This window comes from Limnohabitans sp. 15K (genome assembly GCF_002778285.1).
In the GTDB taxonomy this organism is placed as follows: domain Bacteria; phylum Pseudomonadota; class Gammaproteobacteria; order Burkholderiales; family Burkholderiaceae_C; genus Limnohabitans_A.
In genome coordinates this window covers 1-57,671 of the sequence record NZ_NESM01000007.1, presented here as the reverse complement: position 1 = coordinate 57,671, position 57,671 = coordinate 1, and the positions used below count along the sequence as shown (strand labels likewise).

At 55.2% G+C, this 57,671-nt stretch carries 50 protein-coding genes, 2 tRNA genes and 1 riboswitch (1 of these 53 running past the window's edge); of the genes, 31 read left to right on the top strand and 21 right to left on the bottom strand.

Annotated elements, in window-relative coordinates; all coding sequences use genetic code 11:
* Positions 1-1,004 carry part of the coding region annotated (locus tag B9Z40_RS16610; RefSeq protein ID WP_143474004.1) for a VCBS domain-containing protein on the bottom strand (this coding region is incomplete at its 3' end). 19,805 nt of the annotated region lie to the left of the window's left edge, so 1,004 of the 20,809 annotated nt are shown.
* Positions 1,005-1,248: 244 nt separating this feature from the next.
* Between B9Z40_RS16610 and B9Z40_RS16605 the strand changes: the two genes are divergently transcribed.
* The 3 genes from B9Z40_RS16605 (at position 1,249) to B9Z40_RS16595 (ending at position 4,095) form a co-directional block, all read left to right on the top strand.
* Positions 1,249-1,899, top strand: a complete 651-nt coding sequence (locus B9Z40_RS16605) for a hypothetical protein (RefSeq protein ID WP_143474003.1) — start codon at positions 1,249-1,251, stop codon at positions 1,897-1,899.
* 86 nt (positions 1,900-1,985) lie between these two features.
* On the top strand, positions 1,986-3,437 hold the full coding sequence (locus B9Z40_RS16600; RefSeq protein ID WP_158238117.1) for a sensor histidine kinase: 1,452 nt from the start codon (positions 1,986-1,988) through the stop codon (positions 3,435-3,437).
* Between the two features lie 13 nt (positions 3,438-3,450).
* A complete protein-coding gene (locus tag B9Z40_RS16595) occupies positions 3,451-4,095 on the top strand; it encodes a response regulator transcription factor (RefSeq protein WP_100174472.1) in 645 nt (214 codons plus the stop codon).
* Positions 4,096-4,154: 59 nt separating this feature from the next.
* Here B9Z40_RS16595 and hrpA read toward each other — a convergent pair whose 3' ends face one another.
* A complete protein-coding gene (gene hrpA / locus B9Z40_RS16590) occupies positions 4,155-8,174 on the bottom strand; it encodes an ATP-dependent RNA helicase HrpA (RefSeq protein WP_233204947.1) in 4,020 nt (1,339 codons plus the stop codon).
* A gap of 153 nt (positions 8,175-8,327) precedes the next feature.
* Here hrpA and B9Z40_RS16585 point away from each other — a divergent pair, with 153 nt between their 5' ends.
* The 3 genes from B9Z40_RS16585 to argA are packed head-to-tail and all read left to right on the top strand — an operon-like array spanning position 8,328 to position 10,387.
* The gene (locus B9Z40_RS16585; RefSeq protein ID WP_100174471.1) at positions 8,328-8,594 is read left to right on the top strand and encodes a ribbon-helix-helix protein, CopG family; all 267 of its coding nucleotides are present in this window, start codon (positions 8,328-8,330) and stop codon (positions 8,592-8,594) included.
* Positions 8,591-9,028, top strand: a complete 438-nt coding sequence (locus tag B9Z40_RS16580) for a TA system VapC family ribonuclease toxin (RefSeq protein WP_100174470.1) — start codon at positions 8,591-8,593, stop codon at positions 9,026-9,028. Before B9Z40_RS16585 ends, B9Z40_RS16580 begins: the two co-directional genes overlap by 4 nt.
* A 12-nt stretch (positions 9,029-9,040) precedes the next feature.
* Entirely contained in the window at positions 9,041-10,387 is a 1,347-nt protein-coding gene (gene argA / locus B9Z40_RS16575) for an amino-acid N-acetyltransferase (protein ID WP_100174469.1), read from the top strand.
* Here argA and B9Z40_RS16570 read toward each other — a convergent pair.
* Both B9Z40_RS16570 and B9Z40_RS16565 read right to left on the bottom strand, forming a co-directional pair.
* On the bottom strand, positions 10,374-10,886 hold the full coding sequence (locus tag B9Z40_RS16570) for a disulfide bond formation protein B (protein ID WP_100174468.1): 513 nt from the start codon (positions 10,884-10,886) through the stop codon (positions 10,374-10,376). The genes argA and B9Z40_RS16570 overlap by 14 nt on opposite strands.
* Positions 10,886-11,662: a ferredoxin--NADP reductase gene (locus tag B9Z40_RS16565; RefSeq protein WP_100174467.1), complete on the bottom strand. Its 777-nt coding sequence runs from the start codon at positions 11,660-11,662 to the stop codon at positions 10,886-10,888. The genes B9Z40_RS16570 and B9Z40_RS16565 overlap by 1 nt, the downstream gene beginning before the upstream one ends.
* A 214-nt stretch (positions 11,663-11,876) precedes the next feature.
* Between B9Z40_RS16565 and B9Z40_RS16560 the strand changes: the two genes are divergently transcribed.
* The 3 genes from B9Z40_RS16560 to B9Z40_RS16550 all read left to right on the top strand — a co-directional run bounded on the left by B9Z40_RS16560 (position 11,877) and on the right by B9Z40_RS16550 (position 15,096).
* Positions 11,877-12,149, top strand: coding sequence for an oxidative damage protection protein (locus B9Z40_RS16560; RefSeq protein WP_100174466.1), 273 nt, complete (start codon positions 11,877-11,879; stop codon positions 12,147-12,149).
* Positions 12,150-12,175: 26 nt separating this feature from the next.
* Positions 12,176-13,408, top strand: a complete 1,233-nt coding sequence (locus tag B9Z40_RS16555) for an FAD-dependent oxidoreductase (RefSeq protein ID WP_100174465.1) — start codon at positions 12,176-12,178, stop codon at positions 13,406-13,408.
* A gap of 83 nt (positions 13,409-13,491) precedes the next feature.
* On the top strand, positions 13,492-15,096 hold the full coding sequence (locus B9Z40_RS16550) for an FMN-binding glutamate synthase family protein (RefSeq protein WP_100174464.1): 1,605 nt from the start codon (positions 13,492-13,494) through the stop codon (positions 15,094-15,096).
* A 26-nt stretch (positions 15,097-15,122) separates the two neighbouring features.
* Here the strand turns inward: B9Z40_RS16550 and B9Z40_RS16545 are convergent, their stop codons facing one another.
* Complete coding sequence (locus tag B9Z40_RS16545; protein WP_100174463.1) at positions 15,123-16,322, bottom strand: ABC transporter substrate-binding protein; 1,200 nt, start codon at positions 16,320-16,322, stop codon at positions 15,123-15,125.
* A gap of 261 nt (positions 16,323-16,583) precedes the next feature.
* On the opposite strand from B9Z40_RS16545, the gene B9Z40_RS16540 reads away from it, so the two are divergent.
* The 9 genes from B9Z40_RS16540 to B9Z40_RS16500 all read left to right on the top strand — a co-directional run bounded on the left by B9Z40_RS16540 (position 16,584) and on the right by B9Z40_RS16500 (position 26,075).
* A complete protein-coding gene (locus tag B9Z40_RS16540; RefSeq protein WP_100174462.1) occupies positions 16,584-18,392 on the top strand; it encodes a nitrite/sulfite reductase in 1,809 nt (602 codons plus the stop codon).
* Positions 18,393-18,494: 102 nt separating this feature from the next.
* The gene (locus B9Z40_RS16535; protein WP_100174461.1) at positions 18,495-18,887 is read left to right on the top strand and encodes a DUF934 domain-containing protein; all 393 of its coding nucleotides are present in this window, start codon (positions 18,495-18,497) and stop codon (positions 18,885-18,887) included.
* Between the two features lie 54 nt (positions 18,888-18,941).
* Entirely contained in the window at positions 18,942-19,697 is a 756-nt protein-coding gene (locus B9Z40_RS16530) for a phosphoadenylyl-sulfate reductase (RefSeq protein ID WP_100174460.1), read from the top strand.
* 115 nt (positions 19,698-19,812) lie between these two features.
* Positions 19,813-20,742, top strand: coding sequence for a sulfate adenylyltransferase subunit CysD (gene cysD, locus B9Z40_RS16525; protein ID WP_100174459.1), 930 nt, complete (start codon positions 19,813-19,815; stop codon positions 20,740-20,742).
* Positions 20,743-20,758: 16 nt separating this feature from the next.
* The gene (locus B9Z40_RS16520) at positions 20,759-22,039 is read left to right on the top strand and encodes a sulfate adenylyltransferase subunit 1 (protein ID WP_100174458.1); all 1,281 of its coding nucleotides are present in this window, start codon (positions 20,759-20,761) and stop codon (positions 22,037-22,039) included.
* Between the two features lie 159 nt (positions 22,040-22,198).
* A complete protein-coding gene (gene fdxA / locus B9Z40_RS16515) occupies positions 22,199-22,528 on the top strand; it encodes a ferredoxin FdxA (RefSeq protein ID WP_100174457.1) in 330 nt (109 codons plus the stop codon).
* Positions 22,529-22,536: 8 nt separating this feature from the next.
* On the top strand, positions 22,537-23,574 hold the full coding sequence (locus B9Z40_RS16510; protein ID WP_100174456.1) for an NAD(P)/FAD-dependent oxidoreductase: 1,038 nt from the start codon (positions 22,537-22,539) through the stop codon (positions 23,572-23,574).
* Positions 23,575-23,602: 28 nt separating this feature from the next.
* Positions 23,603-23,705: riboswitch (TPP riboswitch) on the top strand.
* Between the two features lie 67 nt (positions 23,706-23,772).
* Positions 23,773-25,920 (top strand): TonB-dependent siderophore receptor, encoded by a 2,148-nt coding sequence (locus tag B9Z40_RS16505; protein ID WP_100174455.1) that lies wholly within the window; start codon positions 23,773-23,775, stop codon positions 25,918-25,920.
* A gap of 79 nt (positions 25,921-25,999) precedes the next feature.
* Positions 26,000-26,075: transfer RNA gene (locus B9Z40_RS16500), tRNA-Asn, on the top strand.
* A 50-nt stretch (positions 26,076-26,125) separates the two neighbouring features.
* On the opposite strand, the gene B9Z40_RS16495 is transcribed toward B9Z40_RS16500, so the two are convergent.
* The 8 genes from B9Z40_RS16495 to B9Z40_RS16460 all read right to left on the bottom strand — a co-directional run bounded on the left by B9Z40_RS16495 (position 26,126) and on the right by B9Z40_RS16460 (position 32,527).
* Positions 26,126-28,078 (bottom strand): FAD-binding monooxygenase, encoded by a 1,953-nt coding sequence (locus B9Z40_RS16495; RefSeq protein WP_100174454.1) that lies wholly within the window; start codon positions 28,076-28,078, stop codon positions 26,126-26,128.
* 19 nt (positions 28,079-28,097) lie between these two features.
* A complete protein-coding gene (locus B9Z40_RS16490; RefSeq protein ID WP_100174453.1) occupies positions 28,098-29,060 on the bottom strand; it encodes a tripartite tricarboxylate transporter substrate binding protein in 963 nt (320 codons plus the stop codon).
* 10 nt (positions 29,061-29,070) lie between these two features.
* The gene (locus B9Z40_RS16485; protein WP_100174452.1) at positions 29,071-29,775 is read right to left on the bottom strand and encodes a class II aldolase/adducin family protein; all 705 of its coding nucleotides are present in this window, start codon (positions 29,773-29,775) and stop codon (positions 29,071-29,073) included.
* Between the two features lie 212 nt (positions 29,776-29,987).
* Positions 29,988-30,206 (bottom strand): hypothetical protein, encoded by a 219-nt coding sequence (locus B9Z40_RS16480; RefSeq protein WP_100174451.1) that lies wholly within the window; start codon positions 30,204-30,206, stop codon positions 29,988-29,990.
* Positions 30,203-30,829: a response regulator transcription factor gene (locus B9Z40_RS16475; RefSeq protein ID WP_100174450.1), complete on the bottom strand. Its 627-nt coding sequence runs from the start codon at positions 30,827-30,829 to the stop codon at positions 30,203-30,205. Before B9Z40_RS16475 ends, B9Z40_RS16480 begins: the two co-directional genes overlap by 4 nt.
* A 175-nt stretch (positions 30,830-31,004) precedes the next feature.
* A tRNA-Pro gene (locus B9Z40_RS16470) sits at positions 31,005-31,081 on the bottom strand.
* 31 nt (positions 31,082-31,112) lie between these two features.
* Positions 31,113-31,565, bottom strand: coding sequence for a MerR family transcriptional regulator (locus tag B9Z40_RS16465; protein WP_100174449.1), 453 nt, complete (start codon positions 31,563-31,565; stop codon positions 31,113-31,115).
* 44 nt (positions 31,566-31,609) lie between these two features.
* Positions 31,610-32,527: a LysR family transcriptional regulator gene (locus B9Z40_RS16460; protein WP_100174448.1), complete on the bottom strand. Its 918-nt coding sequence runs from the start codon at positions 32,525-32,527 to the stop codon at positions 31,610-31,612.
* Between the two features lie 150 nt (positions 32,528-32,677).
* Here B9Z40_RS16460 and B9Z40_RS16455 point away from each other — a divergent pair, with 150 nt between their 5' ends.
* The 3 genes from B9Z40_RS16455 to B9Z40_RS16445 all read left to right on the top strand — a co-directional run bounded on the left by B9Z40_RS16455 (position 32,678) and on the right by B9Z40_RS16445 (position 35,573).
* Positions 32,678-33,571 (top strand): alpha/beta hydrolase, encoded by an 894-nt coding sequence (locus B9Z40_RS16455; RefSeq protein ID WP_158238116.1) that lies wholly within the window; start codon positions 32,678-32,680, stop codon positions 33,569-33,571.
* Between the two features lie 115 nt (positions 33,572-33,686).
* Positions 33,687-34,601, top strand: a complete 915-nt coding sequence (locus B9Z40_RS16450) for an alpha/beta hydrolase (RefSeq protein WP_100174475.1) — start codon at positions 33,687-33,689, stop codon at positions 34,599-34,601.
* A 3-nt stretch (positions 34,602-34,604) separates the two neighbouring features.
* Positions 34,605-35,573, top strand: coding sequence for a tripartite tricarboxylate transporter substrate binding protein (locus B9Z40_RS16445; RefSeq protein ID WP_100174446.1), 969 nt, complete (start codon positions 34,605-34,607; stop codon positions 35,571-35,573).
* A 40-nt stretch (positions 35,574-35,613) separates the two neighbouring features.
* Here B9Z40_RS16445 and B9Z40_RS16440 read toward each other — a convergent pair whose 3' ends face one another.
* Together B9Z40_RS16440 and B9Z40_RS16435 are read right to left on the bottom strand one after the other, a co-directional pair.
* A complete protein-coding gene (locus B9Z40_RS16440; protein ID WP_158238115.1) occupies positions 35,614-37,950 on the bottom strand; it encodes a methyl-accepting chemotaxis protein in 2,337 nt (778 codons plus the stop codon).
* A gap of 88 nt (positions 37,951-38,038) precedes the next feature.
* A complete protein-coding gene (locus B9Z40_RS16435; RefSeq protein WP_100174444.1) occupies positions 38,039-38,422 on the bottom strand; it encodes a response regulator in 384 nt (127 codons plus the stop codon).
* A gap of 184 nt (positions 38,423-38,606) precedes the next feature.
* On the opposite strand from B9Z40_RS16435, the gene B9Z40_RS16430 reads away from it, so the two are divergent.
* From B9Z40_RS16430 to B9Z40_RS16415, 4 genes are all read left to right on the top strand, one after another.
* Positions 38,607-39,776 (top strand): patatin-like phospholipase family protein, encoded by a 1,170-nt coding sequence (locus tag B9Z40_RS16430; RefSeq protein ID WP_100174443.1) that lies wholly within the window; start codon positions 38,607-38,609, stop codon positions 39,774-39,776.
* 44 nt (positions 39,777-39,820) lie between these two features.
* Positions 39,821-40,111, top strand: a complete 291-nt coding sequence (locus B9Z40_RS16425; RefSeq protein ID WP_100174442.1) for a hypothetical protein — start codon at positions 39,821-39,823, stop codon at positions 40,109-40,111.
* Positions 40,112-40,186: 75 nt separating this feature from the next.
* Positions 40,187-41,176: a tripartite tricarboxylate transporter substrate binding protein gene (locus B9Z40_RS16420; RefSeq protein WP_100174441.1), complete on the top strand. Its 990-nt coding sequence runs from the start codon at positions 40,187-40,189 to the stop codon at positions 41,174-41,176.
* Positions 41,177-41,184: 8 nt separating this feature from the next.
* Positions 41,185-42,846 carry an FAD-dependent oxidoreductase gene (locus B9Z40_RS16415; RefSeq protein ID WP_100174440.1) on the top strand — a complete coding sequence of 554 codons (1,662 nt, stop codon included), beginning with the start codon at positions 41,185-41,187 and terminating at the stop codon, positions 42,844-42,846.
* A 98-nt stretch (positions 42,847-42,944) separates the two neighbouring features.
* On the opposite strand, the gene B9Z40_RS16410 is transcribed toward B9Z40_RS16415, so the two are convergent.
* The 3 genes from B9Z40_RS16410 to B9Z40_RS16400 all read right to left on the bottom strand — a co-directional run bounded on the left by B9Z40_RS16410 (position 42,945) and on the right by B9Z40_RS16400 (position 44,678).
* On the bottom strand, positions 42,945-43,553 hold the full coding sequence (locus B9Z40_RS16410) for a histidine phosphatase family protein (RefSeq protein ID WP_100174439.1): 609 nt from the start codon (positions 43,551-43,553) through the stop codon (positions 42,945-42,947).
* Between the two features lie 215 nt (positions 43,554-43,768).
* The gene (locus B9Z40_RS16405) at positions 43,769-44,221 is read right to left on the bottom strand and encodes a CBS domain-containing protein (protein ID WP_100174438.1); all 453 of its coding nucleotides are present in this window, start codon (positions 44,219-44,221) and stop codon (positions 43,769-43,771) included.
* A gap of 97 nt (positions 44,222-44,318) precedes the next feature.
* Positions 44,319-44,678, bottom strand: coding sequence for a phosphate-starvation-inducible protein PsiE (locus B9Z40_RS16400; RefSeq protein ID WP_100174437.1), 360 nt, complete (start codon positions 44,676-44,678; stop codon positions 44,319-44,321).
* A 257-nt stretch (positions 44,679-44,935) separates the two neighbouring features.
* Here B9Z40_RS16400 and B9Z40_RS16395 point away from each other — a divergent pair, with 257 nt between their 5' ends.
* From B9Z40_RS16395 to B9Z40_RS16365, 6 genes are all read left to right on the top strand, one after another.
* Positions 44,936-46,357, top strand: a complete 1,422-nt coding sequence (locus tag B9Z40_RS16395; protein WP_100174436.1) for an MFS transporter — start codon at positions 44,936-44,938, stop codon at positions 46,355-46,357.
* A gap of 704 nt (positions 46,358-47,061) precedes the next feature.
* Positions 47,062-47,841: an SUMF1/EgtB/PvdO family nonheme iron enzyme gene (locus B9Z40_RS16385; protein WP_100174434.1), complete on the top strand. Its 780-nt coding sequence runs from the start codon at positions 47,062-47,064 to the stop codon at positions 47,839-47,841.
* Positions 47,842-48,179: 338 nt separating this feature from the next.
* Positions 48,180-48,701, top strand: a complete 522-nt coding sequence (locus tag B9Z40_RS16380; RefSeq protein ID WP_100174433.1) for a SiaB family protein kinase — start codon at positions 48,180-48,182, stop codon at positions 48,699-48,701.
* An 11-nt stretch (positions 48,702-48,712) separates the two neighbouring features.
* Positions 48,713-49,084, top strand: coding sequence for a DUF1987 domain-containing protein (locus tag B9Z40_RS16375; protein ID WP_158238114.1), 372 nt, complete (start codon positions 48,713-48,715; stop codon positions 49,082-49,084).
* A gap of 185 nt (positions 49,085-49,269) precedes the next feature.
* Positions 49,270-50,127, top strand: coding sequence for an adenylate/guanylate cyclase domain-containing protein (locus B9Z40_RS16370; RefSeq protein WP_143474001.1), 858 nt, complete (start codon positions 49,270-49,272; stop codon positions 50,125-50,127).
* Between the two features lie 30 nt (positions 50,128-50,157).
* Positions 50,158-51,702 (top strand): PP2C family protein-serine/threonine phosphatase, encoded by a 1,545-nt coding sequence (locus tag B9Z40_RS16365; protein WP_100174430.1) that lies wholly within the window; start codon positions 50,158-50,160, stop codon positions 51,700-51,702.
* Between the two features lie 118 nt (positions 51,703-51,820).
* On the opposite strand, the gene B9Z40_RS16360 is transcribed toward B9Z40_RS16365, so the two are convergent.
* The 3 genes from B9Z40_RS16360 to B9Z40_RS16350 all read right to left on the bottom strand — a co-directional run bounded on the left by B9Z40_RS16360 (position 51,821) and on the right by B9Z40_RS16350 (position 56,465).
* Positions 51,821-53,269 (bottom strand): adenylate/guanylate cyclase domain-containing protein, encoded by a 1,449-nt coding sequence (locus tag B9Z40_RS16360; RefSeq protein WP_158238113.1) that lies wholly within the window; start codon positions 53,267-53,269, stop codon positions 51,821-51,823.
* A gap of 160 nt (positions 53,270-53,429) precedes the next feature.
* A complete protein-coding gene (locus B9Z40_RS16355; protein WP_100174428.1) occupies positions 53,430-54,767 on the bottom strand; it encodes an adenylate/guanylate cyclase domain-containing protein in 1,338 nt (445 codons plus the stop codon).
* A 399-nt stretch (positions 54,768-55,166) separates the two neighbouring features.
* Positions 55,167-56,465: a M20/M25/M40 family metallo-hydrolase gene (locus tag B9Z40_RS16350; RefSeq protein ID WP_100174427.1), complete on the bottom strand. Its 1,299-nt coding sequence runs from the start codon at positions 56,463-56,465 to the stop codon at positions 55,167-55,169.
* Positions 56,466-57,671 lie beyond the last annotated feature (1,206 nt).

The window sequence follows — 57,671 nt, the reverse complement described above, 5'->3', positions numbered from 1 at the left end:
TGAAGGGCAATGGCCGATATTTGAGCCAGACCTGTGGTTGTCAGCGCCTGCGCGATGGGGTCTGTTTGCAGCAAGTCTTCGCTACCAGAAATCCCTAAGACTTTCTTGATCGCCAAGCTTGCCGATGCAGCGGAGGTGCCTGGGTTGGCCTCCATGTAACTTTGAACCAAGGTGGTCAAAGGGTTCACCACGCCCGCACCCGCTGGGGCGCTGAGCGTCACATCAAATTTAAGACCCGTCGAGACATCAACGCCGCCCGAGGCCACAATCTTGAATGCCTTTTGGGCCAGTTCTCCGTCAAATTGGTAGCGGCCGTTGGCATCGGTGGTGGTGGTTGCAAGCACGTTGCCTTGTGCATCCAGCAACGTGACGGTGGCACCTTTGATGTAGCCATCAGCAACGATACCCATGCTGGCAAGAACCACCTTGGCAAGCACCGAGCCACCGCCACCGCCACCGCCAGCAATTCCGGCCGCAGCCAGCAAGAGACCTCCAGCCATGCTGGGCAAAGAGCCAAGATCAAAGGCCTGGGAGTTGACCACAACGCCATTGGCGGGCGGCAAAGTGGCGACGGCGTTGTTTAAGCCAGAAGACACTGGTGTGTTTGCAGCCTGCTCGACGCTGTCGATCTGCTGTTCACTCAACCCTCTTGCAACCCGACCATGCGCCAACTCGGCTTCAATCAGATCGCGCAGTTGTTCACGCGCCTGGTCGATGGTTTGCGCCGTCAGCTCGCCGGAATTGGTGACATCGTCAGTGCTAGCCTCAACCAAAAGGTTGGGCAAAATTTCGTGCGCCTCATCGTCCTCCACACTGGCTGAAGGCTCTGCCAGCTCAGTAGGCGTTGCAGCAGAAGCTTCTTTGGCAATGAGATAAATCAGTGCGAAATGAAGGGTGCTGGCCGTGACGTTGATCTTGGAGAGGGACAGCAGCGCCCGGGCTCTTTGCAAAAGAGCCTGAAGGGTTTTGGCATTCAAAACCAAACTTGATGCGCTGCTGGACAAGGGCTGGTTGACTCCGGGTTATCAAAACTACAAGCTGCTAGTTTTACGGATTCTACCGAGTTCTCTACAATTTTTCAGTAGTTTCCACATTTTTGTATTTTTAATTTGACCCCCTCATTCGAAATTTAATTTACCCATAAAACTAGTTCTTAGTGAGCAAATATCACAAATTGCAGACGTTAATTTTGTTGATACCCAACCAAAGTTTTATAAATTAGTGTTTTTTAACAAATATACTTATTGGATGCGTCCAGGCTGGTTGCTTCGAATAACCGTCACTTTGTTTTGGGCCCAAGCTACTTTCAATGAGTCGGCCTGGGCTGCGGCTTCGCCTGTGCCACCAGCACCAAGCCTTTTCTCACCCGCTAGCAGCCAGACGGTCGAGGCTTATCTTTTACCGACTCAACAGGTTGTACAAGAACTGCAGAGTGGTTTTAACCGTCTGAACCGCATGTGCACTTACGGCGCATTCATTTCGCAACCCGGCAGTCCAAGTTCAGACCTCATCACCTTACAACTGAACTCATCGAGAGACCAATTGCTGGATGTGCAGTCTCAGATCCGATCGGTCCTGGCGGAATTTCGCCAAAAGTCAAGTTTGTCGAGCGCCAACTTTTGCCGTTTTGTGCCCGAGTTTTCCTTGATCGGCATGGCTTGCCAAGCTTATCGGCAAGATGCCAACAAATTGGCCACCGTGACGCGTGTTGCAGAGCAACTGACTGCCGAGGCAGCTGCACGCATTAACCTGTACGAAAAATATGCACAACTGGAGGCACGGGGATGCACGCGAGCAGGTTTCGTCAATAAATTATGGCAAACCGAACAGACCCTGCTTTGGCCCTTGGTGGTTCAGTCGCCTGGGTTCTTCAAACGCCAACTGTCCTTAGAAAAATGATCTTTCACTGGCCGTCATATGGGTTGCCAGAAGTCAAGCGACGCTGGTTGTCTAACTTTGGTGGTGCTGTGGTTGTGGTGTCTTTCATGGCCCTGCTGATCATCACACCTTGGCTGTCAGAACAATGGGCCATCTACAGGCTTCAAAATAGTTTGCAATTGTCAGGAGCGCAATTTTCACAGCAATTGGAAGTTCACCTTGAAGGCCTAGAGCGTCAAGCTTGGAATCGAGCCAATGAACTGCGCGAGCCTGGCACCGCATTCGATCAAAAGTCTACCGAGTGGCTCAACTTTTCTAAAGAGGTTGTGGCCTTGCGCTTAATGAGTGCAAATGGGCAAACACATCGGTTTGCGACGAAATCAGGCATGCCTTCAATGGCCTTGCAACTTCTGCCATTGCAAAGCTTAGCGCTTGCTCACACCCAAGAACTGCAAACCCACAGCTACAGTGCTTTGTACGAGTGGGCAGGTAAAAGCGTGGTTGACCTTTATGTGCCTTTGCTTCACCGAGATGGCATGACTTTAGTCACTACCCTAGACACATCTGTATGGCCTGTTTTGGCCAACCAAAAACTGGCCATGTCTGAAATTTCAGTTGCCGTGACCCCCTACCAAACGGACCCTTCGAAAGACCACCATTACTTAAGAGTCAATCATCCATCTTGGGAAGGTCATTGGACCCTTGAATTCAAGTCGCTTGAATTGACAGCAGACATTTTGAAAGTATTGAGACCCGTTTTCGCTGTTCTTGCCTTGCTCTTGTCCGTGTTGTTGGTTTTACATTTTCGAAACCACAGGCTCAGGCTCCGTGCCGAAAAAGATGTGATGGAAAAATCACGGCTTCTTGAAAAACAAAGCCGCTTGAGTATGCTGGGTGAAATGTCCGCTAGCCTCGCGCACGAGATCAACCAGCCATTGGCTATCATTTCCAATTACGCGGTGGCTGGTCAGATGCATCTGCAGCAAGGTCCTGATCCCGATTTGCTAGAAAAACTGTTGCAAAAGATCCATGAACAAAGTCAACGCGCCGCACAAGTCCTTGTTTCGGTGCGGGGGCTGTTGCATCAAGGACCTGTTCAATCGGTGCGAACTGATGTGAATCAACTCATCTGGCACTTAACACCACACCTGCGTCAACAAGCCTTGGCACTGGGTGTTGAGATCAATGTTCAAGCTGAAAAAAGTCTTTTTGCAATGATTGACCCCGTATTGTTTGACCAAGTACTACTCAACCTGGTGAGGAATGGTTTGCAATCATTGGAAAAGTCTCAGTCAGCAAAAAGAGAGATTTCAATCACCTCCTCAATTCAGGACCAGACCATACAAATCGCAGTCTCAGACACGGGCAGCGGAATTCCCCCTGAGATAGAACACCAAATTTTCGACTCTTTTTTCACGACAAAGAAAGATGGATTAGGGATTGGTCTTAACCTTTGTCGATCTGTGATTGAGCGGTTTCAAGGACATTTGATGCTGCGATCGAACAGCGGTGACGGTGCTTGCTTTGTCATTGAGTTACCCATTTCAACCGCTCCTTAGGAGCCACGAGACCATGAATACGGACACGCAGATTTTTATTGTCGAAGATGACGCTGAATTGGGACAAAGTCTTCAGCTTCTATTCAGGTCTGCAGGCCTTGTGCATTCTCGACATTTTTCATCGGCCATTGAGTTCCTTGAAGCGATGCCTGGTCTGGATGAAAATTTGCAACGTCCTGGTTGCTTGCTCTTAGACATCCGGCTGCCTGCCATGACTGGCACTGAACTTTTTACAAAATTAAAACAAGGTCATTTCATGTGGCCGGTCATTTTTATGACCGGACATGGCGACCTTCAAATGGCCGTTGAGCTCATGCATCAAGGTGCGATGGATTACGTGACTAAACCATTCGATCCCATGCTGCTGATTGCCAAAATCAAAAAAGCTGGCGAACTTTGTCAGTACCGCCTGGCCAACGCCTCATTCAGCGAACGACATCGAGCCAAGCTCATGCTGTTATCAGGACACGAGCTACAAGTTTTTGAAAAAATTCTTGCAAACATGACCAATCGAGAAATCGCAGAAGAGCTGAAGAACAGCACCCGAACGATTGAGACACATCGGGCGAACATTCTCAAAAAGATGAGCGTCGATTCAGCACTGGAATTGGCGCAACAGCATGAACGGTACAAACTGATCAACCTTGTCCACAATTGATCAAGCAATACGTGCATGCGAAGCTATTGAGCTGAAGATTCAAAGCGGCATCAGCTCTGTCAATGGTTCAACTGCCCCCAAGCCTTCTCCAGCCGCTTGATGCTCACAGGCTGAGGGGTGCGCAGTTCTTGGGCGAAGAAGCTCACGCGCAGTTCTTCCAGTAGCCAGCGGAACTCCAGCATGCGGGTATCTTGTGCGCCTTTGCGTTCGGCCACCAGGCGCCAGTAGCGTTGTTCTTGGGGTTTCAGCTCGGTCAGGCGCTGGGCGTCGCGGGCGGGGTCGGCGCGGTATTTATCGAGGCGCAGGGTCACGGCCTTGAGGTAGCGGGCGCAGTGCTGCAGCTGCGGCCAGGGGGTGGCGGCCATGAAGTTTTTGGGCATCAGGCGTTGCAGTTGTTGGGTGCAATCTGCGGTCGCGTCAGGCGCGTTTTTGGTGTCTTTGATCTTGCGGGTGGCCGCGCCAAACTCCAGCAAGATGGTGCCCGCCAGCCTGGCCACTTCGTTGGCGATCAGCGTCAAGCGGCCCCGGCCTTCTTCGATGCGGCGCTTGAATGTTAGTTCGTCATTGGGCAGCGGGTCGAGCAAGAAGGCGCGGTCCAGCGCCACGTCGATGATTTGGGTTTTCAATTCATCCGCCGTACCCAGCGGCATGTAGGCCACGGCCATTTTTTGCAGGTCGGGGATGTTTTTCTCAAGGTACTTGAGCGCGTCTTTGATCTGCAGCGCAAACAAACGGCGCAGGCCCGCGCGGTTTTTGGCAGCCGCCACATCGGGCTCGTCAAATACCTCGATGGTCACAGCGTCTTGCATGTCCACCAGCGCGGGAAAGCCGATCAGGGTCTGGCCGCCTTTGCTGATTTCCATCAGCTCGGGCAGCTCGCCAAAGGTCCAGGTGGTGTAGCGCTGGAGGGCCAGGGGCTTGGGCGCTGTGGCAGGTTTGGCCGTTGCGGGTGCGCGTTGGCTGGATTGCCGCGCTTCGCTCGCAATGACGGAAGAAGAGCTTGCAGTGGCGGGAGACGGGCTTGCGTTGTTTTGAGTGAGGCTCGCACTGGCGGAGGACACTTTCAACTGCGCCAGCGCCTGGAACGCGCCACGCGCCTTGGCGCCCAGCTCGCCTTTGAGTGCACCCAGGTTGCGGCCCATGCCCAACTGACGCCCGTGCTCGTCCACCACGCACAGGTTCATGAACAGGTGCGGGCTGAGCATCTCGTGTTTGAAGTCGGTGCGTTTGATGTCCAGACTGGTTTCGTCGCGGGCTTTTTTGAGCAGCACGTCGGTGAGCGAGGCGCTTCCAAACAGCTCGGGCACCGACAGCTCGGTGGCCAGGCGTGTGGCCGATTCGGGCAGCGGCACAAAGCGGCTGCGCGGGCGCTGCGGCAGGCTTTTGAGCAGGGCCTGGATCTTGTCTTTGAGCAAACCGGGCACCAGCCATTCGCAGCGGTCTTCGCTGACTTGGTTGAGCACAAACAAAGGCACCGTGACAGTCACGCCGTCGCGGGCGTCGCCCGGTTCGTGCAGATAAGTGGCCTGGCAGTCGGTGCCGCCCAGGCGGATGTGTTTCGGAAAGGCCTGCGTGGTGATGCCTGCCGCTTCGTGGCGCATCAGCTCTTCGCGGCTCAGCATCAACAATCGCGGCTGCTTGGCGCTCTCAGTGCGGTACCAGTTTTCCAGCAGGCGACCGCTGCACACGTCGGCAGGCAGCTGCTGGTCATAAAAAGCGTAGATCAGCTCGTCGTCGACCAGCACGTCTTGGCGGCGTGACTTGTGCTCCAGCTCTTCGACCTTGGCGATCATCTTGTGGTTGGCGGCCAAGAAAGGCAGCTTGGTCTCCCACTGGTCGCCCACCAGCGCTTCGCGGATGAAAATCTCGCGTGCGCCGTGCATGTCCACCCGGCTGTAGGGCGTGCGGCGGCCGCTGTAGACCACCAAGCCATAGAGCGTTGCCCGCTCCAGCGCCACCACTTCGGCGGATTTCTTTTCCCAATGCGGGTCGAGCAGTTGTTTCTTGAGCAAGTGCGCGCCGACCTGCTCCAGCCACTGCGGCTCGATCGCGGCAATGCCCCGGCCAAACAGGCGGGTGGTCTCGACCAGCTCGGCCACCACGATCCAGCGGCCCGGCTTTTTGCTCAGGTGAGCGCCGGGGTGCTTGTGGAACTTGATGCCGCGTGCGCCCAGATAGGCTTCCTCGTCTTCGAGCTTGTAGCCCACGTTGCCCAGCAGACCCGCCAACATGGACAGGTGCAGTTGCTCATAACTCGCAGGCTGCGTGTTGATGCGCCACTTGTGCTCGGCCACCACGGTGAGCAGCTGGGTGTGCGTGTCACGCCACTCGCGCACGCGCCGGATGTTGATGAAATTCTGGCGAAGCAGCTGCTCGTATTGGCGGTTGCTGAGTTTGTGGGTCGGCTGGTTGGTGCGCACCCCGTCATCGCGAGGAGCGGAGCGACGCGGCGATCCAGCCTGAATACCACTGGATTGCCGCGCTTCGCTCGCAATGACGGCGGGTCTGTCGTCGCGAGGTACGAATCGATCCATGGTTTTCTGCCCGGTTTGCACGCTCGCACTTGACATGGCGGCAGAACGGGCATGGGGCTCGCCGCCCCTTGCAGCGTGGATCCACTTCCACAGTTTCAGATAACCCGTGAACTCGCTCTTGTCGTCGTCAAACTTGGCGTGTTGCTGGTCGGCTTGGGCCTGGGCGTCCATGGGGCGATCGCGCACGTCTTGCACGCTCATGGCGCTGGCAATCACAAGCACCTCGTCCAGCGCTTCGCGGCCACGGGCTTCCAAAATCATGCGGCCCACACGCGGGTCGAGCGGCAGACGGGCCAGCTCTTTACCTATCGGGGTCAGCTCGTTGCCGTCATCCACCGCGCCCAGCTCGGCCAGCAGTTGATAGCCGTCGGTGATGGCGCGTTTGGACGGTGCTTCGATGAACGGGAAGTCTTCCACCACGCCCAAGTGCAGGCTCTTCATGCGCAAGATCACGCCTGCCAAAGACGAGCGCAAGATTTCCGGATCGGTGAAGCGCGGGCGGCCCGCAAAGTCTTTGTCGTCGTACAGGCGAATACAAATGCCGTTGGCCACGCGGCCGCAGCGGCCGGCTCGCTGGTTGGCCGCAGCCTGGCTGATGGGCTCAACCATCAGCTGCTCGACCTTGCTGCGCAGGCTGTAGCGCTTGACCCTCGCAGTGCCTGCATCGATCACGTATCGGATGCCAGGCACCGTCAAAGACGTTTCGGCCACGTTGGTGGCCAGCACGATGCGGCGGCCATTCGACGCTTCAAAAATCTGGTCTTGCTCGGCCTGCGACAGGCGGGCAAACAGCGGCAGCACTTCGGCGTTGCGCGTCAGCGGCTGGTGCGCCAAGTGCTTGCGCAGGTGGTCGGCGGCCTCGCGGATTTCGCGCTCACCGGGCAAAAAGATCAGGATGTCGCCCCCTGCCCCACCTTGCCAAAGTTCGTCCACGCCATCGGCAATCGCGTCATTCAGGCCATAGTCGCGGGATTCTTCAAACGGACGGTAGCGCTGCTCCACCGGGAAGGTGCGGCCCGACACCATGATGACCGGGGCCGGGCCGTTGCGCGAGGCAAAGTGCTTGGCAAAACGGTCGGCGTCGATGGTGGCCGAGGTGACCACGATTTTGAGGTCCGGGCGGCGCGGCAAGATCTGGCGCAGGTAGCCCAGCAGAAAGTCAATGTTCAGGCTGCGTTCGTGCGCCTCGTCGATGATGATGGTGTCATAAGCTTGCAGCAGCGGATCGGTCTGTGTTTCAGCCAACAAAATGCCGTCGGTCATGAGCTTGACCGAGGCGTTTTTGCTCAATCGGTCCTGAAACCGTACCTTGAAGCCGACCACCTCGCCCAGGGGGGTCTTCAATTCCTCCGCAATGCGCTTGGCCACCGAGCTGGCCGCAATGCGCCGGGGCTGGGTGTGGCCGATCATGCGGGCGCGTTCGCCCGGCTTGGCGTTGAGCTTGCCGCGACCCAGCGCCAGCGCGATTTTGGGCAGCTGGGTGGTCTTGCCCGAGCCAGTTTCACCGCAAACAATGATGACCTGGTGCTGGTGCATGGCGGCCATGATTTCGTCACGGCGGGCCGAGACGGGCAGGCCTTCGGGAAACTCGATTTGGAGGGGTATGGGGTTGGCGGGCTCGGTCACGGTTGGATTATCCCACGACACATATTCACGTGCTACACTGGTTTACGTGAACTTTCGGGACGGATATTTGACATGACCAACCTGACCATTTCCTTGGACGAAAACCTCGTCAAGCAAGCCCGCATCAAAGCCATCCAGGAAGGCACTTCGCTGAGCGCCAAGGTGCGAGAGATGCTGGCGGCTTATGTGCGGCAAGACATGCCTGCCGCACCGGTGGTGATTCCCAAACTGCCTGTCTCCAAAGCCCGTGGTGGTCTAAGGACTGGCATCGACCCCAGCAGCAACCGATCCTTGTACGACGCGATGGACGCGGGCATGGACTTGAAACGCTTGTCATGACGCCGGATGTGAATGTGCTGGTTGCGGCATTTCGGCCCGACCACCCCCACCATGTGAGTGCCCGCGCCTGGCTGGACGATGCGGTCGTTCAAGCCGCCAACGGTCGCAGCAGCCTCACTTTGATGGGTACGGTGGTGACCGGCTTTTTACGCATCACCACCAACCCCAAGATTTTTCGGGAAACCGATCCTTTGCAGGATGTGAGCGACTTCATTGACAGCCTGCTCAGCTGCCCTGGCGTGCAATTTCAGCCGCAGGGCGCCAACTGGCCCAACCTCAGGCAAGTGTGTCTGTCACAACAAGCCACAGGCAACTTGATCACCGATGCTTGGATCGCCGCAACGGTGATGCAATCCGGTGAGACACTCTGCACATTCGATCGCGACTTTTCACATCTGTTGCCTTCTGCCCAACTTCTTTTGCTCAAGCCCTGACACCTCAAGCCCATGTCCACAGTTTTCAATTTCACCTTCGTGCCCTGGTTCCGGTCGGTGGCGCCTTACATCCACATGCACCGGGGCAAAACCTTTGTGGTTGGCATTGCGGGCGAGGCCATCGCGGCGGGCAAGTTGCAACATTTGGCGCAAGATTTGGCGTTGATCCAAAGCATGGGTGTCAAGATCGTTCTGGTGCACGGCTTTCGCCCGCAGGTCAATGAGCAACTGGCCGCCAAGGGCCACACCCCTAAGTATTCGCAGGGCATCCGCATCACCGACAGCGTGGCGCTGGACTGCGCCCAAGAGGCGGCGGGCCAACTGCGTTACGAGATCGAAGCCGCCTTCAGCCAAGGCCTTCCCAACACGCCCATGGCGGGCTCCACGGTGCGGGTGATTTCGGGAAACTTCATCACCGCACGTCCTGTGGGCATTGTGGACGGCGTGGATTTCATTCACTCGGGCCTGGTGCGCAAGGTGGACGTGGACGGCATCATGCGCACGCTGGACATGGGTGCGATGGTGCTGCTCTCGCCCTTTGGTTTTTCGCCGACGGGTGAAGCCTTTAATTTGGCCATGGAAGAAGTGGCCACCAGCGTGGCCGCCGAGTTGCAGGCCGACAAGCTGATTTTTGTGACCGAGGTGCCGGGCATCCGCATCGAGCCACACGCCCCGGCCAGTGAAGACAACCCCATCGACACTGAGTTGCCGCTGGCCGCTGCCAAGCAGTTGCTGGCGTCGCTGCCCACACCGACTGAGCCGACCGACATTGGCTTTTATTTGCAGCACTGCGTCAAGGCCTGCGAAGAAGGCGTGGAGCGCTCGCACATCCTGCCCTTTGCAGTCGATGGCGCTTTGCTGCTGGAGGTGTATGTGCACGACGGCATTGGCACCATGGTGATCGATGAAAAACTCGAAGAGTTGCGCGAAGCCACCTCAGACGATGTGGGCGGCATCTTGCAGTTGATCGAGCCGTTTGAGAAAGACGGCACCTTGGTCAAGCGCGACCGGACCGAGATCGAACGTGACATCGACCACTACACCATCATCGACCACGACGGCGTGATCTTTGCCTGCGCGGCGCTCTACCCCTACCCCGAAGCCAAGACAGCCGAAATGGCGGCGCTGACCGTGTCGCCCCAGTCTCAGGGTCAGGGCGATGGCGAAAAGGTGCTCAAGCGCATCGAGCAACGCGCCCGCGCAATGGGCCTGAAAAGCATCTTTGTGCTGACCACACGCACCATGCACTGGTTCATCAAGCGCGGCTTTGTGCAACAAGACCCGGACTGGCTGCCCGAAGCACGCAAACGCAAATACAACTGGGACCGCAAGAGCCAGGTGTTGGTCAAGAAGCTGTGATGGAGCGGCTGCTCATGGCCTTGTAAGCGACCCACAAACCCGCCAGGGCAAAAAACACAAACGCCAAGAATGACCAGTTGGCGATGGAGCCACCCATAAAGGTCCAGTCGATCTTGGTGCAGTCGCCGCTGCCTTTGAAGATCATGGGAATGGCGCGGTTGATGGGGAAGTTCTCGACCATGCCGTAGAAGTCACGGCCACAGGTCACGATCTCGGGCGGGTACCACTGCAGCCAGCTTTGGCGCGCCGCGGTAAAGCCGCCAAAACCGGACACCAGCGCCAGCAGCAAACCCGACAGCGTGAGACCCCAGCCGCGCAAACGCCAGCCCACAGCCGCCACCAACACCACGCCGATCAGTGCATAGCGCTGCACGATGCACATGGGGCAAGGGTTCAGCCCGACCACATGTTGCAAATACAGGCCAAAAGCCAGCATGCCGATGCCCGACACGGCAGTCAAGGCCAAGAGGCGATGGGGGGTGATGGCGCGAGGATTCATCAGGACTCGGCAAAGGCACGTTCAATGACAAAAGCGCCCGGGGTGCTGGTGTTGCCCTCTTTAAGTCCTCGCTCTTCACAAATGCGCTTGAGGTCTTTGAGCATGCCCGGAGAGCCACAGATCATGATGCGGTCGTTTTCCGGGTCCAGTGTGGGCAAACCCAGATCGGCAAACAGTTTGCCGCTCTCGATCAAATCGGTCAGGCGCCCCTGGTTTTTGTAGGGCTCACGGGTCACCGTGGGGTAATACAGCAACTGTTTCGTCACCATCTCGCCCAGAAACTCATTGGCAGGCAACTCTTGCGTGATGTAGTCGTGGTAGGCCAGCTCGTTCACCTGGCGCACGCCGTGCACCAGAATCACTTTTTCAAAGCGCTCGTAGGTTTCGGGGTCGCGGATGATGCTCATGAACGGGGCCAGCCCCGTGCCAGTGGCCATGAGGTACAGGTGTTTGCCGGGCAACAGGTAGTCACACAGCAAAGTGCCTGTGGGTTTGCGGCCCACCACGATGGTGTCGCCCACTTGGATGTGTTGCAGCTTGGAAGTCAGCGGGCCATCGGGCACTTTGATGCTCAAGAACTCGAGGTGCTCTTCGTAGTTGGCGCTGGCAATCGAATAGGCGCGCAACAAGGGTTTGCCGTTGTCGCCCCGCAGGCCGATCATCGTGAAGTGGCCATTGGAAAAGCGCAGCGCCTGGTCACGGGTGGTGGTGAAGCTGAACAGGCGGTCGGTCCAGTGGTGAACGCTCAAAACGCGTTCTTCGAGAAAAGCACTCATGTTTTTGACGGGTGTTGTGGCTGGATCAAGAGACCCAAAGCCCATGGGGGATGCTGAAAGCTTGCTACAGTTGTGGCCTGCAAGACCACGCGAATGAGGTTGCCGCTCAAGAAACAGCGCCTATTTTCGTGCGATTCGTTCACAACTGGAAATACTGAAATTCTATATCCGTATAACCAGCGCTTCTTAAGACAGATCAAGGCTCGATAACACCATGGCACGCACCATTCAATGCATCAAACTCGGCAAAGAAGCAGAGGGACTTGATTTTCCACCCTACCCCGGCGATTTGGGCAAGCGCATTTGGGAGAGCGTGAGCAAGCAAGCTTGGGCCGACTGGCTCAAGCACCAGACCATGTTGGTCAATGAAAACCGCCTGAACCTGGCCGACCTGCGCGCCCGCCAATACCTGGCCCGCCAGATGGAAAACCACTTCTTCGGCGATGGCGCTGACGCGGCCCAAGGCTACGTGCCCCCCACCAACTGATCCAGGCTCCCTGGGTTTCTTCCTCATTGCGCACTGAGCCCGACCGCGGCTGGACAGGCCCACGTCAAGCCCTGGTGATCGGCGCGGGCTTGTCGGGTTCGGCCGTGGCCTACAGCTTGGCAAACCGTGGTTGGGCCGTGACCGTGCTCGATCAAGCCGCAGGGGTGGGCGCTGGCGCATCCGGCCTGCCCGTCGGTTTGGCTGCGCCTCATGTCTCGCCCGACGACAACGTGCTCTCGCGCATCACCCGCGCTGGCGTACAAGCGACTTTAAAACGGGCCGAGACACTGCTGCAAAGTGGCACCGACTGGTCTTTGAGTGGCGTTTTAGAGCACAACTTAGGCGGCAAGCGCCGCTTGGCGGCTGCCGATCTGAACGCCCATCCATCAGATGGTGACACCCTTAACCCAACCATCCAAGCCAGTGCGGCGCAAATTGCCGCTGCGGGTTTGCCGCTAGGCACGCCTGCGCTGTGGCACGGACACGCGGGTTGGCTTCGGCCGAGGCCACTGGTCGCAGCGCAGCTGAAAACCACTGGTATCCAAGTGCGTTGGTCACAAAAAGTGACTTCGATCGCCCGGCGGGCTGACGGGTGGGCCGTGCTGGGTGCACAAGGTGAAACCTTAGGCCAAGCGCCTTTGCTGGTGGTGGCCAGCGCCTTTGACAGTTTGACGTTGCTCCAAGACCAACCCGGTTTTGCGGTGCCTTTGAACCCTTTGCGCGGGCAAGTCAGCTTTGGCCTCATGGCTGATGTTCATGGCGCCTTAGGGGTTGGCTCATCAACCAGTGCAAACACCACCCGAAAGCCAACCCTGCCCCCCTTTCCCGTCAATGGCCACGGCAGCTTCATCAGCGGTGTGCCCACCCTGGATGGGGAACTTGGCTGGTTCATCGGCTCGACGTTCGAGCGCAACTGCGAACAAGCTCCTGTGCGCATCGAAGACCACGCCGCCAACCAAGTGCGTTTGGCCACGCTTTTGCCCGACTTGGGCGAGGCAATGAAGCCCCAATTTGAATCCGAAAAAATTCAAGGCTGGGCCGGTTTGCGCTGCACCCTGCCCAACCGCCTGCCTGCTGTCGGGCCCATCGACAACCAGCGCTTACCCGGTTTGTGGATCAGCGCGGGCATGGGCGCACGCGGCATCAGCCTGGCCGTGCTGTGTGGTGAACTGACCGCCGCCTGCTTGGCCAGCGAGCCCATGCCTTTGCCACCAGAGCTGGCCAAGCACTTGTGGGCCGAACGCTACGCCAGCACATAAATTCAACAAATTCACCATTACCCACTACGATGGGTGTTTTGTGGCACCGGCCGCTGGTTTCCGTTTTTTGAGGAGCGCCGCTCATGGCCCGTCAATCCTTGTCCCGCTACCTGCCTTGGCTGGTCACCGCACCCGCGGCCGTGGTCGTCTGGCCCCTCTCGGCTTGGGCTGGTGCGAGCTTGGGCATGCTGTTTGTATTGGGCTGGATCGACTACAAGCAAACCAAACAAGCCGTGCGCCGCAACTACCCGTTAACGGGGCGTTTGCGTTATGCACTGGAATACATTCGCCCCGAGTTGCGCCAGTACTTTTTAGAAGACGACGAAGAAAAGCTGCCGTTTTCGCGCAACCAACGGGCCATGGTCTATGCGCGCTCCAAGGTCGAAAACGACAAACGAGGGTTCGGCAGCATCAAGGACATGTATGCCACGGGCACCGAATGGCTCGCGCACTCCTTGCAGCCCGTGCAGCCCGACCCGGCCACTTTTCGGATTCTGGTGGGCGCAGGCCAATGCGCGCAGCCCTACAGCCTGTCGCTGCTCAACGTCTCGGGCATGAGTTTTGGGGCCCTGTCGCCCAACGCCATCAAGGCCCTGAACCGAGGCGCGGCTTTGGGTGGCTTTGCCCACGATACAGGCGAAGGCAGCATTTCGGCCCACCACCGTGAGCACGGCGGCGACCTGATCTGGCAAATCGCTTCCGGCTACTTTGGCTGTCGCACGCCCGACGGGCACTTTGACCCGGAGCGCTTTGCGCAGCAGGCCCTCTCGCCGCAGGTCAAGATGATCGAGGTCAAACTATCTCAAGGCGCTAAGCCCGGTCATGGCGGGGTGCTGCCCAAGGCGAAGGTGAGCCAAGAGATCGCTGACGCGCGGGGCGTGCCCATGGGCCAGGACTGCGTCTCGCCAGCCCGGCATTCAGCCTTCTCAACGCCCATCGAATTGTTGGACTTTGTCACCCAATTACGCCAGCTGTCTGGGGGCAAGCCTGTAGGCATCAAACTGTGTGTGGGCCAAGCGGCCGAATGGTTTTCCATCGTTAAAGCCATGTTGGCCACAGGCCAAACACCCGACTTTGTGGTGGTCGACGGTGCAGAAGGTGGCACGGGCGCTGCCCCCATCGAATTTGCCGACCATGTGGGCATGCCCCTGCGCGATGGGCTGCGTTTGGTGCACAACAGCTTGTTGGGCGCAGGTCTGCGCGAGCGCATCAAGATTGGTGCTTCAGGCAAAGTGATTTCGGCCTTTGACATCGCGCGATGCCTGGCTTTGGGGGCCGATTGGTGCAATTCAGGGCGGGGCTTCATGTTTGCGCTGGGCTGTATCCAGTCGCGCAGCTGCCACACCGACCACTGCCCCACGGGCGTGGCCACACAAGACCCGGTGCGCCAACGCGCGATTGTGGTCACCGACAAGGCCGAACGGGTGTATTACTTTCATGCCAACACGCTTCACGCATTGGCCGATTTGGTGGGTGCTGCGGGCTTGAGTCAGCCCGGCGACATCACGCCACACCACCTGATGGTCAGGCATGCCCACGGCCATGCCAAATCGATGGCGGACAGCACCGTGACCCTTGAGCATGGTCAGCTGTTGGCCACCGACCCAGCAGCCCCAGCCCTGCCCAGTCCTTTTGCTGAATTCTGGTCAGCCAGTTCTGTCGAGGTTTGGGGCGTGCCGACTGTCTGAGTCAAGACGGCATAAAGACTCGCGCTTTATTTCATCGCGTCCGCAGGGCGGCGAGATTTCACGTACGCATCAGATGGCAAATAGTTTTTGCCATCGGCATAGCGCCATTGCACCATGGTGCCTTTGCCACCGCGTTGGTCCAACATGCCCACATAAGCGCCCATGGTGGACTGTTGGTCAATAGCTCGGTATTCGGCCGTGCCAAACGGCGTGTTGAACTTCAGGCCACGCATGGCGATGACCAGCTTTTCGTTGTCCACACTGCCCGCTTTTTTGATGCCCGCAAAAATCGATTGCATCGTGGCGTAACCCACGACCGAACCCACCTTGGGGTTTTCATTGAACTTCTTGTAATAGTTGGCCGCGAAGCTGGCGTGCTCTTTGTTGTCGAGCTGGTCCCAGGGGTAGCCGGTCACGATCCAACCCTTGGGCGTTTCGTCTTTCAGCACCTCCAGGTACTCAGGCTCACCCGACAGCAGCGACACCACGGGGGTTTTGGGGAAGACATTGCGCTGGTTGCCTTCGCGCACCAAGCGGGCCAAGTCGGCGCCAAAGGTGACGTTGAAAATGGCATCGGGCTTGCTGGCCATGGTGGCGGTCAGTGTGCTGCCCGCGTCGATCTTGCCTTGGGCGGGCCACTGCTCGCTCACAAACTCGACATCGGGGCGCTTGGCCTTGAGCAATTCTTTGAAACTGGCCACCGCACTTTGGCCATACTCGTAGTTGGGCGCAATCGTGGCCCAGCGCTTGGCGGGCAGCTTGGCCGCCTCTTCGACCAGCATGGCCGCTTGCATGTAGGTGCTGGGGCGCAGGCGGAAGGTGTAGCGGTTGCCTTTTTCCCAAACGATGGCGTCGGTCAAGGGCTCGCTGGCCACAAACAAGCGCTTGTTTTTCTGCGCGTGGTCGGCCAACGCCAGACCGATATTGGACAAAAAGCCTCCAGCCAACACATCGACCTTCTCTTTGGAGGTCAGCTCGATCGCGTGGCGCAGGGCTTCTTCAGGCTTGCCCGCATCATCGCGGGCAATGACTTCGACCTTGCGGCCAAGCAAGCCGCCTTGGGCATTGATTTCCTCGACAGCCAGTTGCCAGCCTTGTTTATAGGGCTGGGTGAACTGAGGAATGGCGGAATAGCTGTTGATCTCACCGATCTTGATGGGGGTCTGGGCCAGAACGGTGCTGGCAGAGACTGCGCTCAAGAGGCCGACGGCAATCAGGCGGTTCATGTCAGGTTCCCTAGGGTAAATACTGAAGGGTGCCACTTTAACAGCCACTTTTTAGCCTTTCAGAAACCGGACCATAGAACGGTCATCCAGCCCAACCGAGCTTCTTATAAGCGAAAAGCATATATACCCAACTAATACATCGTTTGTTTGTGCATAAAGACGCTTTACATTAACGCCCATCTCCGCTTTTTGCGGTCCTTACTATTCAAAGAACCTGCAAGCCAGCGGGTTCTGACCTGATTTTTCTCTCTCGTCATCTCCATGTACCAGTACACCGAATTCGACAAAGCCTTTGTGCGCGCCCGCGCTGCAGAGTTCCGCGACCAACTGGGTCGTTGGCAGACGGGTCAATTGACCGAAGACCAGTTCCGCCCCCTGCGCCTGCAAAACGGCTGGTATGTGCAGCGCTACGCGCCCATGCTGCGTGTGGCCGTGCCTTATGGCGAGATCAACGCGGCTCAGATCAAGGTGCTGGCCCAAATCGCCCGCGACTACGACACGCCCGACGCCGCCCTGCTGGCCGAAGCCCAAGCCATCCAAGACAAAATTGCCGGTCTGGCCCCCAAGCTGACGACCAACTACGGCCACTTCACCACCCGCCAGAACGTGCAGTTCAACTGGATCCCGCTCGACCAATCGGCTGACGTGATGGAACTGCTGGCCACCGTGAACATGCACGGCATCCAAACCAGCGGCAACTGCATCCGCAACACCACCACCGACGAGCTGGCCGGTGTGGCGGTGGACGAAGTGGTCGATCCCCGGCCGTATGCCGAGCTGATCCGCCAGTGGAGCACGCTGCACCCCGAGTTTGCACACCTGCCGCGCAAGTTCAAGATCGCCATCACGGGTGCCCTTGAGGACCGCGCCGCCATTGGTTGGCACGACGTGGGCCTGCAAGTCATCAAGAACGATGCCGGTGAGGTTGGCTTCAAGGTGCTGGTGGGCGGCGGCATGGGCCGCACCCCGGTCAACGGTGTGGTGATCCGCGAGTTCCTGCCTTGGCAGGACATGATGAATTACCTCGAAGCCGTGGTGCGTGTCTACAACCGCTGGGGCCGCCGCGACAACAAGTACAAAGCCCGCATCAAAATTTTGGTCAAGGCCGAAGGCCAGCGCTATTTTGATGAAGTCGAGACCGAGTTCCGCGAAATTTTGGAGCGCGATGGCGCGCCGCACACCCTGCCGCAAGCCGAGCTCGACCGCGTGAAAGCAGGTTTTGTGGACCCTGCGCTGAACCTGCCTGAGAACACCGATGCGTGGTTGGCGCAAGCCGAAGCGGCGCTCAGCATCGAAGCGGCCAAAACACCCGCCTTTGCCCGCTGGCTGACGCGCAACGTGCGCCCGCACCGGAACCCGCAGCTGCGCGCCGTGTCGCTGTCCTTCAAGCGCCCGGGCTACGCCCCGGGTGACGCCACCGCCGAACAGCTCGACGCTGCCGCAGCTTTGGTGGAAAAGTATTCCGCAGGCGAAGCCCGTGTCTCGCACACCCAAAACCTGCTGCTGCCTTGGGTGCGTCTGGACCAGCTGCACGCGCTGTGGCGCGAAGCCCAAGCACTGGGCGTGGCACAGCCCAACATCGGGTTGCTGACCGACATGATCGCCTGCCCCGGCGGCGACTACTGCGCGCTGGCCAATGCCCGCTCCATCCCCACGGCCAGCGCCATCACCGAGCGCTACCAGGACTTGGACGAACTGGAAGACCTGGGCCACATCGACTTCCACATCAGCGGCTGCATCAACTCCTGCGGTCACCACCACTCGGGGCACATCGGCATTTTGGGTGTCGACAAAGACGGCAAGGAGTGGTACCAGGTCACGCTGGGCGGCTCGGACGGCAAAGACTTGTCTGGCGCGGCCACGCCCGGCAAAGTGGTCGGTCCGTCCTTCTCTTCGTTTGAAGTGCCGGATGTGATCGAAGCGATTTTGAACACCTACAAAGAGTTGCGCGCACCCGGCGCCGAAGGCAAGCAGGAAGCCTTCATCGAAACCCTGCGCCGTGTGGGCCAAGACCCGTTCAAGACCGCCGCCAATGCGGCCCGCCACCCTGCTGAGGAAACCGCAGCCTGAAGAATTTGTAGGAGCGAGCCCCTGCTCGCGAATGTTCGCCCCGGCCAGAGCATCCATTCGGCCGCAGGGGCAGCCTCCCACAGAACACCACAAACAGACCCCATGAAAATCATCACCGCACAAGAACACCCAGCCGTTGAATCGCCTGCCGTCCTCACGCTGGCCAACGACGTGGACCCGCGCACGCTCGACCTGAACGGCGTCACCCGCATTGACCTGCAGTTCCCGGCATTCACCGATGGCCGCGCCTACAGCCAGGCCTTTTTGCTGCGCCGCCGCCTGCGCTTCACGGGCGAGCTGCGCGCCACGGGCGATGTGCTGATCGACCAGTTGGTGCAGATGCAGCGCACCGGCTTTGACGTGGCCGTGCTCAAAGACGGCGTGGATGCCAGCGCCGCCCAGCGCCAGCTGGACCGCTATGCCGGTTTCTACCAAGGCTCGGCCGTGGAGACGCAACCTCACTTTGCTGTGGGAGCGACGCCCCCGTCGCGATAACTTCCGGTCATTCACCTCTGTTTCATCGCCGCGAGGGAGCGGCTCCTACACCACATGACTTCTTCCTTGATCTCTTCACGCCAAGCTCCGGCCAAAGCCACCGAGCAAAACGCCAACGCCAGCCCTGACTTTGCCGCCAAGCTGGCCGAGACCCAGGCGCTGCTGCGCCGCGCTGCGGCCGAGTTCGCCCCCGTGACGCAGGCCTCCAGCCTGGGCGCCGAAGACGTGGTGATCACCCACCTCATCAACAGCCTGCAATTGGACATACCGGTGTTCGTGCTGGAAACCGGCGCGCTGCACACCGAAACCCTGGCCTTGCTGGAGCGCACCCAAGCGCATTCGCGTGCGCCCATCGTGGTGTACCGCCCGGTGCAGGAATCGGTGATCCAGTTCGTGCGCGACCAAGGACAGGATGCGATTTACAAGTCGATGGAACTGCGCAAAGCCTGCTGCGGCGTGCGCAAGATGGAGCCGCTGGCCCGCGCCTTGAAAGGGCAAAAAGCCTGGATCACCGGTCTACGTCAAGAGCAATCTGCGGCCCGCGCCGAGGTGCCTTTGCTCGACGAGAGCGAAGTGGCCACCAAGTCGCTGTACAAGTTCAACCCTTTGGCCCGCTGGACCTGGGGCGACGTGTGGCACTACATCGCCACGAACCAAGTGGACTACAACCCGCTGCACGACCAGTTTTTCCCCAGCATTGGCTGCGCCCCTTGCACCCGCGCCATCAGCCTGGGCGAAGAGTTCCGCGCCGGACGCTGGTGGTGGGAAGACGAGGCGGCCAAAGAATGCGGACTGCACGTCAAAAATTAAACGCTGAGATTCCTGTATCTGTAGGAGCGACGCCCCCGTCGCGAAAGCTGCCCAGCAGGGTCACAAAAACCATCGCGACGAGGGCGTCGCTCCCACATTGAACCTGAGACCGCATATGAACGCCATGACACAAACCGAGTTGCACACCCTGAGCAACAGCCACCTGGACGCACTGGAAGAAGAAACGATCTTCATCCTGCGCGAAGTCGCCGCCGCCTTCGAGCGCCCCACCCTGCTATTTTCGGGCGGCAAAGACTCGCTGGTCATGCTCAAGTGCGCCGAGAAGGCTTTTGGCGCTGGGCGAATCCCTTACCCGCTGCTGATGATCGACACCGGCCACAACTTCACCGAAGTGACCGACTTCCGCGACTCGCGAGCCAAGGAACTGGGTGCCGAGCTGATCGTGCGCAGCGTTGAAGACTCCATGAAAAAAGGCACCGTGCGCCTGGCCCATCCGGGTGAGAGCCGCAATGTGCACCAGTCGGTGACGCTGCTCGAAGCGATTGAAGAGTTCCGCTTTGACGCCCTGATTGGTGGCGCCCGCCGCGACGAAGAAAAAGCCCGTGCCAAGGAGCGCATCTTTTCGCACCGCGACAGCTTCGGCCAGTGGCAGCCCAAGGCCCAGCGCCCTGAGCTGTGGACGCTGTTCAACACCCGTTTGCAACCGGGCGAGCACTTTCGCGTGTTCCCGATCAGCAACTGGACCGAGCTGGACGTATGGCAGTACATCGCTCGCGAAAACATCGCCCTGCCCTCGATCTACTACACCCACAAGCGCGAAGTGGTGGACCGCCGGGGCCTCTTGGTGCCGGTGACCGAGCTGACACCACCCAAAGACGGTGAAGAAGTGGTGGTGCGTGACGTGCGTTTCCGTACCGTGGGCGACATCACCTGCACCTGCCCGGTGGAAAGCACTGCAGCCACGCCCGAGCAAATCGTGATCGAGACGCTGGCCGCCGATGTGAGTGAGCGCGGCGCGACCCGCATGGACGACAAGACCTCCGAGGCTTCGATGGAGAAGCGCAAAAAAGACGGCTATTTCTGATCAGGGAGCAAAAGACATGCACAACGAACAACACTTTTCTGCCCTCAAATTCATCACCTGCGGCTCGGTCGACGACGGCAAGAGCACCCTGATTGGCCGCCTGCTGGTGGACACCAAAGCCGTGCTGCAAGACCACCTGGCCGGTGTACAGCGCTCGGGTGAAACCGATTTGGCTCTGCTGACCGACGGCCTCTCCGCCGAGCGCGAGCAAGGCATCACCATCGACGTGGCGTATCGCTACTTCAACACCGAAGCGCGCAAGTTCATCATCGGCGACGCACCCGGCCACGAGCAGTACACCCGCAACATGGTCACGGCCGCCTCCAGCGCTGACGCGGCCGTGGTGTTGGTCGATGCCATCAAGCTCGACTGGGCCAACCCCGACCTGCAGCTGCTGCCACAAACCCGCCGCCACTCGCTGCTGGTGAACATGTTGCGCGTGCCGTCTGTGGTGTTCGCCATCAACAAGCTCGACGCCGTGGCCGATGCCACTGTGGCCTACAACAACATCGCAGGCGCTTTGAACAAGTTCGCGCAAGAGGCGGGCATCACCATCGCAGCCATGGTGCCCGTGTCGGCCCTCAAGGGCTGGAACGTGGTGAGCACCGAGAACAATGACCAGACCGACTGGTGCGGCTACACCGGTCCCAGCCTTTTGAGCATCCTGGAAGACCTGCCTGTGACGCCCGCCGAAACGGATGTGGCCTTCAGCTTCCCGGTGCAGTGGGTTGAAAAGTTTCACGATTCCGGTGTGACCACCCAAGGCCGCCGCGTGTTCTGGGGCCGCGTGGCCACGGGCAGCATTGAGCCGGGCCAGACCGTCAAAGTGTTCCCCAGCGGCCAAACCGCCGTGGTCTCGCAAGTGCTGTCGGCCACCCGCCAGCCGCAAAACAAGGCCGCTGGCCACAGCGCAGGCATCGTGCTCGACCGCGAGGTGGACGTGTCGCGTGGCGATTGGCTCTTGGCAGCCGAAGGTGCCCCCGAAGGCCAGCGCCAGCTCAGCACCACCATCGCCTGGATGGACGACGAACCTCTGGTGGCAGGGCGCCTTTACTGGGCGCTGCACGGCCACCGCTGGGTCAAGGTCAAGGTGCAGCGCGTGGTGCACCGCCTGAACGTGAACACCCTGGCCGAAGAAGAAGCCACCGAACTGGCCCCCAACGCCATCGGACACGTCACCCTGGCCCTGCAAGAGCCTTTGGTCACCCTGCCCTTTGCCCAATCGCGCATCTTGGGCGCGCTGGTGTTGGTGGACACGGCCAGCCACAAGACCTCAGGCGCCGTGCTGGTCCAGTGAAGACACATCTTCTGTGGGAGTCCGCCCCTGCGGACGAAAGCGCGTGGCATCCAACCCCTTCGCGAGCAGGGGCTCGCTCCCACAGAGGGCAAGAGATCTCCCTTAAAATCACACCCACAGCGTAAATTTGACCGCGCTGATCAATTTTCCGAGCCCACCATGACCCACGTTGTTTCCGAATCCTGCATCCAGTGCAAATACACCGACTGTGTGGATGTTTGCCCGGTGGATTGCTTTCGCGAAGGCCCCAACTTCTTGACCATCGACCCCGATGAGTGCATTGATTGCGCCGTGTGCATCCCAGAGTGCCCCGTCAACGCGATTTACGCCGAAGAAGACCTGCCCGCCGACCAGCAGCACATGACCAAACTCAATGCCCAGCTGGCCCTGTTGCCTGGCTGGAAAAGCATCACCAAGCGCAAAGCCCCCATGGCCGACGCCGATGCCTGGAAAGACAAAACCGGCAAATTGGCGCAATTGGTTCGCTGAATTTGCCCATGGATTTGCCGATCGAAACAGAAGCCCTGGTGATCGGCGCAGGCCCAGTGGGCTTGTTCCAGGTGTTTCAACTGGGCTTGCAAGGCATTCACTGCCATGTGGTCGACGCCCTGCCCCATGTGGGAGGTCAGTGCGCCGAGTTGTATGCGGGCAAACCCATTTACGACATCCCAGGCATCCCTTTTTGCACCGGACAAGAACTGGTGGATCGCCTTCAACAGCAAATCTCCCCCTTCAAACCCACGCTGCATCTGGGCCAACAAGTCAGCCAAATTGAACGCCAAGCCGACCAGCGCTTGGCCGTCACGACCGATTCAGGTCAACGCTTTCTCACCTCGACCCTGTTCATCGCCGCTGGCGTCGGTGCCTTCGTGCCTCGCCGCATGGTGCTGGACGGCCTGAGTGCTTTTGAGGGAACGCAAGTTTTTGCCGAACACCCTGCCCCCGAACGCTGGGCAGGCTTGCACCTCGTGGTGGCCGGCGACGGCGACGCAGCCCTGCAAACTTGCCTCAATGCCTGCCAAGGCCCACAAGCCGCCGCCAGCGTCACGCTGCTGCACCGCCGCGATCAGTTCAGTGCCGCACCCGAATCGGTCGAAAAAATGCGCCAAGCCTGCTCAGAGGGCCGCATGCGCTTTGTGGCGGGTCAGCCCACGCGTCTTAGGACCGAACAAGGCCAATTGCAAGCGCTGGAACTGCTCAACCCACAAGGCGAAACCGAGTGGCTGAACCTCGATGTCTTGCAAACTTGCCTGGGCCTGTCCCCAAAGTTGGGCCCTGTGGCGCAATGGGGCCTGGCCATGGAGCGCAAGCAATTGGTGGTCAACACCGAGAATTTCGCAACCTCCGAAGCAGGCATCTTTGCCGTTGGGGATATCAACACCTACCCCGGCAAAAAGAAGCTCATCCTCTGCGGTTTTCACGAAGCCACCTTGGCGGCTTTCGGTGCCGTGAGCCTGCTGCGACCCGCAGAAAAGACCCTGCTGCAGTACACGACAACCTCCACCTTGCTGCAACAGCGCTTGGGCATCGCCTAAAATACAAATCGCACCGTTCATTGATCGGCGCATTCGCTAGGGGTGTTGAGGACCGTGAGGCCCTCGACTGAGAAAGTCCCTTTGAACCTGATTGAGGTAATCCTCGCGCAGGGAAGCTTGTCAAAAGAACCACCGCCCTTTCAGGGTGCCAACCGTTCCGAGCCAGCCGACCTGCCATAACGTTGAAGGAAAAACGTCATGGCATTTTTTTCGCCATTTTCAAGTCGGTCAACTGACCGCAGAACATTCCGCGCCAGTCACATCGCAAGCGCCGTTACCCTGCTGATGCTGGGCAGCGCCCATGCACAAAGCCAGACTGAAATCACCATCACCGATAGCGCGCCCTCGCAGGTCAGTGGATTTGGCGATGTGCCGCTCGGCAAAGCGCCCTTCAGCGCCGTCAGCATTGACCAGCAGACCCTGCAAGACATCGGGGCTCAACGAGTCTCTGACGCCCTGCGCCTCGACGCCAGTGTGGCCGACAGCTACAACTCACCCGCTTATTGGGACAGCCTGAGCGTGCGCGGCTACACGCTGGACAACCGCTACAACTACCGCCGCGAGGGACTGCCGATCTCGGCCGAGACCATGATCCCCATGGACAACAAAGAACGCATCGAGTTGTTCAAAGGCACCAGCGGTATTCAAGCTGGCACCAGCGCCCCGGGGGGCTTGGTCAACTACGTGGTCAAGCGCCCGCCTTCGGCCAAGGACGAAACCATCCGCTCGGTCAGCGCCAGCTACGGCGGTGGCCAAAGCAGCAGCATCGGCCTCGATTTGGGCGGCCGCTTTGGCCAAGACCAGGCACTGGGCTACCGCTTCAATGCGGCCTACGAAGACTTGAACCCGTTCATTCAAAACACCAAAGGTCACCGCCAACTGCTGGCACTGGCCATGGATTGGCGCATCACGCCCGACACCAAATTGGAATGGGAGATCGAGCGCAGCGAACGTCAACAAATGGGGGTGAATGGCTACAGCCTGTGGGAAGGCGCAACAGGTTTGCCGCCTGTTGTGGATCCAAAAACCAACCTCACTCGGCAATCGTGGTCCGTACCCGCCATTTTTGGTGCGACCACTGGCTCCATCCGTTTCAAACAAGCCTTGGGGCAAGGCTGGTTATGGAGCACTCAGTATGGCGCTCAACACCTGCGAACCGATGACCGCCTTTCATTTGGTTTCGGGTGCGGGGGCAACTGTGACCGCTTTTATGCCGACGGCAGCTTCGACGTTTACGACTACCGCAGCGACAACGAACGGCGCCTGACAGAGGCCCTGCAGAGCAGCCTGACTGGACAGATGAAAGTGGCAGGTCTCACGCACAACCTGACATTCAGCGCAGCGCGAAGCCGCCAACTTGACCGACTTCAAGCAACACAGCTCTACAGCTACGCGGGCACCAGCGCAGCCAACGGCAGTCCAGTCCCGGTCCAAGTGCTTGATCAAACCTACGCCAACGTCAACCGCAGCGAGTACAGCACCGAACTGGCCATGACGGACCGCATCGAACTGACTGCGAAAACATCCGCTTGGTTCGGCCTGCGCCACACCCAAAGTGATCGCAGCACCGTTTCGCTGGATGCCGCCAACCCCAACCCCCAACACCAAAGCACCGGATTCACCACGCCTTGGCTTGCGCTTTCCCACGAATACAGCCACGGGTCGACCGCTTATGCCTCTTATGGCGAGGGCGTCGAATTGTTCGCAGCGCCCAACAACGCCAACTATGCCAACGCGGGACAGTTTTTAGGTGTTCAGAGAAGCAAGCAGGTCGAACTGGGGGCCAAAGGCAAAGTTGGCAGCACACTGAGTTGGAACACAGCGCTCTTCCACATCGAGCGCCCAGCGGCCTATGACTTCGCGGGCGAACGCGTCGTCGATGGCACCCAAACCCACAAAGGCCTGGACGCAGGTCTTCAATGGCGTCATCAGCAGTGGCAGCTGGCAGGTCAGGCGCAATGGCTTGACGCCCGCCTCTCGGGTGCGTTGCTCAACACCGCCCTGAACGGGTCCAAGCCCCTGAACGTCCCTGCACTGACCTTGCGGGCTCTTGCCCAATACCGATTTGCCGATGTCCCTGGCCTGCGCACCAGCCTGCGCCTGAGCCATGAAGGCGCACGGCGGGTGACCGAAGACGGCAGCATCAACCTCCCCAGCTGGACCACACTGGATTTCGCCGCACATTACGACACGCGCATCAGTGGCACACGGACGCAATGGACACTGGCCGTCGACAACTTGACCGATCGCCATTACTGGCGCGAATCGCCCAAGCAATTTGGCCATTACTACCTGTACCCCGGCGCACCTCGAACTCTGCGTTTGGGTGTGAAAGCCAGCTTCTAAAAGGATGTCACGAGATTTTCAAAAAATCTTCGCCCCCCTCTCAAAACAGGCCAAAAACACCACTATAATTCGAAGCTATTCCTCGATAGCTCAGTCGGTAGAGCGCCGGACTGTTAATCCGTAGGTCCCTGGTTCGAGCCCAGGTCGAGGAGCCAAAAAGTAAAGCCCCTGCAAGCCATTGCAGGGGCTTTTTCTTTGCCAGGTTTCAAGAAAGCTTTTCAGGCATTGTCATGAATGACGCAAAGAATGCGGACAGCTCATCACAGGCGTCCAGCGGCAAGACATGGGCAATGTACTGATCTGGCCTCACGACCACGATGCAACCCTGTTCGCGAGAAACTCCGCGCATGGCGAAAATGTCCTGCCCACTGACCAAGTCTGGACAGAACATCTTTTCATAGTCGATCAGTCCGTGTTTGCCCTTGCGTGGCAACAAGAACGCGGGCATGTCGGACAACTCGATGTCGTGGTGTCCTTGTTGAAACACTGCACGCACATCGATCACGGCATCGGCATCGGCACCCTCGGGCGTGAACATGCGCACAGGCGACTGAGGCGATTCAGCCAAAAACGTGCACAGCTTGCGCAGCGCATTGGGAGCTGCAGGGTTCGCCGCATCCGCAAAAGCAAACAAACGCCAGCGACCATCGGCCAACACCGTGTGACCCAAGTGCACAGGTTTGCCATCGGCCAATCGAATCACAGGCGCAGAATGAAAGCGCATGCCGATCTCAAAGCCTGTTGCCAAATGCTGGTGTTGACCGTGTGCGGTCAGCAAGGCCGGCGCGTATTGAATCGCTGTCCCGGCCGTGAACCGACCACTCTGGACGAAATAGTCTTGGAATTGCTTCGGGTCATAACCATCGGTCGCCACATCTTGTGCGAACTTGGGCCGCGCACTGATGATCTTGGACCATTCACGGTCAAAGTCGATCAAGCGTTGGGCCACACCTTGTCGTTCTTGCGAGTAGGTGTGCAACAACTTGGGTGAGCTCTGCCCACGCAACACTGCCGCCAACTTCCACCCAAGGTTGAAAGCATCACCCATGGACACATTCATGCCCTGGCCCGCCTTAGGGCTGTGGGTGTGGCAGGCATCGCCCGCAATGAACACATGGGGATAACGAGTGGCCATCTCCTCCTCGGGCACATCGTCAAACTTGTCCGTCAAGCGCTGACCAATTTCGTAGACCGACCACCAAATCACCTCTTTCACATCGATGCTGTAGGGATGGAAAACGCGATTGGCAGTATCGATCAACTGATCCACCGTGATGTTGCGCTCAGCGACACGCTCGGACGCATCCAGCTTGTCCATCTCGACGTAAATTCGAGCGAGGTAACCGCCCTCTCGGGGAATGATCAAGATAGAGCCTTGGTCAGCCGATTGGATCAAGCTTTTCATGCGGATGTCCGGGAAGTCCGTCACCGCCAAAACATCCATCACACCCCAGGCTTTGTTGGCGGAGTCACCCTTCAGGACTCGGCCAATGGACTTGCGCACTTCACTGCGAGCACCGTCACACCCCACCACATAACGCGCCTTGACTGTTTCTATTTGGCCTTCGTACGGGGCATCCAGACGCTCAAACCGAGCCGTCACGGCATGGTCGGTCGGGCCTGCAACATCCGGCGGGCTCACCACCACATCGAGCAATCGACGTGAATAAAAAGGCTCCGATCGGGATGGCGATTGGCGCATGACCTCCAGGTAGTAATCGTGGACGCGCGCTTGGTTCAAGATGACGTGGGGAAACTCGGACAAACCCTCTTCCGTGTCGTAAATTTGCCCACCCCGCACGATGTTTTGCGGCGCATTCGGATCGGGCTTCCAAAAGGTGGTCTCATTGACCCAGTAGGCTTCTTTCATCAGCTTTTCAGCAAAGCCAAAAGCGTTGAACATCTCCATCGACCTGCAAGCCACGCCGTCGGCCTGGCCCTTTTCCATGGGGCCCGGCTTTTGCTCCACGGTACAGGTTGTGATGTCCGAAAACGCTGCCAGTTGTGCCGCCAAGGTCAAGCCCGCAGGTCCAGACCCGACGATCAAGACATCGACTTCCAAGGGCAAATGGCCATGGGCTTGCTGCGCTTGCGCATTGGGTGCTGCAGCAAAGACCTGAGGGTCTCCGGGCGTGAAACCATTGAGATGAAATTGCATGTTGCTGACTCTAAAAGTGTTAATCGATCTTGAGCTTGAGGTCGCCAATCAACTTGCTGTACTTGGCTTGGTCACTTTTCATGAGCCGCTGCATTTCTTCGACGGACGTGATCATGGGCTCGATGCCCCCTGCGCCTGCAAAGACTTCTGTCAGCTCTGGCGACGCCAATACGCGGGCGACATCTCTGCGCAGCCGCTGAACTATCGGATCGGGTGTTCCTCTGGGGGCAAACAATCCAATCCAAATGGTGTTGTCAAAGCCTGGATAGAACTCGGCAATCGTTGGAATATCGGGCATGAGTTTAGAGCGTGCAGCCCCACTGACCGCAATCGCTTTCAACTTGCCGGCTTTGATCAAAGCAGCATTGGCCGTCCCTGAAAACATGGCCACAGTTTCACCACCGATCGTCGCGGTGGTCGCAGGCGTGCCCCCTTTGTAGGGCACATGCAAAAGGTCCATATTGGCTCTGGCCTTGAGCATCTCCATCGTCAGGTGATGCTGGCTTCCGTTGCCACCCGATGCGTAAGCCAAAGTGGGCTTGGTTTTTTTGGCGTATTCAATGAACTCCGGAAAATTTTTCACCGGCAAGTTGGGGTTGATGGCCAACACAAATTGGTTGGCGCCCAGCGTTGCAATCGGAATGAGCTCCTTGTTCACATCGAGGGGTGATTGTTTGTAAAGGTAGGGGTTGATCACAAACAAGCTGTCCATCCCCACCAGCAAGGTGTAGCCATCTGGCGTGGCGCGCGCCACAAACTCAGCGGCCAGTTGGCCGTTCGAACCCACCTTGTTTTCAATCACCACGGATTGGGACCAAACTTGCGCCAAACGCTGACCCACCGCGCGTGCAATCAAGTCAGGCGCGCCGCCTGGAGGAATGGGTGAAATCAAGCGCACTGTTTTTTGTGGGTAGTCCTGCGCCATCAGCGACGTGCAAAGCAGACCGAGCCCCAGTAGCGCCCCTAATTTTTTACACAACATGGCAAGCACCTTATTGACTGTTTTGACGTCTTTTGATTTTCCGAACCAAGTAGTCAAAGTTGATCGTGTACTGCTCTGGTCGGGTGATGTCGAAATGCAACTTTTTGATTTCATCGGCACTGAATGTTTGACCCACGCCTGCCGACATGGCCGCCAACTGAATCTGACATGCGTTCTCGAGCATGATCAACAAGATGGTGGCTTCATCGACCGACGCACCCACCACCGAGACACCATGGTTGCGCATCAACACGGCCTTGCATGGGCCCAGGGCCTTCGCAACACCGGCACCCAAGGCAGGTGAACGGATCAAATCAATCGCTTCGTCAAAATAAGGCAAGCCATCAGCGAACGCCACACTGGGCTGACTAATGGGCTGGAGTTGCTTGCCGGTCGCAGAAAAAGCGACCGAATAGGTCGGGTGTGCATGGATCACGCTGTTCACGTCAGGGCGCGACTTGTAAATTTCAGAGTGGATGTACACCTCGCTGTGCTTGCGGCCTGTGCCGCCGACTTTTTCGCCGTCCATATTGCACAGCACCATGTTCTCGGGTGTGATCTCATCAAAGCCAAAACTGTGCGGCTTCATGTAAAAGTGGTCAGGGTCGCCCGGAACACGAATCGACACATGCCCTCGCGTCAAATCGCCAAGGTCGTAATGGTCGATGATGAGTCCGGATTCGATAAGTCTTTGTTGTGTCTGATTGGCGGCCATTGGCTGCTCCCGTTGATGGATAAGTTTGTCAACAACTTTTGAGGCTATCCGTTTTGACAAAGTACCAAACGGTCAACTGTTGAACCGGGACATTTCAGCACGCGTCTTATCGCTTGGGTGTAACAAACTTGACTGTAAAACCTACGCCAGCAGATTCAGAGAATCAGCCCCTCCCGCCCTGTTCACAGAAGTGTCCGTTCTCGCCTGAGATCTCAGGACTTAGGGGCTTGCAATTTTTGCAGCAAGCGGCGACCCGCTTGGGCTTTGATCGCTGGCGAATAAAAAGAGGTGTGCCCCCCATTTTCCAGTTGCTGGATTTGGGCGTTCGACAAAGCATTTTGAATGGCCAGCGCCACGGTGTCCAAACCCATGGCTTCTCGCAGTTGCTTCAACAAGAAGGCGTCTTCCTCGGTCCAAATTTCCTTGTTCATTCAAAGGCCTTCGGGTCCAAGCCCTTGCACAAGGCCAGCAAATCGGCCAACTGGGGCGTCTGCATTTTTTGCAACACGTTGGCACGGTGCTTTTTGGCGGTGTCTGGCAAGATGTCCAGCCGCTCTGAAATGCCTTTGTTGGCATGCCCGTCCAACATCAGCACAAAGACATCACGCTCACGGGCAGACAAGGTTTGCCACTTGCGGCGAATTTCGTTTTTTTGAATGAAATTTTTTCGATTCTGACCATCCAAGGCCAAGCCCTTGTCAATCGCGTCAATCAAGCTTTGGATCTGGAATGGCTTGAGTAAAAACTCAATGGGTTGGCCTTTCATGGCCTGAATGATTTCTTCTGAATGGCTTTCGCCGCTGATGAAAATGATGGGCGTTTGGCGGCCCAAGTCCTTCATCGTTTGTTGCAACTCCGTGCCCGACATGAGAGGCATGCGAACGTCCAACACCAAAACCGCTGGGGAAACGTCAAAAGACTGGGTCAAAAACGACTGTGCACTGTCAAAACTTTCAACGCTGTAGTCCATTTGCCGGAGCAAATCGGTCAAATAGATACGGATGTCAAGGTTGTCATCGACAACATAAACATGACCGTTGGACTTGGGATTCATTGAAAACTATAAAAATCATCAGGGTTATTGATAATAGTTTCAAATTAACTGTCTGCATATCCCCCTTTAGGGATAACAAAATTTGATATCAAAGCGCTTGAGGCTTAACGACGTGCACCAGGTAAAAACAAAAAGGCTTCTAACTACTGCTAGTTAGAAGCCTTCATCAGATCAATGGTCGGCGTGGCGGGATTCGAACTCGCGACCCCTTGCACCCCATGCAAGTGCGCTACCAGGCTGCGCTACACGCCGACAAGCAAAAGTATAACCGGATAAATACCCTTTACAGGGTCAGCATGGCCCTAATTTCAACGAGTTCTTGGTGAAGCGAATGGCCCAAATTGCCGGTATCACCCCAGTCAAAGGGCGCCAGAGTCGACCATGCGGCAGTGGCACCCGCCATTTCATCCGCGGCAATTGCTGACTCGTTGCCCTCCATGTCCTCGCCGGCTATTTCATGCCGCCCTGAACGGTCAGACTGAACCAACTCTTGCAAGCGGTTGCGCGCCCCGCTGATGGTGAAGCCTTGGTCGTAGAGCAAGTCACGGATGCGCCGAATCATCAACACCTCATGATGCTGGTAATAGCGGCGATTGCCACGGCGTTTGACGGGCCGCAACTGTGTGAATTCTTGCTCCCAATAGCGCAACACATGCGGCTTGACGCCGCACAATTCGCCCACTTCACCGATGGTGAAGTAGCGTTTCGCAGGTATGGGTGGAAGCGGACTGTCCATGAACGACAACAAGTTGCGTGGAAAACCTCGTAGCTTACTGCAACTCAGTCGGGCATGCGACCCAATTTCCAGTAAGCGTCTGAAGAAAAACGGTCGGCCAAAAACTGAACAAAGGTGCGGATGCGCTCTGGCAATCTGCGGTCGGGCAAAAAAACCGCATACAGCGTGCTTTCTGGCAACTGGTAGTCCGTCAGCAAGGCCACCAACTGGCCCGATGCCAAATGGGGGGCAATCGCAAATGAGGGCAGCGCCGCAACACCCAGACCGGCAATGGCTGCGTCGATCAAGCCCTCGGCCACGTTGGACCGTAAATTGCCCGAGACCTTGATGCTTTGTTCGCCGTCGCGCCCCTTGAAGCGCCAGTCGCCGCCTTTGGGTCGGTCATACACCAGGCAATTGAAATCGAGCAGGTCTCGGGGTGTCAACGGCACGCCATGCCGGGCAATGTAGTCGGGCGAAGCCACCACCATCCAACGCGCAGGGGCCAAGCGGCGGGCCACCAAATTACTCAGCCGGGGCTCTTCGGCCAAACGGACCACCAAGTCGGCGTTGCCCGAAATCAGATCGGCAAAGCGCTCGGACAGCGTCACTTCAATCTGAATAGAAGGGTTGAGCATCAAAAAATCATTGACGGCTGGCAGCAAGTGCATCCGGCCAAAGGTGATGGCGGTGCTGATGCGAATCAGACCGTGCGAGCCTCGGGAGAGCTCTTCGACGTCGCGCACAGCTTGGTCGGCATCGGCCACGATGCGCACGCAACGGTCATAAAAACGCTCCCCGGCTTGGGTCAAACCAATCTTGCGGGTGCTGCGGTTGAGCAGCTTGACCCCGAGCGAGACCTCCAGGTCCTGGATATGACGGGTGACGAGCGCCTTGGAGATGCCGCAGTGGTCCGCGGCCTGCGTGAAGCTGTTGGCTTTGACAACCGCTACGAAAGTGGCCAGCGCATTCAAGTCGCGCATCGGGGCCAGCCTGTAAACAATGAATTCACGAAAACCTCTTCCATAGACATCTTCACAAAAGTATAGTCATTTGCAGGTTTTGTCCTTGTTGTGGGTTTCCTTACGCAGGCTGAATCTGTTTTTTTAACCATCACCCAAGGCAGTACCACCGTGATCTGGAGTCAAGAATATTTTGTCAACCGCGAAGACGTTCGCCTGTATGTTTACCGCAAGCGCGCCACTGCCCCCGTAGCGGGCGAGGCAACCAAGCCCGTTTTGTTGTTGGTCCACGGCTCCACCGTGTCGGGACGCAACACCTATGACCTGCAAGTACCTGGCGGAAAAGACTATTCGGTCATGGATTTCTTTGCCGAGCGCGGCTACGACGTTTGGACCGTCGACCACGAGGGCTATGGCCGCTCCAGCTGGTCCGGTCGTGGCAACAGCGACGTGCGCACCGGTGCCAAAGACTTGGCTTCTGTCGTGCCCTTCATCTTGCAGGAAACGGGCGTTGAAAAAATCAACATTTTCGGTTCATCCTCAGGTGCCCTGCGCGCTTGCCTGTACACCGAAGCGCACCCTGAAACCGTGTCGCGCCTTGGCCTGTCAGCGCTGGTCTACACCGGAGAGGGTTCGCCCACTTTGGAGCAACGCCGCAAAAAACTGCCTGAGTACAGCACCAGCCCTCGCCGTAAAGTAGACCTGGCCTTTTATGAAGGCATGTTCAACCGCGACAAACCTGGCTCCAGCGAAGACAGCGTGCCCAAGGCGATTGCTGCGGCTGAGTTGCCTTTGGTGAGCGAAGTGCCGACCGGCACCTATGTGGACATGTGTGCCAACTTGCCTTTGGCCAAGCCCGAAGCCATCCCCTGCCCCACCCTGGTCATCCGTGGTGAGTTCGATGGCATTGCCGCCGAACCCGATTTGCTCGACTTCTTCACACGCTTACCCACCAAAGACAAGCAGTTTGTGGTGCTGTCTGGCATTGCACACAACCCCATGATGGGCGTGGTACGCAACAAGTTCCACTTTGCTTTGGAAAACTTCCTCAAAGCGCCGATGTAAATGCGCACTTGAGGCGTGTCAGTTCGACCCTGCTGTGCACCATGCCCAGCAGGGCATCGAGGGCCCAAAAGAGGCTCGATTCAAAGCACCCAATTCCGATCAGGAGACAAACAACATGACGATCGTTCAATGGTCAGGCGGCCAAGAGCACTGGACTCACAAAGGAGACATTCGTCTTTTTTTATGGCACAAGGCCGCATCCCCCCAAGTCCCACATGCCGGGACGATTTTTTTTGTGCATGGCTCGTCCATGGCCTCACAACCCACTTTCGATTTGCACGTTCCCGGCCGGCCCCACTCTTCGGTGATGGACTGGTTTGCGGAGCGCGGTTTTGACACCTGGTGCATGGACAACGAGGGCTATGGCCGCTCGGACAAACACCGGCCCATCAACTTCGACATCAGCAACGGTGCCGATGACCTGGCCGCAGGCAGCGAATACATTCTGAAAACCACTGGCGCAAAGCAGCTGTTGGTCTACGGCATTTCTTCGGGTGCCCTGAAGGCAGCCTTGTTTGCGCAACGCCACCCCGAGCGCGTGGCCAAAATTGCACTCGATGCCTTTGTGTGGACGGGCGAAGGCAGCCCCACACTGGCCGAACGTGCCAAAAAATTGCCGGAGTTTTTGGCCAAAAACAGCCGCCCCATTGACCGCGCGTTTGTGCACAGCATCTTCAACCGCGACCACGCAGCGTGTGCCGACGAGGCCACCAAAGACGCGTTTGCCGATGCCATCCTCACGCTCGACTCGTCCATGCCCACGGGCACCTATGTCGACATGTGCTCCAAGCTGCCCTTGGTAGACCCGACCCAAGTCAAGGCGGCCACGCTCATCATGCGCGGCGAGTACGACGGCATTGCCAGCCTGGACGATTTGCTCAACTTCTTCAAATTACTGCCCTGCACCAACAAGCAATTCAGCATCATGCAAGGCATCTCGCACGCCAGCTTTCAGCAGAAAAACCATTTGATGGTTTACCAAATTCTGCACAGCTTCTTTTCGCAACCCGAACCCTCGTACAAAGGATAAGTCATGAAAAAGCTATTGAGCACCGTTTGCACTGCAGCCTTGTTGACCTTGTCGGGTGGTGTCGTGATGGCCCAAAACTACCCCACAAAACCCGTCAAGATTGTGGTGCCCTTTGGGCCTGGCGGTTTCACCGATGTGGTGGCCCGCATTTTGGGTGTGAAGCTGGGTGAAAGCCTGGGCCAGCCAGTGGTGATTGAAAACAAACCTGGCGCGGGCTCCATGATCGGCTCCGACCAAGTCGCCAAATCGGCACCGGACGGCCACACACTGCTGATCGTCTCGTCCACCCATGTGATCAGCCCTTGGATTTACAAGAACGTCCCCTACGATCCGATCAAGGCCTTCGCGCCCGTGACCAAACTGGTGGACTCGCCTTATGTATTGTTGACCAACCCCAAGGTGCCTGCCAAAAACGTGCAGGAATTCATCGCTCTGGCCAAGTCGCAGCCCAACAACATCCATTTCGCCTCATCTGGCAATGGCAGTGCACAACATTTGATTGGCGGCTTGTTTGCGTCCATGACCAAGACACAGCTCAAGCATGTGCCCTACCGCAGCAGCAACTTGGCGACCACCGACTTGGTGGCGGGTGTGATTGAGAGCAGTTTTGCGGGCGTACCCAATGCGCTGGCCCAAGTGCCCAACGGCCGACTGAACGCCTTGGCCGTGACCAGTGCCAAACGCATTCCCCAACTGCCAAATGTGCCCACGATGCAAGAAGCGGGTGTGCCCGGTTACGACGCCACGATTTGGTTGGCCCTGTTGGCCCCAGCCGGTACGCCCGCCAACATCGTCAACCGCCTGAACAGCGACATTGCCAAAATCATGAACACGCCAGAAACCCAAAAGGCCATGTATGAGGCCGGCGTGGAGGTCAGCTTGTCGACGCCTGCAGCACTGTCTCAGCTGATGGTCTCGGAACTCGACAAATGGGGCAAAGTGGTGAAAGAAGCGGGCATCAAGCTCGAATGAAGCCCAGCTGCTCAGCCATTGGCTGAGCAGCTCGAAGGCTTCAAGAGGCTTCTAATGTGAAACGCGCCACTTCGCGCCGAGTCGCATCGGCGCTGCTGGACAAAGACATGACACTGGCCGTCATCTCTTCTGAAGCGGCCGCATTGCTGTTCGCAATGCGGTCAAGGCCCGACAAGTTGGAGTTGATCTCATCAATGGCGCTGGACTGCTCTTCCAATGAAGAAGAGATGCGTTGCAACAAGCTGTCTGTGGTCTGAGAAATCTCACCCACTTGAACCATGTCGTTGCTGACTTCGTTGACTGCAGACACCGCCTTGGCTGTTTCGCTGGATGCGGCCTTGACCAGGAGCGCGATTTCTTGAGAGCTGGCAGCACTGCTCACCGCCAATTTGCCGACTTCGTCTGCAACGACCGCAAAGCCTTTGCCATGCTCTCCGGCACGCGCAGCTTCGATGGCCGCATTCAATGACAAGAGGTTGGTTTTATTCGCAATCTTTTCAATCACTTCGGTGATTTTGCTGATCTTTTCCGAGTTGCTGGCAATGGCCGTCACCATGTTGACCATGGCAGCCATTTTTTCGACGCTTGCTTGGACCCGTGTCACGGATTCGCGAGATTTGTCGGACGCCATTTCTGTGTTTTTGGTGACATCGCCGATCGCCAGACTCGATTGCCGCACAGCCACAGTCACTTGACTGATGGCCATCGTTTGGTTCTGAGCACCGTCGGCAATCTGGCTGATGGCCTCTGCCGTTTCCCGTGAAGCAGCCGCGAGTTGACGGGTGTTCATGTTGATCTCGCGCATGGACTTCACCAGCGCATCCAAAGATGCATTGACGTTCTCGCGCAGATCCAACAAATCCCCCAAGCCATCCGCATGGACGCGGTGGCTCAGGTCACCATTGGCCACTTGTTGCATGACCTGACCCACATCACCCAACATGAGTTTCAACGAAGACATCGCACGTTGGGCGCTGTCCAAAGCTTTGCCATATTCACCCTGAGCGTTGGATTCCACCGTGTAGGCGAAATTACCCGAATACAAAGCTTGCATGGCTTGATTCAAGCTGGCAATGGTGGTTTCAACTTGGGCCAAGCTGGTGTTGACCGAGGTTTTGAGCTTGTCCATGTCGCCTTTGAGGGAGGCCTGCACAGGCTTGGAGAAGTCACCTACGGCCACAGCGGCCATGACGCTGTTGACTTCCACCAAGGCATCGCCAATGACTTGCATCATGCGGTTGAAAGAGGCCGACGTCATCGCGATCTCGTCAGAACCCAGGACACTGACGCGGTGCGACAGGTCAAAGTTTTCAGCGATTTGGTTCATCGAGCTTTGCAACGATTGCAAAGGCTTTTGAATGCTGCGTGTGATCCAAAAGGTCAAGGTCAAAAACAACAATGTCAAACCCACCAAAACAGCGCTGACCACCCAAAAGCTCAAAGCCGCTTGCTCAGACAATTTGCGCGAGTGCTCACTGAGCTGCTTGGTCAATTGGTCGTCTTGTGCTTTGAGAATGTTCATCTTCTCTGAAATGGCCGCCCACCAGGCGCTCGGGGCGATTTCGTAATCACCGTCAGCCGCCTTTTTCAAGACCTCGTTGCGCATGGACAAAGCCTCTTTCACCGCAGGCTTGTCCAGCGCTTGTGTCAACGATTGCACATCTTGTGCACTGGCCGTTTCACGGTAAAGCTTGTCAAAATTTTCTTGGCGGGCGATATTGCCGATCAGCTGGGACAAAGGCGCAGAACCAAGGGGTTTGTTGGCCGTCAAAGTGCCGTTGATGGCCGCCCGCTCACGACCGGCGTATTCTTTGTAACTGACCAAAAAACTGTAGGCACGGATGCGTTGAGCAAAATCGACAGAGGGCGCATCGGCTACTGCCTTGTCAATGGTGTCGATCAAAGTGCTGATGCGACCTGAATACCACTGGATGGCCAATGCGCCCGTCATGGCCTTGTTGTCAATTTCTTGGCGCTTGAGTGTCAGTGCCTGACGCAAGGCGTCTAGACCTTGTTCCGGTCCATTGGCTGAAGAACCCGCTGAAGAGGAAGCGGTCAAGTACGTCACCGTCTGTGTGGCTTGCCCCAACATGGCGTCGGTTTTAACGCGCTGGCCTTTGAGCGCATTGGCAGTGGCCTCGCTGCCGCCAGAGGCCAGAAATCCGGCAGTCATGCCTCGCTCGGACTGCAACTCGTGCACCAACTGCCCAAGGGTGGCCACCTCAGTAACCACCGAAGCGCTCAACTCATATTGGTTTTTTTCACTCCAATAACCCAAGACCTTGTCAACCGATAAAACACCCAGGGTGACCAACAAGGGCAGGACCAACAGTGTCAACTTGGTTCGTATTTTCAAAGTTTCAACGGACAAGGCCATGATGAATTCCTTCATTCAAATCGTCATATTCTTCAATGACGACGATTGGTATTGGGTTTTGGCGAAAATTGCCAGATTCAGGTGCCGTTCACTGCGCAACATCGTCCGTGATGACCTGGGCTACCAAGTCCATAAGGTCCTGACTCTTGAACGGCTTGGTGATGCAAGCCGTCGCGCCTGGAACGTGAATCGTGTCGATGCCAAGCCGACTGGTCACTGACTCGGTGCTACCGGAGGCCACAATGATGGGCAATCTCGGGTATTTGATGCGAACTTGCTCAATGAAGGCCACGCCATTCATTTTGGGCATGACCAAGTCTGTGATGATCAAAGAAATGGGCGTTTGCTCTAACCATTCCAGTGCCTCCAGACCGTCGCCAGCACCGATGACCGTGTAACCAAACATCTCCAACGTTTCTTGAACGCCTTCGCGCAACAAGACCTCATCCTCAACGAGCAAAATGGTGGTCATAAATAGGGGTTAGAGATTTGTAAATTCAGAAATTTGTCGCATTACAAGCTAAAACTGATTTTAACAACTGATGGTGAACATAAATCTATAAAAACGGCATTTATTTGGCCAAGCACCTAGAACGGCCACATACCAAGTGTTTTTACCATTTTCAGATGGCCAAAACACCCCTACGATCTCCTCCATGTCTCAAACAACCGGTCTCATTCTCTCTGGCGGTGGCGCCCGTGCAGCCTACCAAGTCGGCGTGTTGTCGGCCATTGGCCGCATGCGACGCGAAGCTGGCGCCGCTCAAGGGAACCCTTTTCCGGTAATTTCTGGCACATCGGCTGGTGCCATCAATGCCGCATTTTTGGCCAGCAATGCCGACCGATTTGACGCGGCCATGGACGAATTGGTCGATGTTTGGCGAAATTTCCAGGTCGAGCAGGTTTATCGCTCCGACGTCCTGGGCATGATCCGTTCCGGCGCACGCTGGATTTCTTTGCTCTCATTGGGTTGGCTGATCACACAAAAGCGCTTTCGTCCAAAATCACTTTTGAACAACGACCCTTTGAGTCAATTGCTGGCCGACAGGATAGACCTGCAGCGATTGCCTGACCTGTTGGAACAAGGGCATTTGCGTGCACTGGCCATCACGGCTTCCAACTACAGCACTGGGGAGCACGTCACTTTCTACGACAGCAGGCATACCGTCACGCCTTGGATTCGCAATCAGCGGCTGGCCCAGCAAGGCCCTCTGTCGCACGATCACCTGCTTGCCAGCTCGGCCATTCCTTTTATTTTTCCAGCCATGCGCCTCAAAGGGCCTCAGGGTTGTGCTTTTTTTGGCGACGGCTCCATGCGCCAAACGGCCCCGATTTCGCCTGCCATCCATTTGGGTGCCAGCAAAATATTGGTGGTGGGCGCAGGACGTATGCTGGAGCCGCCCAAAAAAGACACTGGCGAACTCAGCTACCCTTCTTTGGCCCATATTGCAGGCCATGCCTTGTCCAGCATTTTTCTGGACTCTTTGGCGGTGGACGTCGAACGCATGCAGCGCATCAACCAAACATTGGCGTTGATACCGGAGGACAAACGCGAGTCCACACACCTGCGTCCGGTGCAATTGCTCCTGATCGCACCCTCTCAACGCTTGGATGTGATCGCAGCAAGGCACGCAGAGGCATTGCCCAACACGGTCAAAAGCCTGTTGCGAACCATGGGGGCCAGCCTCAGCACGCTTCAAGGCCAAGGCAATGCCCTCGTGAGCTACCTGTTGTTTGAAGCCGTTTACACCCGCGAACTGATTGCCTTGGGCGAAGCCGATGCTCAGGCCCAGCGTGATGACATTCACCAGTTTTTTGGCTGGTAAGGTCAAAGCTAAACTCAAGAGCGTTTGAACACGGGAGAGTCGCTTTGAACCTCAACAGCATTCCAATCATCTGGGTCGACGCCATTTTGCTTTTCACGGTGTGCGAGTGGCTCTTCTTGAGCTTTAGAAGCACCCAAACAAAAAACGGCTTGAGTTTTGCCGACATCAGCGCGGGGCTTCTGCCTGGTTGGCTGTTGATGCTCGCTCTTCGATTTGCAGCGCCACCGGAATTGGGTGTCGACGTGTTTGTTTGTCTGAGCCTCGCTGGACTGGCCCATGCTTTGGATTTTTACCGCAGATACAAAAACTGCACGCTGTCGCGCAACAAGATTTGACAGGACCGTTTAGGTTTAAACCCTATTGAATGCGAAGAAGGGCGCGTCTATATTAACTCCAATCTAGGAGTTCTTATGAGCCGTCATTCCGTGTCATTTTTGCGTTGGCTTTCGATTTTTTGCTTTGCCAGTTTGCTGGCCATGACAAGCTTTGGGCAGACGCCCGATTACCCCAGCCGGCCGATCAAAATGGTCGTCACTTTTCCGCCCGGCGGTAGCTCAGACGCGATCATTCGAATATTGTCCACTCGCCTCAATGAAAAATTAGGTCAGCCTTTGGTTATTGACAACCGACCTGGCGCTGGCGGCAACATCGGTTTAAGTGTGGTGGCCAAGGCAGCGCCCGATGGTTATGTGCTGGGTGTGGGTGCAGCGGGTGGATTGACAGCCAATTCCAGCCTTTATCCCCAAATGCCATTTGAAGTGGCCAAAGATTTTGCGCCCATCACCATGTTGGCCTCCATCCCATTTGTGCTGGTTGGCCATCCTTCCGTGCCAGCCGAGAACATTCAGCAGGTCATTGCTTTGGCCAGGTCTCAACCGGGCAAAGTGTCGATTGGCCATGGGGGCAATGGCACCGCCATGCATTTGTCCACCGCCCTTTTCACACAAATGGCCGACATCAAGTTGATTGAAGTGCCCTACCGAGGTTCTGGCCCTGCGGCCATGGACACGCTGTCTGGGCAAATCCAACTCTCCATCACCGACTTGGCGGCCGCCCTGCCGCACATCAAAGCGGGCAAGCTCAAAGCCTTTGCCGTTACGAGCCCCAAACGGTTGAGCAACTTACCCGAAGTGCCCACACTGTCAGAAAGTGGCCTCACAGGCTATGACTCAACAGGCTGGTTTGGTTTGGTGGCACCGGCAGGCACATCTCCTCAAATCGTTCAGCGACTCAACGCCGAATTCACGGCGGCCTTGAACGACGAACAAATCAAATCACAAATGAGACAAAACGGCATGGAGCCCATCGCCACCAGCATTGAAGGACTGGACGCCTATATCAAAAGCGAAACGCAGAAGTGGGCCAAAGTGATCAAACAAGCGAACATCAAACTGAATTGAGCCCTGCCATGACCTCAGAATTTGACAGCGATGTATTGGTGGTGGGCGCAGGGCCCGTCGGACTCACTTTGGCCACCGACTTGGCACAAAGAGGCGTCAAAGTGTGGCTTGCCGAAATCCGTGAGTTTGGGCACCCCCCCAATGTGAAATGCAACCATGTCTCGGCCCGCAGCATGGAACACTTCAGAAGGCTGGGCGTTGCGGCAACACTGCGTGCCGCCGGACTGCCCGAGGACTTTCCGAACGATGTGGTTTTTCGGACCAGCATGACCGGCATGGAATTGACCCGAATTCCCATTCCAAGTCGAAAGGATCGCTATACCGAAAAGCAAGGTCCTGACACCGGATGGGCCACCCCAGAACCGCCCCACCGCATCAATCAAATCTACTTGGAGCCACTGCTTTTAAAGCACGCTGTGTCTCACGAAGGGGTCAGGCTGCTCAACAGAACCCAAGTCACGGACATCGTGCAAGACGAAGACGGCGTGACGGCGACCTTGCTGAATTTAGACACACAAGCAAGCCAAACGGTGCGCGTTAAATACTTGGCTGGATGCGATGGTGGCAGCTCATTTGTGCGCAAAAAAATCGGTGCCAAATTAGAAGGCACCGAGATGATTCAACGTGTCCAATCCACTTACATCCGAGCACCCGAGCTGGCCAATTTATTGCCCGGCAAACTTGCTTGGTGCTATTACTCGGTCAACACCCGTCGATGTGGCACGGTGTTCGCTATCGATGGTCGTGAGAATTGGTTGGTGCACAACCACCTGCACCCGGACGAACCCGAATTTGATTCGGTCGATCGAGATCAGTCGATTCGGCATATTTTGGGGGTCGATGCCGATTTCAAATACGACACCATCACCAAAGAAGATTGGGTGGGCAGGCGTTTGCTGTCCAACCGTTTCAGAGAAAAGCGCGTCTTTCTGGCTGGTGATGCGGCGCACCTGTGGGTGCCCTATGCCGGGTATGGCATGAATGCTGGCCTGGCGGATGCCACCAACCTGGCTTGGTTGCTGGATGCGGCCTTAAAGGGCTGGGCAGACCCGTCCATTTTGGACGCCTACGAAGCAGAACGCCACCCCATCACGGAACAAGTCTCGCATTTCGTCATGAACCATGCGCAAAAAATGATCAAGGCCAGACGCGCCGTGCCCCAAAACATTGAAGCCTTGGACTCAGCGGGCGACGATGCACGCACTTTGATTGGCACCGAAGCCTACGATTTGAACGTTCAGCAGTTTTGCTGCGAAGGCCTCAACTTTGGTTATTTTTACGAAGGCTCTCCAATCATTGCGCACGAAGCGGAGCCGGCACCCGAGTACTCGATGGGGTCATTCACGCCCTCCACCCTTCCAGGCTGCCGTGCGCCGCATTTTTGGTTGTCCAATGGAAGATCTCTTTATGACTTGCTGGGCAAAGGCTACAGCTTGCTGCGGTTAGATGCCAGCGTCGATGTTCACCATTTCCTAGATGCCGCACAAGCGCAAGAAATGCCATTGACACTCATTGATCTTGTCGATCAATCAGACATCCCTGCTGCTTACAAACACAAGTTGGTTTTATGCAGGACCGATCAACATGTTGTTTGGCGAGGGGACAGTCTTCCTGGGTCACTGTCAGAATTTTTGGCCATGCTGCGTGGGTGCGCATTGGCTGTGCACTGAGATCTTCTGAGTCAGAAGGGTGTGGCGGCATGCAAGGGCGAAATTCAAATCAACGCCATGTGCCGCCTCCTCAAAAGACAACTCAGCGGTTCATTGTTTCAATAGAGCTTGATTTTGCCAAGCATCCTAGGCCTGTCGCCCGGTTCAAAAAGGACGGCCTCCCCTTCTTCTAAGAAAATTTTGGATTCCGAAAGTCCAAAATCGTTGCTCAATACACCTTGGGTCAAAGTCACGCCGTGGCCAACGTAGACATTATTTTTCCTAGAAGGCGTTTTATTGAGAAGACCTTGGGTGGGAACCGATTTCAAAGCACTGTCTAACTCTGGGTTGAACACGCCAGGACGAACTATCAACCATTTGGTCAATGTGTATTGATCGAAAGCCAACTTGGCGGTTTCTTCGCACCGACAAAAGGTACTTGAATAAACATCTCCAATGGGAATATGGAGCTCTTTGATTCGCCGAGCGATTCGTTTACTTTGCTCCCGTCCTTCCTTACTGAGCTGTCGCGAGCCAACAGAACAGTCAAAGGGCCGATCGGTGGGCGGATTGACTTTGATGGGGTCCTGACCAGGCGTGATCGCATGCCTGATAAAAATATTCAAACCACCTTTTTGCAATTTATCAATCAAACCTTGGTCTTGCGCACCAGAAGATGTCCACATCAAAGAAAAAAGCGCAAAAAATAATAATCCTCTCATTTGCATCGGTCTATTTATTATGATTTCTATGAATCTTTTTCGATGTGGTCCTCAACGTGCATTCGACCCAATCAGCCGATTCGGACTGGCCAGCCTCAATCCGACAACAGATCGCACAGCAGACATCTGTGGATAGGCAATGTCCACCAGAAATAGATTCGCCGAAGTTAAAGCAAGCTCAAGACAGCATCACCAAAGAATGCCGATGAGCGGTAAGGCCGTCAGGAAAGCTCGGCGCTGTGGCCCTTGATGTAGGTCTCTAAAAAGCCAATTTGCTGACCCATTTGGCGAATGCTGTCCTTAACCACGTCACCAATCGAAATCACGCCAACAACACGTCCCGCCTCCACAACGGGCAGATGGCGGAAGTTACGAGAAGCCATCAAGCCTGTGCATGCCTCAATGGGATCATCCAGCTTGACCGAGATCGGGTTGACCGTCATGACCTCCTGAACCAGGACTTGCTTGGCATCAAGACCGGGCAACAGCACCTTGATGGCGCAGTCGCCCTGCGTGAGGATGCCCATCAACTTGTCGTCCTTGATCACCAAGATCGCCCGCACTCGGTTATCGCGCATGAGTTGCAAGGCATCAACCACTTTTTCATCGGGCTTGATGCTGATCACAACAACGGGTTGGGGCTTTTGCGCGAGGCATGTTTTGACGCTGGTCATATCAACTCCTGATGAGAAAATCTTTAACTACTGGTATTAATTCTACATACGACTGGAATTTGCGCAGGGTTTGCCAAACTCATTCAAAGCCCCAATATCAATCGCGGTCCTGCAAATGGCTAATGACCCAACAGGCCACTGCGATCAGCAAAATCGAGCCACTCTCATATAAAAGTATGGAGGGGTCTCCGTCCTTGCCTTGAAGAATGATCAAGCGGCTGAGTGCCGTCATGGCAATGATCAAAGGAATGGTGATTGGAATTCGATGACTGCTGTAAAACGCGCCCAGCATGCCCAAAACTTCCGCATAAATGAACATCAACAGTAAATCTTTCAGCGCAACGCTGCGCTGCTCGATCAGCACCATGACTTCTTGAACCATGGCACCGACTGTAAAAAGTGCAATGGTGACCAAAAAACACTTTTCAGTCACATCAATAATGCGCTTTATCGACATTGAACTCTCCTGCCTTATCCGATGGAACACCATATTAGGCGTATTTCAGCAAAAAGGCCAATAGAGATACTTCTCATATTGGGTGGCAAATGGCGCGATAGACATCATTTCCATCAATAATGTTGCTGTGTTTTCTCACCACAGTCCATGGGGCACATCAGCGCTCTGACATCGCTTGATGAGTAAGTGGGCTGCGAATCCAAGCTTGATGTCATTGCGCAAACAGCGAAAAAAATCCGCATAATTCAGTCACTTTGATGAGCCAGCAGACCCAACTTTCCCCTCCTTTGCCTGCTGCTGATGCAGTTCAACGCCGCCTGGTGCAGGTGCTGTTTGTGGGTGTTTTCATGGCAGCGCTCGATTCAGCCATCGTGGGGCCGGTCCTGCCCGCATTGCGTGAGGCCTTTGGCATCGACAACCGTACCGCTGGACTGCTCACAACAGTTTTTTCCCTGAGTTCGATGTGCAGCACTGCGCTGATGGCTTACTTCAGTGATCGTCATGGCCGCCGTCCGGTGTATCTGGCCAGTGTGGCGCTTTTCGCCCTAGGCTCTTTGTGCATTGCCGCTGCGCCAAGCTTTGACCTGCTGCTGGTCGGCAGGGCCATACAAGGCCTCGGCGCAGGGGGCATTGCACCGGTGGCCAGTGCCGTGATTGGTGATGTGTTCACAGCCGAACGACGCGGCCGTATTTTGGGGCTGATTGGCGCCACCCATGGCATGGCTTTTGTGCTCGGGCCGCCATTGGCCACCGTGCTCACCTCCACGCTGGGCTGGCGATGGCTGTTCCTGGTGAACCTACCCGTCGCTCTGGTCGTGCTGAGGTTGGGTGCCCGTTATTTGCCACGCCATCGCAGCGACGCGGCACCTGGGCCCATTGACCTGGCAGGTATCACCGTGACTTTGTTGTTCCTGCTGTTTTTGGTGATGGGTATTTCGCGCCTGCCTGACTCGGCTACCGGGTTGATGCTGTGGCCTTGGTTTTTGGCTGTCAGTGGCGTGCTGTTGGCCGCTTTGGTGGTCATTGAGAAACGACAAGCACAAGCGCTGATTCCCATTGACCTGTTTGCAAACCGGCAACTGGCCATTGCCTATGTGCTGACACTGGGCGTGGGTTTCTCCATGGGTGGCATTGTCTTTTTGACCACCATCGCCACATTGGCTTATGGGGTCAGCGTCGAGTACGCGGGGCTGGCACTGCTGCCTTTGGTGATTTGCTCCATGGTGGGTTCCATGGCGGCGGGGCGGCTGCTCAACCGTCTGGGTGCCCGGAACATGGTGATCTTTGGTTTCGGACTGTTGACGCTGGGCTACCTGCAAAGCGCAATGCCAGAGACCGGCTTTACAGCGTTCGTGGTGGCCTCTGTCTTGGTCGGTATTGGCTTGGGTGTGGTGGTCAGCGGCGCGCTGCGCACCATTGCGATTGATGAAGCGCCGCCAGCCCAACGCGGCACAGCCCAGGGGCTGATCAATATTTTCAATGCCGTGGGGACCCTGCTGGCTGTCACCTTCATCAGCGCCATTGCTGACTTTGAGGGCGGCGAGTTGACCGGGTTTGGCCATGCTTATCTGGCCCTGACGTTGACCATGCTCGTGATGCTGTTGATGGCATTTGGCCTTAAACGAAAATCAAGCGGGTCCGTGGTTGGGCCGGCCACTTCGGTTGGCAGACAGGAATAGCAGTATCAACACTGAATCAGTTGAACGCACTGTCCAAAGCGAGCAGACTAATCTCGTACAGCTTATGGCTTGGGTTTAGGCGCCAGCTGGACTTGGGCACCAGCAACAGGTGCCGAATTGGGTTGAGACATCGGTTGAACAACGAGGGGTTGGACCATTGCGGGAGGCTGGCTGTTTTGCGCTACGGTTGGGGGCCTGGCCTTCGCAACTGCACTGACTTGGGATGCAGAAGAGTCATCAGCGCCAGAGGGTTTGTTGGGACTTTGGGCATTGGTCATGTTGATGTGCCTCAACTCGTTGATGCGATCAATCATGGCCACAAAATTGGGCGAATCGGCATGGCCTAACCATGTGTTTCGATTGGCACTGATCAAGCCAATTTGGAATGGTGAACAATTGGGGCCAAATTTTTGCAACCAGCCTTTGGCCCTCAGGCCCCTTTCGTGAACGTCATGAGTTTCTAGGGCAATGGCCTTCAAATCGGCAACGATGCAACTTGTATCCACTGTTATAGATGGGGACCCATTGGATTTAGGATTGTTTTGAGCTTGCACGCCAGAAGACAAAGCGAGGAATAAAAGCCCAAAACAAGTTCCGCTGACTGCATTCATGTGACAAGCCTTTGGTTGATCTAATCTGATTATCAACAAATTCTGGAACTTTTAAAATTAAATGAAAATCTCTTGCAGGGATAACATTCTTTGATGTTTCGAATAAAAATCTTCCTTTTACTGGCTCTGGCAGTGGCAAACGTAGTGGCCCAAGCACAGGACTTGATCCGTATCCCGGCAGGCCCCTTCACGATGGGAAGCAACACTGGTCCTGATGACGAGCGCCCAGAACACACAGTGGTGCTTGCGGCCTTTGAGATTGATCGACTGCAGGTCACGAATGCCGAGTTTGCGATTTTTCTCGAGCACCACGGCACAACAGATAGGAACGGGCGCCGCTATTTCGACTGGGACGATAACGATGCACGCATACATCGCCTACAGGGTGTTTGGCGTGCAGACAAAGGTTTTGAAAACCATCCTGTCGTTGAAGCCAGTTGGGCAGGTGCGCTGGCCTATTGCAAGTCTCTTGGTAAGCGACTACCGACAGAGGCCGAATGGGAAAAGGCCGCGCGCGGCACCGATGCCCGCCTCTACCCATGGGGAGATGCCATGCCTACGGCAGCGCTTGCGCGCTTCGCAAGCGGCTGGAACGACACCGTGGCGGTGACCGCACACGCGGCTCAACCAAGCCCCTACGGCTTGGTTGGCATGTCAGGGAATGCCTGGCATTGGGTTTCGAGCGCGTACCGCCCTTACCCTTACCGTGACGATGATGGGCGCGAGGACATCGCACCGGGACCCGTGCGTGCAACTCGTGGGGGAGGTCACGATTCGAGCGCGGAAGCGTTACGCACGACAGAGCGCGGACGTACGCTATCACGCGCCCCTGCTGCGGGGCACCACAACATTGGGTTCAGATGCGCAAGGTAATAGGCGCCCCCCGAATCTCGGATAGCGTCTGCAACACGGCACATCATCCATTCGGCAATTCGGCAATTCGGTAACAGCAATGCAGCCTAATTGGAAATCGCGCGTCTCTGGGAAACGGAAGGAAAATGGATGCTTAAGATACATTGGTGACATCCAATCACCTCATAATAAATTTCGTGCTGGCAATTTAATTAAAAAATTTTATTTAAATTTTACTAATGAACTTTAATATATTCAAAAGCACGATCAGATTTTGAACGTTTGTTAAGTGCACTGGAGTTTGCAACTAGAATCGGATTAAATATTTCTAGCATCTGTTTTCCCAAAGGGGCACCAGCATGGATCTCAATCAGGCGATTGGTTTACGCAACCAGCTCAGAAATCACAAGGTCATCATGGCCTACAACGGCGCCATATCTGATGATCTGATGTTGACATTGGCCGATTTGCTCAAAAGTCGCATGTTGGCCCAAGATGATCCCAAACGCTCCAAAACGATTTTTTCGGTGTTTATGGAGGGTGTGCAAAATTTGATTTGGCATGGTGGGGACGATTCAGACACATCGGGCATGATTTTGATTACCCAAAACGAGGGTCAAGTCACCATCATGTGCGGTAACCGGATCGCGCAAAAAGACACCCTTGAATTGAGAGAGCGACTCAGCCAAATCGTCAACGCCGACAAAGAAACGATTCGCCAACTTTATCGAGAAGGCATGTCCAACTCAAGCGAGCATGAAGGGCCTGGTGCCGGTTTGGGTCTACTGGAAATTGCCAGACGATCCAGCCAACCGATCAGTTACGCATTTGTAGACGTCGACCAAGACACCGTTGACTTCATTTTGGCCGCGACCATTTAAGGAAAAAAATGTTGCTGAACATTGCCGCAACCGACCGCACCCCAGAGATTGTCTTGACTTTGCAACCTGCCAAGTTGCACATCAAAGGTGAATCCTACCCTGAGGACGTCTCAGCCTTTTATGGTCAAGTCATCCAGGCTGTCAATTTTTTGGTCGAATCTCCAGCAGGTGAATTGGACGTTGAAATCCAACTCATCTACATCAACAGTTCCAGCATCAAAGCGATATTCAGAATCTTTGAAGGCTTCGATGAATATCGAAAAAAGGGGCAGAATGTTTCCATTCAGTGGTTGGCCGATGCGGACGATGACATCATGCAAGAACTGGGTGAGGATTTCATCGACCGCTTTCCCAATTTAACCATCAAGACGCTGTCCACTTGAATAAAGATTCTTTTGATTTATACGACCGAGAAAAGGCTCTGATTTCAGAGGGATCAACCCTGCTTGAGTCCCAGGACTTGGCAACACTCAAACCTTTCGCCCAAAGGCTGTTTGAGGGTTTTGTGAGCTTGTTCAACGAAAATCAAAATTTGCTGAGGCATTCTGACCGGCAAGAGCAGCGGCTGGTGAAATTGAACCAGAATTTGAAGGCCCAAACACAAGAGCTGGAACTCAAAAGGCAGACACAAGAATTGCTCTCTCAGCAATTGGCCAAGTATTTACCCCCTCAAATCATGTCGGCTTTGTTGTCGGGCACCTATCAATCCAAGGTGGCGACACAAAGAAAAAAACTCACGGTTTTTTTCAGTGATATTCGCGACTTCACGGCCACGTCAGATCTGCTCCAACCCGAAGCCTTGACCGAGTATTTGAACGAGTACTTCTCGGAAATGACCGAGATTGCGATGGCCCACGGCGCCACCATTGATAAATACATTGGCGATGCGATGATGGTCTTTTTTGGCGACCCCGAAAGCAAAGGCCACCAAGAAGACGCGCAAGCCTGTGTTTTGATGGCCATGGCCATGCAAGCTCGAATGAAAGAACTGGCTGTCAGATGGAAAAACAAGGGTTTTGAAAATCCCTTTGTGATTCGGATTGGCATCAACACGGGTTACTGCAATGTCGGTAACTTTGGCAGCGACCAACGCCTCAGCTACACCATCATCGGCGGCGAGGTTAATTTGACCCAACGCTTGGAGTCCCATTCAGATCCAGGCGGCATTTTGATGAGCTATGAGACGTATTGCTACGTCCAAGATTTGGTGGAAGTTGAAGAGCGCCAGCCCGTCAAAATGAAGGGCATTGCCCGTGATGTGAAGACCTTCGCGGTCTTGGGGCCCAAGCAAGTGCAGGCGCCTAAATCCGTGGCCTTGAACCATCAAGCTGGCGTCAACATTGATCTTGATGTGTCCACATTGACACCATCTGAACGCAAGCAGTTGGCAGAACAACTGCACGCTGTGGCCAACCAAATTTCGTGAGAAGTCCATCCCCCCTCTAGGAAGAAAGCCATGATCAATTTAGCGGACTCTCCCATCATCGTTTCTGGGGCCTTCTTTGCGGCAGCGGTTGAAACTCTGAAAGAGTTCAACCACCTGGGTCAGTCGGTTTTGGCCAAACACAACATCGACTCGATAGATCGAACGCTTTTTTACCCCAATCAGCTGCGAGTCGATTTGTTCCAAGCCGTTCACGAGAGGTTTGGCGATGCTGGATTGACGTGGGTTGGATTGGAATCGCCCAAACAGTTTTATTCGCTCGAAGAGTTGGCCCGCACGCCATTGCGGCTTCGACTCAACGAGCCCGAGTTCAAGTTCGATGAGCGGCTTCATTCCAACCCTGTTGAGCTGGACCGCTATTTTCAAGAATTACTGAATGCGTATTGTGAGGAAGTGACCAAGATTTTGGTGGCTTCAACTTTGCAAGCCGATTACCCTGTCGGGCAGTTTTTACGCCGACATCCATCGGGTTTGCCCCTCCATTACCTCATTCAACTCAATGCCAAATTGCCCAAGACCTATTCGCTCTGGTCGCGCGGCACCGTTCAGTACAACTTGCGTTTGAATTTACCTGAAGGTTGGGATTTTCAATTAACGCTCAACAAAGAACTGACGCACGAGTTGGTTTCTCATTCGGAATATTTCTTTGACTTGGTGATCATGCCAATGGCCGCTGATCAAAATCGGGCATTCTGCACATTGAAGGACCGTCTGGAATGCCGTGAAGCCCTTTTGAAAGCCGCTTTGGACCAAACTTTCAAACAAGAGCAGGCTCTCAAACGAGTCCATGACAAAACCATGGAATCCATTCGTTATGCCGCTGCCGTTCAGCTCAATCAATTGCCCAAAGTGAGCCCAAAGCACGGATTCAAAGACTTTGCCGTTCTTTGGGAGCCCAAGGACACCATTGGGGGCGACACATGGTGGTTGTCTGCAGAAGATTCGCCAGGACCTGTGACACTGGCCGTGATTGATTGCACTGGACACGGTGTGCCAGGGGCCATGACCGCCATGTTGGTGAGCAACACCTTGACCCGATTGTTTGCAGAAGATCCGTTTTGCACTTTGGAGGCTGCAGCCTCTGGCATAGGTCAGGCCTTGGCTCAGTCCTTTGGCAGTTTTGACAAAAACAGCGACGTGGCCAACGGCTGCGATTTGGTTTTGATCCAGCAGGTGCCTCAAACACATCAATTGCGACTGGGACTGGCAGGTATCGATGTCATGCACTACCGAAATGCCCAAAAGAAACTCGATTGGATTGAGTCGCCCCGAAATGGCATTTCAGCCAAGCCCAGCGCAGACCTTCCAATGGCGATTCGTCACATCGATTATTCAGTTGGAGACCGCTTGCTCATCACCACCGATGGTCTGACCGATCAAGTGGGGGGCGGCGAAAGATTGCGCTCATTTGGTTATGGTCGAACCAATGCCATTTTTGAATCGACCCAAGAGAAATCGGTCAATGAGGTTTTGGAAAGTCTGATGGTTGCCATGGATGATTGGCGTGGCACTCACGAACGCCGAGACGACGTGACGCTGGTTTGCATTGACCTTTGAGTGGCTTTCGCCAAAAGAGAAAAGCGATTTCCCACAAAGTTTGATAATTTTTTGAAAATCAATGACCGGTATTTTTACTCTTCGAAAAAATACCGATGGGATAAGTGCTGACCTCAGATCAGTTCCGCACCAAAGGTCCTTCAACAAAATAGGTCATGATCTGCCCTAAACCTTTGCATTCAATCAACTCCCGTTCTTGAATTTCAAATCGATTTTTGACCTGCTGATAAGTACTTGGTGATATTTGAATTTTTCCAGGAACTGAAGTGGACTCCATTCGGCTAGCCGTATTGACTGTGTTTCCCCAAAGGTCATAAGAGAACTTGCTGTGACCAATCACACCTGCAACCACGGGTCCTGAATTGATACCAATTCGCATGCCGAGGTTCATCTGATGCAGTTTGTTAAATTCAGCCAAATCTTCAAACATACCCAAGGCCATGTCGATCACCTTCACAGCCTCCTCTGGGCTGTCAATCTCCAAACCGCCCGCCACCATATAGGCATCGCCAATTGTCTTAATCTTCTCCAGCCCCAAAGCCAAAGAACGTTGATCGAACTTGGAAAATAAGTCATTCAACAAATAAACCAGTTCTTCCGCCGTTTTGGTGAATGACATGGCGGTGAAACCCACGATATCGCTGAAGAGGATGGTGGCATTTGGACAACTGTCTGAAATGGTTTTTTCCCCAGACTCTAATCGGGCAGCTATTTTTCGTGGCAACACATTAAGCATGAGCTCTTCAATTTTTTTCACCTTGTCTTTGACCAATTTTTCTTGGTCAAAGGCGAAATTGAGTGCGTTTTTATAAAGTTGCTTTTGAACACTTTCCAAGTGCATCAACCACAAATTGGCATGTGTCGTATTGTGCGCCATGGGTTTAAAAATCAAACGAAAGCTGCACTGATGATGAGGTCCGATACTTTTTGAAAATTCAGGTGCGTGTTCAAAAATAAAATCAACACTTTCAGGAAATATCATTCTGAAGCAGTACAGGCAGTTCGCCCTGAGGGCGGCTTCAAAATTCAATGGCGACAAAGAAATGTTGGTTAAGATAAACCGCGCAATTTCACCACCCTCTGCTGGCTCTTCCATGTGAGACCACACCGAAATAGCATCTTTGCCTCTCAAGCCTCGCTGAGCATCCAACGAGAGTTCTTGATTGTGCAAGACCACCATCTTTTCTAAGGCCAGACGAGTTCTTGGCAAGTCTTGTAAGTCGATCAGTTCCTTGAGTTCTTCACAATACGGTTGTACGACTTTTAGATAAGTGGACGGCGTACCCTTATTCACAAAAACTTGTGAAACATGCTCTGGTATTTTCGCCCCAAGCATGAACAGCCCAGGCCAACCCAGACGGTCATAGATTTCTTGAAAAAAATTCAATCTGTATTGATAGGGATAAAACAAGATTGGATTGAATGATTCAACGCCTAGTTCGTGCAAAAAAGATTTGCCTAGCCGAGCAATTTCAGACAAGGTTTCAATGGCAATGTTCAATGAAAATCCCAAGACTTCAGGCGTTGAATCCTGCCCCATGCTTGGCACAACATCCGTTGATTTCATAAGCATCTTCATATCTCAAGATGTATGTTGTTAATGCCGCTGACGATTTGGTCAGGAGCGCCGATTTCAGTTTACAAGCGAATGGCCAACGAAGGGTCTGATCACACCTCGACCGGTTCTACCCACACAAACTGGTCAATTCTCGGTCGGCGGGAATAGGCTAATTAACCGGAGTGAATAATTCGAATTCTTCAGGCAAGCCTTTCAACGCAAAGTTGCCTAAAGATTTGAATTCAATGTCGCTCCCTCCCGTCAAATCTTTCAAGGTTTTGGTCAGAACTGTTTGTCCCGATTTGGCTTTGTCCATGACTCGAGCAGCGATGTTGACTGCGATGCCCGTGATGTCCTCCCCTCGGTTGACGACTTCGCCAACATGAAGCCCAGCGCGGATCGGGAGGTCAATTTCCTGTAACGCAGAAATCAAGGCTTGCGCGCATTGCAATGCTTTCACCGGGCCATCAAACACGGCAAGAATCCCGTCCCCTGTGTTTTTGACAATGCGACCACGGAACTCTGCTACTTTTTGTTGGGCTATCAAATCATGCGCATCCAACATTTTTCGCCAAGCATGGTCCCCCATGCTCAGGAGTTTATCGGTGGACTGAACAATGTCGGTGAACAAGGCGGTGGAGAGTCGTTTTTCTTTGTAAGGTTTTGATTCTCCGACTTGCGTTGAATTCACAAATTGAACCATCGCGTTGACCAAATTGTGGGTGTCATCCAAATTGGGAAGGTGGGACTTGGTCGGGAACTCAAGGTAAGTGCAGTTTGGAATTCTTTCCGCCATGAAGCGACTGCCCTTGAAATTGACAGCCGAGTCGCCTCTGCGGTGCATGATGAGTGTTGGCTGCGTCACATTCGCGAGGATCGGCCTGGCATCGATCAATCGGTTGGCGTCCAATATTTTTTTGAACGCACTTGGCGAGCAAGACATTCTTTCGGTACGCGCTATTCGATCAATTTCCTCTTGAGGAACTTCGTCTTTGGGGCCGAGCATGAACGCAAAGGCGCCTTTACCAAATCGAGGGATTAACCTTTCGGACATGGCCTCGTAAGTCACAGAGTAAGGGTAATCTTCCGCCCCATAAAAGCGGGCCATGGAGCCGAAAAGCATCAGCCTGTCTACCTTATCTGGGTAGGTGGCCGCAAAAAACAAACACAAGGGCCCCCCTTCTGAAAGGCCTAACAAGGTGGCGGATTTTGAATTGGCTGCCTGCATCACGGCATTCACATCGTCAATTCTGTCTTCAAGCGTTGCACTGCTTTCGATTCGATCAGACATGCCTTGACCGCGCTTGTCCAAGATGATGACCCTGAAGTGTTGACCCAACTGCGTCAACCAATTGGCCATAGTGGCATCTTCCCAATAGAGTTCCAAATGAGAAATGATCCCCGGTACGTAAACCAAATCTTGAGAACCGTATCCAAAAACCTGAAAAGCGATGCTCACTTCTCCAGACTGGGCATATTGGATTTCTGGAGTCTTGATAGCAGCCATTCAGTTGTCTCCATCGAATTAACAGGATCTAGATCGTATTCTCCATGGCCAATACAAACTTTCTATAGGTATTAGCTCGCAATGGTGGCTTATGAATCGCCCCGGATTATGAAGAAGCTCCACCCAACTCATCTTCATACGGAGGCCAATGATCACGTTGGATTGAGTCGCGCAGTTGTTTGTCCGCTTACACCCCGCGACACGACCCAGTGAGATGAACGTGGGTTAACTGCAGAGCAAACGCCGTCCATGGCCGTCGGCGTGATTTGTGGGTGCCTTAGACAAATTTAGCCGTGGACCACGCACTATGCGGTGAGGTGACCATGCAGAGTGGGCTGAGGGTGGCCGGTCGGCCAGTTTGCCTATTCAAAACAAGCTGCTTAAAAGTCGTATGGAGCTTCAGCGAACGAGGCCGCGAGAAAAATCCATGATCAACCGCGAAGCCAGATAGAGTCTGGGTTCAATCGAGTCGATCAAGATGTATTCATCGTCATTGGAGTGAGCTCCAAAACTAAGAAGGCCAAAACGTTCTAGCACCGGATTTTTGGTTTCCAGTGCGGCAAAGGCTGCATCTGTGCCGCCGCCGGCAACGCTATCGAGCACTTTGACAGTTCGCCCGATTTCGCTGTAAATTTTTTGCGCATGCTTACCCACCACAACTTGTGCCGGATTGAACTCAAGCGGGGGCCTGCGTTGCTCAAAGGTCATGGCCACTTGGGTGCCAGGAATGAGTTGATTCTGGATCGTCTGATTGATACGCGACTCTAGGCCCGCGTAGTCTGCAATGCGTTCCACGCGAACATCGGCGGCGGCTTGCGCCTGGGCCGGTATAACGTTGCGGTTGGTACCGCCGGAGACCATGGTCCAGTTCATTTTGACGCCCTTACTGGGGTCAGAAAAATTACGAGTTTGTAAGATTTGATGCGACAACTCGTAAATGGCGTTCAGGCCCCGTTCTGGTGCGCTGCCCGCATGAGAGGCTTTTCCTGTAACTTTCAGGTTGACAGCGGCAATACCTGCGGTGGCCAGCGAGAGTTGGTCTGAATTGACCGGGGAGCCTTCGTGGGACATGGTTAAGTCGTGCTCAGCCCCAAGCTTTGTGAGCATGTGTCGAGAGCCGGGTGAACTGATTTCTTCATCGCCGTTGATCAACACCGTCAATTGTCCGTACTCCTTGAATTGCAGAGCCTGCAGTGTGGCCAGTGTGTGCAAGATCACCGCAATGCCAGCCTTGTCATCACCGATTCCCAGGCCATAGGCTTTGTTGCCCTCAATTCGAAATGGCTGCTTGGCGCTCATACCCTTGAGGTACACGGTGTCCATGTGCGCTATCAGCAAAATCTTTTTTGTGCCGGTTCCGGTGAACGTGGCTTTGACCATCCGGCCGATCTGGCCAGGGGTGTCATGCATGCGGTAGGCATTGGTAGGCGCTTCAATGAATTCAACCTGACCACCTAAAGCACGGAGTCGGTCGTGAATCAATTGAGAAATTTTGTCTAAACCTTCGCGGTCGCCGCTGCCCGATTCAATAGACACCAAATCGCGCAGCGTATCCAGCAGTGGTTGCTTATGGCTTTGCACTTGCCGCAAGACGATCGCATCGGGCGCGGCCCAAGTGGGGGTGCTCAGAGTCATCGCGCTAACCAATACGAAATGCAAAAGAGCAAAAGTTCGAGTGGATTGAAACTTGAAGTTCATGTCAAATAGGCCGCGGTGGATTCAGAGGACATCAGTTTGTAACATTTAACGACGGGTGTAAATGGAATTTTTTTGTTAGATGTGCACCATGTGTATGAAGTTTGGGGAAATGCCAAGTAGCAGGGCTAACTTCAAAACAAACGTAGCGTTTTTTTCAAGCTGAGCACAGCGCTATCTGCGTCTGCGCAGAGGCAAATATCAATGCTGCACATACACCATGCTGGCGTCACTGACAACAGATTGAAATGGGGTTGTTTGACTGTTCCGAAATCCATGAAAAGACATCGAAAAATCTATGAGAAGCAGTAAACCTGGACCATACTACTTTGAACCAAAGAAAAAGCACCTAGACTTTCATCTAAGTGCTTGATTTCATTGGGAATTTTTTGGTGGGCGATGCAAGTTTCGAACTTGCGACCCCTGCAGTGTGAAAACGCCAACATTTCACCTTTTTCCTGTTTAAAAACAACAACTTAGCCGTTTTCAACAGGGTCAAAGTAGTATACTTGTAGTATACTCATGTAATTATAAAGTGATATTAAAATTTCACTTCTGTGACGCCAGCTGTAAACCAGTGTCATTTCTTTTTACGGTGCTAGTTTTTTAAGCACCTGCAGAACATCCATTGTGGCCCAGCGATGGCTCCATGTATATGGAGTTATCGCTCGAAAAGGCTCGATGTATATAGATTTTTACGCAGCAAACCGGCAAAGTGTATGTAGTTTTGTTTCGCGCTGAACAATGTATATAAAGTTTTGATGGGGACCATTGAGCGCCCTCTTCCACTGAGTCTGACGTCAAAGAATAGCGTCTAGTTTCTGCTCACCTGATAGCAAGCATCATTTATTTTTACGCTGCAAATTTTTCAAGTCACAACCTTTTATCTGACCAGCTTCATAGCCATCGCTAAAGTATATGAAGTTATGAAGTTGAACCTCGCACGATCCTCGACTTTGCAAACGATCAAAGACGAACGACCCTTTTGTTCAAATCGGCCAGAAACGCATGAATTCGGATTTTAGAATGACTGCAATGCAGCGGGAGCAGTCATCTGACCAAGTGGGCTCGTTGTCTGCTAACGGCCGAGGCTGTGTGGAAACGCATCTGCGCAGGCATTTTCTTAGCCCACAGAGGTGCTGGCGGCATTCGCGCAGAATTTGATCAATTTCGAGGCGCATGAGAGGGCATACGCCCTCTCAGAAACCC

Excerpts from the sequence above, each read along its gene's own strand:
- B9Z40_RS16605 (WP_143474003.1), top strand. The coding sequence starts at position 1,249 with ATGCGTCCAGGCTGGTTGCTTCGAATAACCGTCACTTTGTTTTGGGCC.
- B9Z40_RS16600 (WP_158238117.1), top strand. The coding sequence starts at position 1,986 with ATGGCCCTGCTGATCATCACACCTTGGCTGTCAGAACAATGGGCCATC.
- B9Z40_RS16595 (WP_100174472.1), top strand. The coding sequence starts at position 3,451 with ATGAATACGGACACGCAGATTTTTATTGTCGAAGATGACGCTGAATTG.
- hrpA (WP_233204947.1), bottom strand. The coding sequence starts at position 8,174 with ATGGCCGCCATGCACCAGCACCAGGTCATCATTGTTTGCGGTGAAACT.
- B9Z40_RS16585 (WP_100174471.1), top strand. The coding sequence starts at position 8,328 with ATGACCAACCTGACCATTTCCTTGGACGAAAACCTCGTCAAGCAAGCC.
- B9Z40_RS16580 (WP_100174470.1), top strand. The coding sequence starts at position 8,591 with ATGACGCCGGATGTGAATGTGCTGGTTGCGGCATTTCGGCCCGACCAC.
- argA (WP_100174469.1), top strand. The coding sequence starts at position 9,041 with ATGTCCACAGTTTTCAATTTCACCTTCGTGCCCTGGTTCCGGTCGGTG.
- B9Z40_RS16570 (WP_100174468.1), bottom strand. The coding sequence starts at position 10,886 with ATGAATCCTCGCGCCATCACCCCCCATCGCCTCTTGGCCTTGACTGCC.
- B9Z40_RS16565 (WP_100174467.1), bottom strand. The coding sequence starts at position 11,662 with ATGAGTGCTTTTCTCGAAGAACGCGTTTTGAGCGTTCACCACTGGACC.
- B9Z40_RS16560 (WP_100174466.1), top strand. The coding sequence starts at position 11,877 with ATGGCACGCACCATTCAATGCATCAAACTCGGCAAAGAAGCAGAGGGA.
- B9Z40_RS16550 (WP_100174464.1), top strand. The coding sequence starts at position 13,492 with ATGGCCCGTCAATCCTTGTCCCGCTACCTGCCTTGGCTGGTCACCGCA.
- B9Z40_RS16545 (WP_100174463.1), bottom strand. The coding sequence starts at position 16,322 with ATGAACCGCCTGATTGCCGTCGGCCTCTTGAGCGCAGTCTCTGCCAGC.
- B9Z40_RS16540 (WP_100174462.1), top strand. The coding sequence starts at position 16,584 with ATGTACCAGTACACCGAATTCGACAAAGCCTTTGTGCGCGCCCGCGCT.
- B9Z40_RS16535 (WP_100174461.1), top strand. The coding sequence starts at position 18,495 with ATGAAAATCATCACCGCACAAGAACACCCAGCCGTTGAATCGCCTGCC.
- B9Z40_RS16530 (WP_100174460.1), top strand. The coding sequence starts at position 18,942 with ATGACTTCTTCCTTGATCTCTTCACGCCAAGCTCCGGCCAAAGCCACC.
- cysD (WP_100174459.1), top strand. The coding sequence starts at position 19,813 with ATGAACGCCATGACACAAACCGAGTTGCACACCCTGAGCAACAGCCAC.
- B9Z40_RS16520 (WP_100174458.1), top strand. The coding sequence starts at position 20,759 with ATGCACAACGAACAACACTTTTCTGCCCTCAAATTCATCACCTGCGGC.
- fdxA (WP_100174457.1), top strand. The coding sequence starts at position 22,199 with ATGACCCACGTTGTTTCCGAATCCTGCATCCAGTGCAAATACACCGAC.
- B9Z40_RS16510 (WP_100174456.1), top strand. The coding sequence starts at position 22,537 with ATGGATTTGCCGATCGAAACAGAAGCCCTGGTGATCGGCGCAGGCCCA.
- B9Z40_RS16505 (WP_100174455.1), top strand. The coding sequence starts at position 23,773 with ATGGCATTTTTTTCGCCATTTTCAAGTCGGTCAACTGACCGCAGAACA.
- B9Z40_RS16495 (WP_100174454.1), bottom strand. The coding sequence starts at position 28,078 with ATGCAATTTCATCTCAATGGTTTCACGCCCGGAGACCCTCAGGTCTTT.
- B9Z40_RS16490 (WP_100174453.1), bottom strand. The coding sequence starts at position 29,060 with ATGTTGTGTAAAAAATTAGGGGCGCTACTGGGGCTCGGTCTGCTTTGC.
- B9Z40_RS16485 (WP_100174452.1), bottom strand. The coding sequence starts at position 29,775 with ATGGCCGCCAATCAGACACAACAAAGACTTATCGAATCCGGACTCATC.
- B9Z40_RS16480 (WP_100174451.1), bottom strand. The coding sequence starts at position 30,206 with ATGAACAAGGAAATTTGGACCGAGGAAGACGCCTTCTTGTTGAAGCAA.
- B9Z40_RS16475 (WP_100174450.1), bottom strand. The coding sequence starts at position 30,829 with ATGAATCCCAAGTCCAACGGTCATGTTTATGTTGTCGATGACAACCTT.
- B9Z40_RS16465 (WP_100174449.1), bottom strand. The coding sequence starts at position 31,565 with ATGGACAGTCCGCTTCCACCCATACCTGCGAAACGCTACTTCACCATC.
- B9Z40_RS16460 (WP_100174448.1), bottom strand. The coding sequence starts at position 32,527 with ATGCGCGACTTGAATGCGCTGGCCACTTTCGTAGCGGTTGTCAAAGCC.
- B9Z40_RS16450 (WP_100174475.1), top strand. The coding sequence starts at position 33,687 with ATGACGATCGTTCAATGGTCAGGCGGCCAAGAGCACTGGACTCACAAA.
- B9Z40_RS16445 (WP_100174446.1), top strand. The coding sequence starts at position 34,605 with ATGAAAAAGCTATTGAGCACCGTTTGCACTGCAGCCTTGTTGACCTTG.
- B9Z40_RS16440 (WP_158238115.1), bottom strand. The coding sequence starts at position 37,950 with ATGGCCTTGTCCGTTGAAACTTTGAAAATACGAACCAAGTTGACACTG.
- B9Z40_RS16435 (WP_100174444.1), bottom strand. The coding sequence starts at position 38,422 with ATGACCACCATTTTGCTCGTTGAGGATGAGGTCTTGTTGCGCGAAGGC.
- B9Z40_RS16430 (WP_100174443.1), top strand. The coding sequence starts at position 38,607 with ATGTCTCAAACAACCGGTCTCATTCTCTCTGGCGGTGGCGCCCGTGCA.
- B9Z40_RS16420 (WP_100174441.1), top strand. The coding sequence starts at position 40,187 with ATGAGCCGTCATTCCGTGTCATTTTTGCGTTGGCTTTCGATTTTTTGC.
- B9Z40_RS16415 (WP_100174440.1), top strand. The coding sequence starts at position 41,185 with ATGACCTCAGAATTTGACAGCGATGTATTGGTGGTGGGCGCAGGGCCC.
- B9Z40_RS16410 (WP_100174439.1), bottom strand. The coding sequence starts at position 43,553 with ATGCAAATGAGAGGATTATTATTTTTTGCGCTTTTTTCTTTGATGTGG.
- B9Z40_RS16405 (WP_100174438.1), bottom strand. The coding sequence starts at position 44,221 with ATGACCAGCGTCAAAACATGCCTCGCGCAAAAGCCCCAACCCGTTGTT.
- B9Z40_RS16400 (WP_100174437.1), bottom strand. The coding sequence starts at position 44,678 with ATGTCGATAAAGCGCATTATTGATGTGACTGAAAAGTGTTTTTTGGTC.
- B9Z40_RS16395 (WP_100174436.1), top strand. The coding sequence starts at position 44,936 with ATGAGCCAGCAGACCCAACTTTCCCCTCCTTTGCCTGCTGCTGATGCA.
- B9Z40_RS16385 (WP_100174434.1), top strand. The coding sequence starts at position 47,062 with ATGTTTCGAATAAAAATCTTCCTTTTACTGGCTCTGGCAGTGGCAAAC.
- B9Z40_RS16380 (WP_100174433.1), top strand. The coding sequence starts at position 48,180 with ATGGATCTCAATCAGGCGATTGGTTTACGCAACCAGCTCAGAAATCAC.
- B9Z40_RS16365 (WP_100174430.1), top strand. The coding sequence starts at position 50,158 with ATGATCAATTTAGCGGACTCTCCCATCATCGTTTCTGGGGCCTTCTTT.
- B9Z40_RS16360 (WP_158238113.1), bottom strand. The coding sequence starts at position 53,269 with ATGAAATCAACGGATGTTGTGCCAAGCATGGGGCAGGATTCAACGCCT.
- B9Z40_RS16355 (WP_100174428.1), bottom strand. The coding sequence starts at position 54,767 with ATGGCTGCTATCAAGACTCCAGAAATCCAATATGCCCAGTCTGGAGAA.
- B9Z40_RS16350 (WP_100174427.1), bottom strand. The coding sequence starts at position 56,465 with ATGAACTTCAAGTTTCAATCCACTCGAACTTTTGCTCTTTTGCATTTC.